This is a genomic window from Novosphingobium nitrogenifigens DSM 19370 (assembly GCF_000192575.1).
Lineage (GTDB): Bacteria > Pseudomonadota > Alphaproteobacteria > Sphingomonadales > Sphingomonadaceae > Novosphingobium > Novosphingobium nitrogenifigens.
The window spans coordinates 1188434-1246104 of record NZ_GL876926.1 but is presented as its reverse complement, the minus strand read 5'-3'; the positions used below and the strand labels follow the sequence as shown (position 1 = coordinate 1246104).

Sequence of the window (57671 nt, the reverse complement as noted above, 5' to 3'; positions counted from 1 at the left end):
GCGCAAGGGGCGCGCTTCGACCCGGTCGCCTTCAAGTGACCAGCGGCGATAGGCCAGGTCGGGCATGGCCGCGACCCCCGCTCCGGTCGCGACAAGGCTGCGCACCGCCTCGACCGAGCGGGTGCGGACCAGCACGTTGAGTTTGAGCCCCAGACGCCGCCAGTGCTTTTCGGCGGTTTCGGCGATTTCGTCGGTGGCCAGCAGGATCAGCGGCAGGCCGTCGAGGGCTGCATGATCGATGGCGCTTTGCCGGGCCAGCGGGTGGTCGGCGGCCATCCACAGCCGATAGGGCGATGCGGCGATCTGCATGGTCTGCATCGCCTGGGCCGGTTCGCCCGCAGGCAGGATCATCGCCGCCGCATCGACTTCGCCGCCGATCAGGAGGTGTTCGAGATCCTCGCGGCTGTCCTCCACGATCGAGACCTGGGGATTGGGGTAGGCCTGGCGAAAGCGTGCAAGCTGTTCGGCAAGGACATAGCCCGCGAGCAGGGGGGTGACCCCCAGATTGAGGCGGCCGCCCACTTCGGTCAGGTCGTCTTCAAGGCTTCGTCGCGCCTGTGCCACGGTGTCGAGGATCGAGCGGGCGTGGCGGAGGAATTGCTGCCCCTTGAGCGTCAGTTCCATGCCTCGTGCGCGCCGTTCGAACAGGCGGCAGGCCAGATGCTGTTCCAGATCGTGGATTGCGACCGTGATCGAGGAGGGTGTGACATTGAGCGCCTTGGCCGCGCCCGACAGCGAGCCGAGTTCGGCAATGGCCACGAAATAGCGGATTTGGCGAAAGGAGAATGACACCGTTCGAAGCTATCGAACGCAAGGTGCGAGTCAACACGGGCGGGGCGGTCTTGTAGCGTCCGATCCAAAAAGGGTGGCGCGGATTTCAGCGATTTGGCGGCGGTTTTCCGGTTTGGATCCGGCGAGAATTGCTTTCGTAAATCCGGAAACTTCAATTTGCATATTTGAAATTGTGAAACCCGAAATCGTCGGGCCTAATCCGATTCCGCAGCCATATTGCGCTGCAACGTATCGCTCCATCGTCAATCCGGTGCGGGTCGCGCTGCTTCTCGACCGCCATCCCCAGTCCGGCGTGCGACACTTGTGTTGCGCGCAGGGAGAGGGCGTGCGGTCGGGACCAGGGGGGTGCAGTCCGAACCGAGAAAAGCACCGGCCACACCTGATCCGGCCGCGTCGCACGAAGGGAGTGCGATCTTGCAAGGAGGAGGTGTAATGTCGCAATCGTCCCCCACTGGCCTATCGCGCCCAGTCCTGTCCCGGCCGCTCGCTTTCGCGGTCCTGTTGCTCGCCGGGGTGGCGCCCGTTGCGGTTCATGCCGCCGATGCGCCGCCGGTCATGAGCGGAAACGAGATTGTGGTGACGGCCGAACGGAGGGCCTCGACGGTCCAGTCGACGCCGATTTCGATGACGGCCTTGAGCGGGGCGCAGTTGCAGGCGCGCGGGGTCAACGATCTTCAGGCCGTCGTTCGCGACGTTCCGGGGATTTCGATGCGCACTTCGGGGCCGGGGCAGACCGAGCTCGAAATGCGCGGGCTTGCCTCGTCCGGGGGATCGTCGCCGACGGTCGGTTTCTATCTCGACGAAGTGCCGCTGTCGCCGCCCGCCGCCTCGCTCAACGGCAAGGTGGTGCTCGATCCCAACCTGTTCGACCTCAATCGCGTTGAAGTCCTGCGCGGGCCGCAAGGGACGCTCTATGGTTCGGGGTCGATGGGCGGCACGGTCAAGCTCATCACCAACGAGCCCAAGCTCGACCACATCGAGGGCGCCTATGACATGTCGGTTTCCGCGACCGAAGGCGGGCACCCGAGCGGCGGCGGCGATCTCATGATCAACCTGCCGCTGGTCAAGGACAAGCTCGCCCTGCGCGTGGTCGGAACCGAGAAATATACCGGCGGCTGGGTCGACCGCATCGTCGGGGCTGCGGATTTCCCGCTCGAAAGCGGCAGCGGGTGCGGCAACGGGATCAGCTCGTGGGCCGGATACGGCTGTGTGCGCGGCAATGTCGACAAGGCCTCGGTCACGGCCGTCCACCACGACGTCAACTGGACGCGCCTGTCGTCCTTGCGCGGAAGCCTGCTCTATCGCCCCGACGAACGCCTGAGCGTCACGGTCAACGGCATGTACCAGCGCACGATCGCGGGCGGCTACAGCGAATACGACCAGGGTTCGGCCAAGGAAGCCCATTATCAGCCGTTCGATTTCGCCGAACCCTTCGCCGACACGTTCTGGATGGTGGGCGGCACGATCAAGTATGACGCCGGGCCGGTCGAGATCACCTCTGCCACGTCCTATTGGCACCGCGTCGAAACACAGACGATGGACGCGGCCGAGCTGGTTCAGAACCTGCTCGCGCTCGATACCTATACCGGCCCGATCGGCTTTACCGAGCGCGACACGTCGCACCAGTTCAGCCAGGAACTGCGCTTTGCGACCAAGACCGATGGGCCGTTCCAGCTCGTGGGCGGTTTCTTCTATTCCTCGCTGGTCTCGACATGGGCAGCGGACAATGCGGCACAGGCCTATGCCGGGTATTCGGTCGGCGGCGCGGATGCCAATCCCGAAGGGATCGTCTATCGTTCGTACAACCCCTATCGCATGGAGCAGTACGCCGCGTTCGGCGAAGCCTCGTACAAGCTGACGCCCGCGTTGAAGGCGACGGTCGGCCTGCGGTACTATGAATTCCACACCCATGTGGACATGTGGCAGAACGGGATCGGGACCGCGACGGGCAATGCCGATCCGACGACGCTGACCGTTGCGACGAGCGCGCGCGGGGTCAATCCGCGCTTCAACCTGTCCTATATCCCCAATCCGCGCCTGACCATTTACGGCACCATTGCCAAGGGGTTCCGTCCCGGCGGCGTCAGCCTGCCCGCGCCGCAGGAAACCTGCGGCAATCAGCCGGTCAAGTATGGTCCGGATTCGGTGTGGAGCTATGAAGTCGGGGAAAAGGCGAAGCTTGCCGGGGGCAAGATCTCGTTCAACGCCGACTTCTACCTGATGAACTGGTCAGGAGTGCAGCAGCAGATCACCCCGCCTTGCGGCTATCCCTATACCACCAATGCCGGGAACGCCCGCGCCTATGGTCCGGAAGTCGAAATCACGGTCACGCCGGTCCACGACCTGACGTTCTCGCTGAGCGGGACAGTCACTTCGGCCAAGATCCGCTCGGTCGATCCGGGCACGGTCGGCGTCTCGGTGGGGCAGCCCATTCTCAACATTCCGGGTGCCACGGTGAACGGATCGGTGTCCTATACCGCGCATCTCAATGCCGAAACGACGCTGACCGCGCGGGTTGCCGACAATTTCGTCGGGCGGGTCTATGACATCGCCTATAATCAGCAGCGGCTCGATCCCTATAACCTTGTCGACATGCGGCTCGTCCTTGCGCGCTCGCCATGGAGCCTGACCGCGTTCATCAGCAACCTGACCAACGAGCGCGCTGCACTGACGGTCAACAACACCGCCTTTGCCTGGCTTACCCCGTCGCTGACCCGTGTTTCGGTCAATCAGCCGCGCACGTTCGGCCTGACTTTCGCGAACAAGTTTTAAAGATCGGCCATTCCGGGCAAATGATGATTGGTGATGCGTTCGCGGCAGAATGTCGCGAACGCATCGGCCGTGCGGGTCTGGCGCAAGTTGCGCGCGGTCAGCAGGCCAAGCTGCATCGGCGGGAACGGATCGGACAGCGGGACATAGGCGAGCGGACGGCCGTTGACCGCAACGCGGCTGGCTGGCCGTGCGGTCAGCAGGGTATAGCCGAGGCCGCTGCCGACCATCGAACGGATCGTTTCGGATTGTTCGGAGCGGGCGACGATGTTCATGGGTACGCCCGCCCGTTTGAACAGCGACAGGAAATAGTCGCGGCTTACCGGCAGGTCGAGCAGGATGAACGGCTGCCCGGCAAGGTCGGACAGTGACAGTCGACCGCTGCGGGCAAGGCCGTGCTCGGCAGGCAGCACGATATAGGTCGGCAATTGGGCCAGCGGCTCGAACGCGATGTCGTCGGCCTTTTGCTCATAACTGAGGGCAAGATCGATTTCCGCGCGGCGCAGGCGAGTAACGAGTTCGGCCTCGTCGTCTTCGATCATCGACAGCTCGACACGGGGGTGGAGCGCGACGAAATCGGCCAGCAGTTCGGGCAGGATCAGCGGCGAGAGCGTGCGGAACGCGCCGACGCGCAACGGGCCGGCAACATTGCCCGCCATGTCACGCGCCAGATCGCCCAGATCGTCCGCCGCGCGCAAGAGATCGCGCGCCGCGATCAACAGGCGTTCACCCGCCGGAGTGAGCGACAGCCCCTGCGCATGGTGGCGGATGAACAACTGCACCCCGAACTCGTGTTCGAGCTGGGTGATCGCGGCGGAAATCGAGGGCTGCGAGATGTGCACCCGTTCCGAGGCGAGCGTGATGCTGCCCGCCTCTCCGGCCGCCACGAAATAGGCCAGTTGCCTCAGTGTGAAACGGGTTGCCATCTTCGATCAGGGATCGCCCGGAACGCCATAGGACGGCGCCGCATCGGGATGCAGCGCGCGGGTCACATAGTCGTGCATCTGCGGCTGCCACAATGTCCAGAGCTCGCGCAGGCGTGCGATCGGCGCTTTTTCGGCCCAATCGACACGCAAGTCGGCAAGGGGCCAGGCTTGCTTGTCCACCACCAGCATTCCGGCCGAATGGACCGGGCCTTCCTCGCCCCCGGCGGCAAGGGCCGCTTCGAGTGCGAACAGGAGCCGCTCGCCGAGCGGAGCCTCGGGCGAGGCGGCAAAGGCTGCAAGCATCGACGGCAGGACCGCATCGCTTGCCAGCATGTTGCCCGCTGCGACGGCATCGGTGCCGAGAAGGTGTCCGTTGCGACCAAGGGCGCGCGTCCCGCTGAACGCCGCGACACGGCCTTGTGCGTCGATTGCGGTCACTTGCCGCCACGGCGCATGGGCGCCAGCCTCGGCCTCAAGCGCGGCAATCGCGGCCGGGGCATCGGTGCCCGCCGCCATCAGGTCGAGCCCGCGCGGGCCGAGGCGCGGGTCAGTCACGTTCTGGCTCGCCACTGCGCCGACGCCCGCCCGCGCATGGGCGCAACGCGCGGCGACGGCGGGACTGGACGAGGACAGGGCGACGCCGAATTGCCCGGTGCGGGCACAGCGCGCGACGATCGAGAAGGTCAAGGGATCACCGCCGTGGCTTCGATTTCGACCAGCCATTCCGGGCGGGCGAGGGCCGAGACGACAAGGCCGGTCGAAACCGGGAAGACGCCTTTCAGCCAGAGCCCCATTTCGCGATAGACATCCTCGCGATAGCGCACGTCGATCAGATAGACGACGACGCGGCAGATGTGGGACAAGTCGCCGCCTGCCTCTTCGAGCAGCATCTTGATGTTTTCCATCGCCTTGCGGGCCTGAAGCGTGGCGTCGCCGACATGCAGGCTTTCACGGGTGTCGAGATCCTGCGAAATCTGGCCGCGCACGAAAACCATGCGCCCGCTGGCAACGACGGCCTGGCACAAGTCGTTGTCGAGGTTCTGTTCGGGATAGGTTTCGCGGGTATTGAACGGGCGGATGCGGGTATGAACGGGCATCAGGGATCCTGTTGCTGGAAAAAACGGGCGGGACTGGATCAGGCGGGGTTGAGCGCGCCTGTGCGTTCGGCGATCCGGTCGGCAAGATAGGCCGCATCGTGCCATACGCCCCAGATGAAGGCCGAGGCACGGCGCGACAGGCCGGGAAGGCCGAGAAAATGCAGCCCCGGCACATCCGACACCCCGCGCTGGTGACGCGGATTGCCGTCCGCGTCGAACACGTCGATGTCGACCCATCCGAAATCGAACGCATAGCCGGTTGCCCAGACGACCGAAGTGATCCCTGCCGCCCTGAGGTCGAGCGCGATGACCGGATTGATGACACAAGCCGGAGCCGCGCCGATCACATGGGCTTCGGGCTCTTCGGGCAAGTCGAGCCCTTCGCGGGCGACATAGTCGTCGGCCTCGCGCAGGACGGACAGATAATCCGCATCGCCCGCCGCGATGGTTTCCGCCAGATTGTCGGCAAAGTGGACGATCCCGTCCTCATGGCTTTCGGCCCGTCCGACCAAGGTGATCCCGCTATCGGCGAGAGCGCGGAAATCGACCGTATGCCCGCCATGGGCACCGCTGACCGCGATTGTCACATGTTCACCGGCCGTGGCGGCGGGGGGGAGGTCCCACTTGCCCAGAACGCCCAGCCACCAGACGAAATCCTTGCCGCGATAGCGCCGGGGAGGGCGGTTGTGCGGCCCGACGGCAAGCCAGGTCGGCTTGCCCGCGCGGTTGAGTTCGTCGGCGATCTGCACGCCCGAGGATCCCGCGCCGATGACCAGAACGCCACCTTCGGGCAATTGGGCGGGATTGTGGTAATGGGCCGAATGGATCTGGACCAGACCGTCCTGAGCAGGGATCAGGGCAGGGATCACCGGTTTCTGGAACGGACCGGTCGCGACCACCACCTGTTGCGCCGCGATCGTGCCCGCGCTCGTTTCGGCAAGGAACGAACCGTCGGCGCGGCGGCTCAGCCGCTGAACCGCGACGCCGGTGCGGATCGGCGCCTCGATGCGGCGGGCATAGGCTTCAAGATAGTCGGCCACTTCCTCCTTGCCGGGGAAGCCGTCGGGGCCGGTGCGTTCAAAGGTCTGGCCCGGAAAACGGTCGTGCCATGCCGGGCCATTGGCAACCAGCGAATCCCAGCGTTCCGAGCGCCAGCGTTCGGCGATCCGCGCGCGTTCGAGGATCAGATGGGGCAGGCCATGGCGGCCCAGATGCTCGCTCATGGCGATCCCGGCCTGTCCGCCGCCGATCACAAGGGTTTCAACCGTTTCGCCGTCCATTTGCGCTGTGCCTCCTGCCGTTATGAGCCGAGACTAGGGGGACGACTGGTTTTGCAAAACCACAAATAATGTCAACACTGCTTCGGAAAAGCTGAAGTTGTCAGACGAGGGATACCCCGGCTTCGAGCCGGTCGATCAGGCGCGCCAGCATCGCGTCGCATCGGGCGAGTTGTTCCTCGGTCACGAACTCATCGGGCTTGTGTCCTTGCTCCATCGATCCGGGGCCGCAGATGACGGTCGGAACACCCAAAGTCTGCGAGAACAGGCCGCCTTCGGTCCCGAACGCGACCTTGATCGGGGCGGCATTGCTGCCCGACAGGGTGCGGGCAAAGGCAAGCGCGCCGGGGTGGCGGGTGTCGAGGCCGGGATAGGCGTTGACCGCTTCGATCTCCAGCGCGGCTTCGGGAAAGTCCCGGCGCCACGGCGCGATGATCCCTTCGGCCCGGGCGCGGATTTCGCGTTCGATGGCCAGCGGGTCGTCGCTGGCCATATTGCGGATCTCGAATTCCAGCTCGCAAGTCGCAGGCACGATATTGAGCGCCTCGCCGCCCCGGATCGTGCCGACATGGATCGTGGAATACCCCACGTCATAGGCCGGATCGGGCGTGGTCGCGGCCAGTTCGCCCTGCAACGCGCGCAAGGCGGCAATGAAATCGGCGGCAAGGTGAATGGCATTGAGCCCGGTCGGCGCCAGTGCCGAATGCGCCGCGCGCCCGCGTGCCACTACGCGAAAGGCCGACTTGCCCTTGTGCCCGGTGGCGAGCGCCAGACCGGTCGGTTCGCCGATCCACACCAGCAAGGGGCGCAAGGGGCGCGAAGCCAGCAGATCGAGCAGCGAACGCACGCCGAGGCATCCCACTTCCTCGTCGAAACTGATCGCCAGATGCAGCGGCGTACGCAACGCCCGCCCACTTTCCGTGATCCGCCCCGCCGCGATCACGGTCGCCAGCGCACTGGCGAGAAACCCTTTCATGTCCGCCGTTCCGCGCCCGTACAGCCGCCCGTCCTGGGCATGAAGAACAAACGGATCACGGCTCCACGGTTGTCCCGCCACCGGGACCACGTCGCTGTGCCCGGACAGGACAATCCCCGGCACGCCTTCGGGGCCAAGGCTGATCCACATATTGGCGCTATCGCCATCATCGGTCAGCTCGACCCGAGCCCCCACCGGCTCGACCAGCCCCCGCACATAGTCCACCAGCGCCCGATTGCCGCTACGGCTGACTGTGGGAAAGGCGACAAGGCGCTCAAGAATGGCGCGACTGGCAGACAGGCTCATCCTGCCTCCATCGGTCAGGTCCGCCCGCTTGTACACGTCGAAATTTCCGAACCTTTGCTTCGGCGGGCCCGATACGCGGGGGCAGGCTGTTCAGCCCCGTTCGGAGTACTCGCCCTGAAACTGACATCAGGCCGTGAACGGATCGGCGCGATCAGAGCCGCGACATGTAACGCTGTCCATGTTTACAGCGGTTGACCTGCGGCAGCTCCCGGCCAGATCTCGCCGTTCCGCTACGGCCTCTGGAACGTCGGCTTACGTCGAAACCGGTCTTCCAGAAGTCGGACCGCCGCCGGTCGGAAACGCGCGCGTTCAAGTCGTTCGTGCTCCGGGGCGACGATACCAAAACCCGTCATTAATTCACAACGTGACGGGCACTCCACGCCGATTGATTAGATAGCGGTTGAATTTGATCGACGAGGCGCGTTTTTTCGACACCTATCGCCGCTGAGGGTTTCACAGCGGCTATTTGGAGGATGAGATGGCGAAACTTCGCGTCGAAGGTCCGCAGGCCAGCGAAGCCGGCCGCTGGATGGTGCGCCTCAATGTCAAACACCGCTCAGGTGTCGAACGTTATGGTGTCGCCCGGCTCACCAACAACGCTAATGGAAAGGCGCTCGACGTCTTGCTGCTCGGTCATAACCGGGTCGATGCGATCTTTATGCCTTACGATATTCGCGAACGTCTCGGCATCGACAAGGGCGGCGAATTAGACTTTTCGTTGCGAAAGGTCGGACTCTGGGGCCTGCTCCGCTGGTATGTGCGTTCGCCCGATCCTGCCGTGTTCATCCCCGCTTGGATCGCGGTGATCGGTCTAGCGCTCGCCATTGTAGGACTCGGCCTCGCCGCGTTGCCGCTTGTCTGCACCTAGCATAAGCCCGACGGCAGCGCGCCCACCCAAGACGTTTTATTCCCGATATACCATTCACCGAACTTGCCGTGCGGGACAGCCTGACGGTAGTAGGTTTAAAAGACTGGGGCTGGGACATAGCCGCACTTGGTGATTGTCGGGGAGACCTTGTACGACATACAGGCGCATTTCGCGGCAAGAGGCGATGGTAACCTGATCGCAGCACAGCGCGGACAACTGAAGGTTAACGAAGTCGATGAACCTCGCAGAATTTGAAGGTCGGTACGGCGCAACAGAGCGTCGCCGCTATCTCATCGGCTTGCTCAAGAACGAGCTTGATCACATCGTTGCGCAGCAGTGGCTTTATAGCGTCTTCGTGTTCGGCAGCCTCGTGAACAGTGACAAGGACGAGCCCGGCGACATCGATGTTCTCCTGTGCATCAGCAAACCCTTCGGTGCGGACCCCTGGAGCAAGATCACGGCGAGCGACGACATTCATATCAAGAGCTGTCAGCTGTCCCCCAATTTCGACCCCGAGGCCCGGGCACTTCCGTCGCTACGGCCGTGTCACGGCGTCGAAGAAATGGTTCGGCTATTCAACGAGAGCACAAAAAATACCGATGAGAATATTGAGATCTCGGCGGACCAATGCATCGAGGTGACGCTCTAGCCGGCGACTGCCGCCTCCAATTGAGCGTCAGCTATCCTCGCAACGCGGTTCCAAACCCGACATTCGCCAACTGGCCCACCATTCTCCTTCCCTGCCGCGGCTCGCTGTCTTTCAGAACGTCCGGTTTCCGTCTGAAAGCGGGCCCTGTCGAAGCCCGCGCGGGAATGGCGGCAAAGTCCCATTTTAGTCATGCTGTTCGTAGCAGTTGGCTCAGTGGGGATGGCTGATCGCGGGACTTGGGGCGGGCGCTTTAACGACCGCCGTGGTTGGCAAATTCGCTGCCCGCCCGGCGCAGTTGTCCGGGCGGGGCCTTGGCTGGGTTAAGCTTTTACGCGCAGGTTTTTGGGGTCGTACCAGGGCTTGAGGCTGGCTTCGACGGGGTAGCGTTTCCAGGCGATTTCGACTTCGAGGGACTGGGCGTCGAGAAAGGCCTGATCGACGCCTTCGGGGTGTTCGATATAGCCCATGCCGAGCGAAGCACCGATGCGGTGGCCGTAGGCGCCCGAGGTGACCGAACCGATGATGCGGTCGCCCGACCAGATCGGTTCGTTGTGATAGACGAACGGGGCGAGCGGGTCTTTCAGGCGCAACTGGACAAGGCGGCGGCGCGGTTTTCCCGCTTCCTTCTGGCGGAGCAGGGCTTCGCGGCCGATAAAGCCGCCGGGCTTGTCGAAAGCGACGGCAAAGCCGAGGCCGCCTTCGAGTGGGGTGTCTTCCTCGCCGATGTCATGGCTCCAGTGGCGATATCCTTTTTCCATGCGCAGCGAATTGAGCGCGAAATAGCCTGCATGGCCGAGGTTGAAGGCTTCGCCCGCCGCGACCAGCGTGTCGAAGACGTGCGTGGCGAATTCGGCGGGAATGAAGAGTTCCCAGCCCAGTTCGCCGACGAACGTGACCCGGTTGGCCCGTACCCGCGCATAGCCGAGGTCGATTTCGCGGCTGGTCCCGAAGGGGAAGGCTTCGTTGGAAAAATCGGCCGGGCTGACCGCCGCGAGCAAGTCGCGCGATTTTGGTCCCATGACGGCAAGCGCGGGGAGGCCCGAGGTCACATCGACGGCAAAGACATGCGCGTCATCGGGAATGTGCCGCTTGAGCCAGGCCATGTCGCGCCGTTGCGAGGACGCAATGGTGACGACCATGAACGAGGTTTCGGACAGGCGGGTAATGGTGACGTCCGCCTCGATCCCGCCGCGCGGATTGAGCCATTGGGTATAGACGAGCTTGCCCACGGGCACGTCGATCTCGTTGGCGGACAGGCGGTTGAGGACTGCCAGCGCGTCGCGCCCTTCGACATGGTATTTGACGAAGCAGCTATAGTCGAAGAGCACCACGTCGCTTGCCGTGCGGCGGCATTCGGCGGCAGTCGCCTCGAACCAGCTGGGCCGTCCATAGGAATATTCGACGTCGGGGCGGCTGCCGGGTTCGCCGAAGAAACCGGGGCGTTCGAAACCGACAGCTTCGGTCATCCACGCTCCTTGTGCAAGAAGGCGGTCGTGGAACGGGCTGCGGCGCACATCGCGCGCGGTTTCGAACTGGCGGCCGGGCCAGTGCATGTCGAGCAGCGCACCGAGGCTTTCGGTCGTGCGGTCATAGAGGTATTTGCGATTGGTCTGGAACACCGCCGTCCGGCGCACGTCGACATCGGTCAATTCGACCGGTGCCTGACCGTCGCGGATCCAGTCGGCCATGACTTTGCCGACCCCGCCTGACGACAGGATGCCGATCGAATTGAACCCACAGGCTGAAAACAGGTTCTTTACCTCGGGCGTTTCACCCAGAAGATAGCGGTTGTCGGGGGTGAAGCTTTCCGGACCGTTGAAGAACAGCTGGATGCCAGCCTTCGCCAGCAGCGGCACGCGATCGACTGCGCGGGCGAGGATCGGTTCGAAATGATCGAAATCCTCGGGCAGCGTGTCGAAGCAGAAATCGGGGTTGATCCCGTTCATGCCCCACGGCTTCGCATTGGGTTCGAAACAGCCGAGCAGCAGCTTTCCGGCGTCTTCCTTGTAATAGGCATATTCGTCCGACACGAACAGCACGGGCAGATTGCGGGGCAGTTCGGCAATCGGTTCGGTAACGATATAGAAATGCTCGGCGGCGTGGAGCGGCAAGTGAACGCCGATGGTCGCGGCCAGATCGCGCGACCACATGCCGCCGGTGATGACGACTTTCTTCGCGCGGATTGGCCCCTTGTCGGTCATGATCCCGACTGCCTTGCCGCCTTCGACCAGGATCTGGGTAACGGCGGTCTGTTCCAGAATGCGGGTGCCGCCCATGCGCGCGCCCTTGGCATAGGCCATGGTCACGTCGATCGGATTGACTTGCCCGTCATGCGGGAACCAGAAACCGCCGACGAGGCCATCCGTGCTGATCGGGCCCCAGCGTTCCTGAATTTCGCCGGGCGTGACCGGTTCGACCGGAAGGCCGAAATTGCGCCCCATCGATGCCCCGCGCGCCAGTTCCTCGTACCGGGCCTCGGTCTTGGCGACGCGCAGCGATCCGTTCTGCTTGAACCCGGTGGCAAGCCCGGTTTCCTCTTCCAGTCGCCCGAACAGTTGCCCGGTATAGAATGCCAGTTCGGTCATGCGGCGATTGGCGCGCAGTTGGGTGACGAGCCCCGCCGCATGCCATGTCGTGCCGCAGGTCAACTGCTTGCGTTCGCACAGGACGACATCGGTGATGCCGATTTTCGTCAGGTGATAGGCGATCGAGCATCCCGCGACGCCGCCGCCGATGATGACGACTTCGGCAGTGGAGGGAAAATCGGTGGTCATGGCATGGCTCCGGTCGGCGCGGGCGAAAGGGAATGCGCGTCCGGATGAAACTGTCGCGGTGATGGGGTGTCCCGCAATACCTTGGGCGGGTTAACCCCGTTGTCCTGCGATCAATGCCGGGGGCGGAGATAGTCTTTCAGCGGGTCGCGCCCGACGGCAAGGTCGGTCGCGCCGACGGCTGCGATGAACAGCGAGAACACTTCGGCCTGCGACCCGATGCCGAGCTTGGTATAGATATGCTTGCGGTGAACCTTGACCGTCTCGACCGCGATGTCGAGTTTCTGCGCAATCAGTTTGACCGAATGGCCGAGGAGGATGTGTTGCAACACATCGAATTCGCGCGGGGTCAGCAGCGATCGGCCGAAATTGGTCCGCGCGTTTTCGAGCGCGCGGTGAAATTCGCCGGGCGTGCGTCCGTCGGTCGGCGCGGGCGGGGCTTCCTGTCCCATATCCTGCCACGCGGCAGCAAGCAGAGTGACGACCAGTGGCGCGATGGCGCGGGCGGCTGCCAGTTCGGCAGATGAGAACGGGCGCTGTCCGGCGACGCGGCTCAGGGACAGCAGGACATGGCCCGATTGCCGGTCGCCGCTGCAAAAACAGATCTCGTCGATGAGCCCCGCCGCTTCATAATAGGTGCGGTAATACTCGCTCTGGTCGAAGTTTTCCTCGATCACTTCGCTCAGCGCGAGCATCCCGCGCATGCGGCAGCGTTCGAGTGCGAGATAGAACGGGTCGATGACGTAATTGAAGCGCAGGTATTCGGTGATGCTGATCGTGCGGCGGCGAATGTCGGTGCGGTGCTGAACCAGCCTTGGCCCTTCGTCGCGCGGGACATGGACCATCAGGGTGCTTTCGATGCGCAGGTGGTTTTCGATCGCGCCAAAGAGAATGCGCGCGGCCACGACCGGGGATGCAGCCTCCTGCACCCGGGCGAGCATGTCGTACCAGTCCCGGCTGGTCAGGTATTCGGGAGTGAGGCTGGGGACGGGCGTGTTCATGCGGGCGATCTTTTTCCGCCCCGCCCGGCGGGCGTCAACCGCGTGCGCCATCAAGGGTTGCGGGATCAAAGATAGGGCGGGGTGCAGGCCGAAATGACTTCGGCCGGTTCGTCGCCCGCATTGCGGAACCGATGGGGCAGGCGGCTGTCGAAGAGATAGGCTTCGCCCGGACCGAGTACGCGGCGCTGCGTCCCCACGGTAATCTCGACTTTGCCCGCAACGACAAAGCCCCCTTCGTGCGCGGGATGTTCGAGCAGGGTTTCTCCGGTATCCGCGCCGGGCAGATAGCGTTCGTGCATGATCTGCAGCCCGTGGGCGAGGGCGTTGCCGATCTGGCGCATGATGATCATCGGTTCGCCCTGCGAATCGCTGCGTCCCAGTTCCGAAGTCAGATCGACGAGTTCGTCGGTGCGGAAAAAGACCTGATCGGCTTCCTTGCGTTCCGGCTCGAAAAATTCGGCCATCGACAGGCCGAGCCCGCCCAGGATGCGGCGCAGGGACGCGATCGAGGGGCTGATCCGGTTGGATTCGATCTGCGAGATCTGGGCATGGGGAACATCGGCGCGCGCCGCCAGCGCGCGTTGCGAAAGACCGGCGCGGCGCCGCAATTCCAGAAGGCGTTGGCCGACGTCGAAAACGTCCCCGGATGTATCGGTCATGCGTGCCTCCTGCCTTGCCGCGGCAGCCCTAGCATGCTGTCGCCTGAGCGCATATAAAACACTTGCTCATAATTTTGAACAGGCGTAATTCCGGCGTCCTGATCTGCCCGACGGCGTGGCGCCGGGGGCACCCAAGGAGAGGTTTCCCGCCATGGCCGGCATGACCAAGTTCGATTGGAGCGACCCCTTTTTCCTCGACAGCGAGTTGACCGAGGAAGAACGCATGATCCGCGATGCAGCAAAGAGCTATGCCGCGGACCGTCTGCAACCGCGCGTGATCGAAGCCTGGTCGCAGGAACAGACGGACCCGGAAATCTTCCGCGAAATGGGTGAACTCGGCCTGCTTGGCCCGACGGTTCCCGAAGTCTATGGCGGCGTTGGCGCTTCCTATGTTTCCTATGGCCTGATCGCGCGCGAAATCGAACGGGTGGACTCGGGCTATCGCTCGATGATGTCGGTGCAGTCCTCGCTCGTGATGTACCCGATCTATGCCTATGGTTCGGAAGAGCAGAAGCAGAAGTATCTGCCCGGTCTTGCCCGTGGCGAACTGATCGGCTGTTTCGGCCTGACCGAACCCGACGCGGGTTCCGACCCGGCGGGCATGCGTACGCGCGCTGAAAAGACCGCGACCGGCTATCGCCTCTCGGGTGCCAAGACGTGGATTTCCAACGCGCCGATCGCGGACGTCTTCATCGTCTGGGCAAAGTCCGATGCCCATGGCGGCGCCATTCGCGGCTTTATCCTCGAAAAGGGCATGGCCGGGCTCGTCGCGCCCAAGATCGGGGGCAAGCTGTCGTTGCGCTCGTCGATCACCGGCATGATCCAGATGGACGCGGTCGAAGTGGGCGAAGACGCGCTGCTGCCCGGCGTCGAAGGGTTGAAGGGGCCGTTCGGCTGTCTCAACCGTGCGCGCTACGGCATTTCGTGGGGCGCTCTGGGGGCGGCGGAATTCTGCCTTCACGCCGCGCGTCAGTATGGCCTTGATCGCAAGCAGTTCGGCCGTCCGCTTGCCGCGACGCAGCTTTATCAAAAGAAGCTCGCGGACATGATGACCGAGATCACGCTTGGCCTTCAGGCTTCGCTGCGGGTCGGGCGCCTGATGGACGAAGGTCGCTTCGCGCCGGAAATGGTCTCGATCGTGAAGCGCAACAATGTCGGCAAGGCGCTCGACATCGCGCGGATGGCGCGCGACATGCACGGCGGCAACGGCATTTCCGAGGAATATCAGGTCATGCGCCACCTCGCCAATCTCGAAACCGTCAATACCTATGAAGGCACGCATGACGTTCACGCGCTGATCCTCGGCCGCGCGATCACCGGCATCGCGGCGTTCTGAGCGTGAGCGGCCCCGGCACCGAGGCTTTGGGCAAGGATGGCGAGGGCGAGCGGGTCAAACCGCTCGCCGGGCTGAAAGTCGTCGAACTGGCGCGGATTCTGGCCGGTCCCTGGGCCGGGCAGATCCTTGCCGATCTCGGCGCCGACGTCATCAAGGTGGAAAGTCCGGCGGGTGACGACACCCGCAGCTGGGGCCCTCCGTTCATCGAATATGCCGACGGTACGCGCGATGCGGCCTATTTCCATGCCGCCAATCGCGGGAAGCGGTCGGTCACGGCCGATTTTACCACGACCGAGGGGCAGGCATTCGTTCGCGAGCTGGTTGCCGACGCGGATGTGGTGATCGAGAATTTCAAGCTTGGCGGGCTGGTCAAGTACGGGCTCGATTACAAGAGCCTCAACGCACTCAATCCGCGTCTGGTCTATTGCTCGATCACGGGCTTTGGACAGGATGGTCCTTATGCCCCGCGTGCGGGCTATGACTTCATCGTCCAGGGCATGTCGGGGATCATGGACCTGACCGGGGAGCCGGATGGCGCCCCGCAAAAGATCGGTGTCGCCTTTGCCGACATCATGACCGGCCTTTACGCGGTGATCGCCATTCAGGCCGCTCTTGCCGCGCGCGAACGGACGGGGCAGGGCGATCATATCGACATGGCCCTGTTCGACACCATGGTCGGCGTGCTTGGAAATCAGGCGCTCAATTATCTCGTCTCGGGGATCAGTCCCAAGCGCATGGGCAATGCCCATCCCAATATCGCGCCTTATGCCGTCTATCCGACGCGCGACGGGTGGTTCATCCTGGCGGTCGGCAACGACGGGCAATTCGGCAAGTTCTGCGAGATCGCGGGATGCCCGCAATTGCTCGGCGATCCCCGTTTTGTCGGCAATGCTGCGCGGCTGGCCCATCGCGATGTGCTGGAGGATGCAGTGCGGGCGGCCACGTCGCAATGGGCGCGCGATGATCTGCTGGCGGCACTGGCTGCGGCAGGAGTTCCGGCCGGGCCGATCAACACGGTGGCCGACGCCTTTTCCGATCCGCAGATCGTTTCGCGCGGAATGCAACTTGATCTTGCTGCGGACGACGGTACGCCCGTGCCCGGCGTTCGCACCCCGATCCGCTTTGCCAACATGGATCTGGCGCTCGATCGACCCTCTCCCCGCAAGGGGCAGGACGGGGCGTAGTTCTCTCTTCAAAAGGCGCCGCCCTTTTAAGAATTCACCCTAAAAATGTCTATACATATTCCTGCCGCCGTGGCAGTCCCGTGTAACCAGAAGGCGCAACGGGACGAGGCGTGTGGAAGCAAGGACCGGCATCGACGATCATGGGCAGGCGGGCGCCTGTGCCATCGTGCGGGCGGCGTTTTTGCGGCCCCAGCCGTGGGTCAACGGCGGCGGGCTGACCCGGGTCATTGTCGACCGGCCCGATACGCTGCGCCTTAGCCTTGCAACAATTTCCGAAGCCGGGCCCTTTTCGCGCATTCCCGGCGTCGCGCGTCAGTTCGCACTGGTCGCGGGCCGCGTCGATCTGACCGGTCCGCAGCCGCCGTTCCCGGCTGTGCTCGACGCGCTGGCGCCGCCGCTGGCCTTTGCCGGTGAAGTCCCCGTCGATGCGCGGCCGATCGGTGGTCCCGCACTGGCGCTCAACCTCATGGTTCCCCTGGGCGCGCCGCCTTGCCGCATGTGGCGGCAGGAAGGCGGCTTTGCCGATAGTGTCGTCGCGGTCTTCGCCTGCGATCCGGTCGAAGTCGACTTGGCCGGACAAGTCATTCGGCTCGACGCGCATGATACCTTGCTGGTGAATGCAGGATCGGTTGCACTGTCGGGGCGATGCCTCCTGATCGGGCAATGACGGCGTTCGGGATCCGTGCGGGGCTGGCCTGCGTTGCTGCGCTGGCGACGGCCGTTCTCGGCGGGTGTCGGGACGAAGAGGGGAAGGGGGCGGACCGGGTTCTCGTCGTCGGTACCGAAGGGCTTTACCCGCCGTGGAACTATACCCGACCCGATGGGCAACTCGCCGGGTTCGAGCCGGACTATGTGCGGATTTTGTGCGCCCGATTGCACCGCCGGTGTCGCATGGTGGCGATGGACTGGGACGGCATGGTCGGCGCCTTGCAGACCGGCAAGATCGATCTCATCGCGGATTCGGTGCAAGTGACGCCCGAGCGTTCGCAAGTGCTCGGCTTTACTCGGCCTTATGCCATGACCACCGGGGTTTTCGTAACCTTGCGCGATCATCGCCTGGCGGGAATGGCCGACAAGGGCGCGATGATGGATTTCGACCGTCCGGGCCCCGCGCTGACGGCGATGACCGGACGGCTCAAGGGCAGCCTTGCGGGCAAGGTGATCGGCGTCGAGATATCGGGCGCCTTCGACAATTTCCTCAACCAGACGCTGGGGAGCGGGGCGAGCATCCGCTATTACCACACCATGGGAGAGCGCGACCTCGATCTCCTCAACGGACGGATCGACGCCACGCTCGAGGATGAGGCTTATATGCGCCCCTTGCTGGCGACGCGGGATGGGGCGGCTTTGACGATGGCCGGGCCGCGCGTCATCGGCGGAGCCATGGGCGGGGGCGAAGCACTGGCGTTCCGTCCCGGCGACACGGCCCTGCGTTCGGCATTCGATGGCGCCATTGCCGCCACGATTGCCGACGGCACGGTCCGGCGGTTGGGTCTCAAGTGGTTTCGCATGGATGCGTCGCCCGCGCAGGCGGCGGCGGAGCGAAAGGGCGCCCGATGAGCGAGCAGGACTTGCCCGCATTCGCGCTGCTCGGCTTCGGCACCGATGGCTGGGGGCGTGTGCTCGTTCTCGGGGCGGTGCTCACACTCGCGCTCTCGCTGGCGTCGATGACGATCGGTAGCGTGCTCGGCGCGCTGCTCGCCTGGGCGCGGGGATCGCGCCGCGGATGGCTTGCGCGCCTGGCGACGGCTTATGGTGTGATCATGCGCGGCGTACCCGAATTGCTGGTCGTGCTGCTGCTCTATTTCGGTGCGCCGGGGCTTATGGCGGCGGTGGCCGGGCTGTTCGGATTGCCTGCACCGGGGTCGCCGCCCGCGTTCCTGACGGGGAGTCTGGCGATCGGGCTCGTGTCGGCCGCTTATCAGGCCGAAGTCTTTCGCGGCGGGTTGCTGGCAGTGCCAAAGGGGCAGGTCGAGGCGGCTCTGGCGGCGGGGATGGGGCCGTGGCTGCGTTTTCGCCGGATCGTCCTGCCGCAAGTGCTGCACCATGTCCTGCCGCCCTTGGGCAACGTCTGGCAGTTCAATCTCAAGGATTCCGCGCTGGTCGCCATCACCGGCCTTGCCGAACTCATGCGGGTCAGCCTTGTCGCGGCCGGGTCGACGCGGCGGCCGTTCCTGTTCTTTGCTGCCGCGATGGTTCTCTATCTCGCGCTGACCAGCCTGAGTTCGGCGGTCTTTCGCCGGATCGAGGCGCGGGGCAGCCAATGGGCGGGGCGGCGATGAACGCGGACGTGACCTTTCTCGCGGACACCGCACTTGCCATTGTGCGGGCGGTTCCGGTGACGCTCGGGCTTTTCGTCGCGAGTGCAATCGGCGCGAGCCTTCTGGGCGGGGGACTTGTCGCGGCGCTGACGGCCGGTCTTGCGCCGGTGCGCGGGATTGCCCGGGGGTGGATTTTCCTCTTTCGCGGAACGCCGCTGCTGTTGCAGATCTTCATGGTCTATTACGGGCTGGCGGCGCTCGGCCCGGTACGTCAGGGACCGTTCTGGCCCGCGTTTCGCGATCCGCTGTTTTGTGCCGGGCTTGCCATGACCTGTTGCTGTTCGGCCTATATCGCCGAAGTCCTGCGCGGGGCCCTAGCGGCGATCCCGGCGGGACAGATCGAGGCGGCCCTGGCCTGCGGTATGGGCCGCGTTACGCGCCTGCGCCTGATTGTCCTGCCGCAAATGCTGCGCCTGGCCTTGCCCGCCTATGGCAATGAACTGGTGATGATGGTCAAATCGACTTCGCTTGCCAGCACCATCACCGTGCTCGACGTGACCGGTGTGGCACAGCAGGTGATCGCCCATTCCTATCGCACGCTCGATGTGTTCTGCCTTGCCGCTGGGGTCTATCTGGGCCTTACCGGGGCTTTGACCGCTCTCTTGCGCTGGGCCGAACGGCGGCTCGATCCCACGGTTTCCGATGGCGCCGGGGAGGGCGCTTCCCGATGACAGACGCAATTCCCGTGCTGCGCGCAACCGGCATCGAAAAGAGCTTCGGCGGGCGCAAGGTGCTCAAGGGCATCGACCTCGACGCGGCCAAGGGCGAAGTCATTTCCATCCTGGGCGGCAGCGGGTCGGGCAAAAGCACGTTCCTGCGTTGTCTCAACCTGCTCGAAATGCCCGATGTGGGGGAAATCTCGATTGCCGGAACGCCCGCGCCGCTGGTCCGTGATCGCCATGGGGCGTTGCGGGTGTCCGACGCCCGCGCGCTCGGCTCCATGCGGGCGCGGACGGCCATGGTGTTTCAGGGGTTCAATCTCTGGTCCCATATGCGCGTCATCGACAATGTCATAGCCGCGCCCGTTCACGTTCATGGCATGGCCCGCGAGGAAGCGGTCGAGCGTGCGCACGCCTTGCTCGAACGCGTCGGTATGGGCGGATTCGCGCAGCATTGGCCGCGCCAGTTGTCGGGGGGGCAGCAACAACGGGTGGCGATCGCGCGCGCACTGGCGACCGATCCCGAACTGATGCTGTTCGACGAGCCGACTTCGGCACTCGATCCCGAACGTGTGCGCGAAGTGCTCGATCTCATGCGCTCGCTCGCCGCCGAAGGACGCACCATGCTGGTCGTTACGCACGAGATGGCCTTTGCCCGTGATGTCTCGACCCGCGTGGTCCATGTCCGCGAGGGACGGATTGAGTCGATGGGACCGCCCGCGCAGATGTTCGGCCCCGACGCGTCCCCCGCCTTCCGCGCTTTTCTTTCCGCTTAAACCGGGCCTTCCGCTTAAACGCCCGTAATGCCCGCGCGGACCAGCGCGGCTGCGTCGGCCATCAGATCGCTCATCGGCCGATCGTCGGCATAGGGCGCGATTGTCGCGCGGACGTGCGCGTGAAGGCGTGCCGTGGCGGGCGCGCGTTCGTGGGCCGGAATGGCGATGTCATGCGCCTCGGTCGCGGCGGCAAGCTCGATCCCCAGGATCTGTTCGACGTGGCCGACGACGCCCAGCGCCTTGAGTGCGGCGGCGGTCTGGTGCGAGAGATAGTCCTCCTGCAACGCCGAGGTGATCCCTCCGTCGAGGCTGGCCGGGGCGGCGAGACGCCGGTTTTCCGCAACGAGAGCCGCCGCAGCATATTGCGCGATCATGTAGCCGCTCGACACGCCTGCTTCGGCTGCGAGAAAGGCGGGAAGGCCACTCACCATCGGATTGACGAGCCGGTCGAGGCGTCGTTCCGACATCATGCCGAGGTGGGCGGTTGCCGTCGTCAGCGCGTCGAGCGCAAGGGCCAGTCCGGCCGCAACGGCATGGGCTTCGGAGGCAGCACGCGGCGCATCGGGGGTGCCGAGCACGACCGGATTGTCCGTCACCGAGGCGAGTTCGACGTCGACCATGGTGCGGACATGGGCCAGCGCGTCGCGCACGGCCCCGTGCACTTGCGGTACGGCGCGCAGGCTCAGCGCATCCTGCAACCGCACGCCCGCGCCAAGGCGCGAACTGCCCGCGAGCCATGCGCGCAGGGCCGCTCCGGTCGCCGCAATTCCGGGCGACTTGCGCAAGGCCAGAACGTCCTGCGCAAAGGCATCCTCGCGCCAGCCGAGGGCTTCGATGCTGAGCGCGGCAACGCCGTCGGCCGAGGTGATGGCGCGATCCGCGCGTGCGAGGGCAAGGGCGCCGAGTCCGGTTGCGCAAGGCGCTCCGTTAAGGAGGCTCAACCCTTCCTTGGCTTCGAGAACCAGAGGTTCGAGCCCAGCCCGGCGCAAGGCTTCGGCTCCGCTCACGCGCTCGCCGCCCATGTGGGCATGGCCCTCGCCGATCAGGACCAGCCCGATGTGCGCCATGTGCGAGAGATAGCCTGCCGAGCCACCGGCAGGGACTTCGGGTACGATGCGATGGGCAAGCAGCGCGAGCAGGGCTTTGACTGTCTCGATCCGCACGCCCGAGCGGCCGTGGGCATGGTTGTTTGCCTGTGCTGCGATAATGGCGCGGACTTCGGCTTCGGGAAGAGGAGCGCCGATCCCGCAGGCGTGGCTCATGATCAATTGGCGGGACAGGCGTCGTTGCAGGGCCGGTTCGACTGCCCGGTCGACCAGGGCGCCGACGCCGGTGTTGACGCCATAGGCGGGAATCCCCTGCGCAATGATTGCTTCGACCAGAGCGCGTCCGTCTGCGATCCGCTCTCGCGCGGCCTTGCCCAGAGTGAGCGGAGCGCCTTGGGCAACGGCTGCAAGGCTTGCCGCATCGAGGGGACGGTCGAGGCAGAGCTGGGTGATCATGGCGCAATCTCCTGCATGATGGGTCTGCTGCGCAAAAGGGCAGTGCCTAAAAAGGGTGGCGGTGAAGGGGGGGAAATACCTTGCGTAGGTTACCTATATGTATAGTCATATTTGGGTGTGTTCGTCCATCTCCTGATGGAAATGATGAATGCAGTCATGCTGTTGCGCGGTTGCATCGTTCGCACAAAAATTGGGGGTGGGGGCTTTCAGTGGGCGCCCATTGGCACTAGGCGCGCCCGCCAACGATAACCGGAGATGACTACGATGAGGGTCACCAACAAGGTCGCACGGAGCCTGACGCTCCTTTTGGGTGGCGGGTCGCTGCTCGCACTCGCCGCCAATCCTGCTGCGGCACAGGAAGCTGCGGCAAAGCCGGCTGCCGACACTGGTGCCGGGGAAATCGTCGTGACCGCACAAAAGCGGTCCGAAAGCATTCAGCACGTTCCCATCAGCCTTCAGGCGCTGGGCTCGGCGACGATCGAACAGCACCAGATCCAGAGCTTCGACGACTACGCCAAGCAGCTGCCGAGCGTGTCGTTCCAGTCGTTCGGTCCGGGGCAGAGCCAGCTCTTCTTCCGCGGCATCACTTCGGGCGGCGACGGCATTCCGTTCGGTGCGCTGCCGACCAGCGGCGTCTATGTCGATGAAATCCCGGTCACCACGATCGGTTCGATGCTCGACATGCATATCTACGACATGGCTCGCGTCGAAGCGCTGTCGGGTCCGCAGGGTACGCTCTACGGCGCCAGCTCGCTGTCGGGCACGTTGCGCATGATCACCAACAAGCCTGAACTGGGCAAGACGTACGGCAGCATCGACGGCACCGTGTCGAAATACGGCAAGGGCGACGTTGGCGGAACCATCGAAGGTTTCGTCAACATCCCGCTCGCCCGCAACGTCGCGATCCGCGCGGTGGGCTGGTACGAGCACGACGGTGGCTACATCGACAATACGTATGGTGAGCGCACCTATCAGCGTCCGCATACGGTGGATGGATCGGTCGTCAACAGCCCGATGACCGTCAACAACGGCGCTTACACCAAGAACAACTTCAACGACGTCGACACCGCCGGCGGACGGATTTCGGTGCTGATCGAAACCGATACCGGCTGGAAAATCACGCCGCAGTTGATGGGCCAGTACCAGACCTCGCACGGTTCGTTCCTGTACGATCCGCGCGCAGGCGATCTGCAGGTCCATGACTATGCGCCCGAACGCAACCGCGACGACTGGTTCCAGGCTGCTCTGACCATCGAAGGCAAGATCGCCGACTGGGATCTGGTCTATTCGGGTGGCTACATGGGGCGCAAGATCCGCACGTCGGCCGATTACAGCTATTATACCGTCGCTTACGATGTGAAGCCCGACTACAATTACTTCCTCGACAAGAACGGGAACAACATCGATCCGACGCAGCGGTATCAGGCCAACCAGAACCTGACCAAGCAGACACATGAACTGCGTATCAGCTCGCCGAGCAGCAGCAACCTGCGCTTCACCGGCGGCCTGTTCATGCAGCATCAGACCAACCATTCGTACCAGAGCTTCTATGTTCCCGGCGTTGGCGAGAACACCTGGAGCAACTGGGCCGACGGGCAGGCGGTCTATGGCGACTCGATCTTCATGACCAACGCGCACATCACGTTCCGTGACTATGCCGTGTTCGGTGAAGCGAGTTACAACATTACCCACAACCTGACTTTCACGGGCGGGATCCGCGGGTTCATTTCCGACAACTCGCTGCGCGGCTATTCCGGTTTCTCGTCCTACGCGCCTTCGTCCTGTTCGTTGCCGCTGGCCAATCCGGAAGCCTGCACCAACATCGACAAGCGCACGACCGCGAGCGGGGAAACCCACAAGCTCAACCTGACCTGGCAGATCGACCGCGATCACATGGTCTATTTCACCTATTCGACGGGCTATCGTCCGGGCGGCAACAATCGTCGCGCCGGGGTCAATGCTTATGGCGCCGATACGCTCGACAATTTCGAACTGGGGTGGAAGACGAGCTGGTTCGACCACAAGCTGCGCTTCAACGGGGCGATCTACTACGAAAAGTGGAACAACCTGCAGTATGCGCTGGTCGTCGAAGGCAGCGGCGGGATCACCAATATCTACAACGCGGGCGACGCGCGGGTCTATGGCGCCGAGTTCGACTTGCAGTTGCATCCCATCGCGGGTCTGACCCTGTCGGCGTCGGGTGCCTATAACGATGCCGCGCTCAGCACCGATTTCTGCTCGGTCAATTCGGCGGGGAACCCCGATTGCAGCACCGGCAGCGTTGCTGCGCCCAAGGGCACGCGCCTGCCGATCCAACCGCGCTTCAAGATGGCCGCGACTGCGCGCTACGAATTCGCCGTCGGCAAGGTCAACGCCTTCGTCCAGGGTTCGCTCAATACCCAGACGGATTCGACCAGCATGCTTAGCGTTTCGGACAACCAGTTGCTGGGGAACAGCCAGGGCTTCACCACCGCCGATTTCTCGGTTGGGGGCAAGAGCGGTGACTATTCGGTCCAGCTGTTCATCCAGAACGCTTTCGACACGCGCGGATCGCTTTCGCACAACGTGTTTACGGCGGCTTCGACTTCGGGTCAGTACTATCGCATCTACCCGATCAAGCCGCAGTACTTCGGGCTCAAGATCGGGCGGAAGTTCTGATCAACCGAACCCTTTGGGGCGCATCGAAAGGGGCGGGGCCGCGCGCGGCTTCGCCCCTTTCTTTATGCAGGCGTCCTTTACGCAGAGGTCGCGCCGAAGCGGGCCACGAGTTCGTAGCGGTCGGCGACGAAATGCTGGCGGACGTGGGTGATCGTGTCTTCGCCGCGCCAGGTGCGGCGGACCAGCACAAGGCAGGGGCTGTGGCGCGGAATGCCGAGGGCCCGGGCGACTGCGGCAGGGGCGGCAACCGCGCTGATGCGGTTTTCCGCTTCGGTCCACGGAACATGTGCGATCAGCCATGATCCGGGCGGCGTTTCGCCAAGATCAGCCTCGGCGATCTCGGGAACGATTGCCAGATTGACGAGCCGGTCTTCGTGGGCAAGCGGCTGCCCGTCCGCATAGTGTACCCCGGTAATGCGCAGCACTTTGCCTGTCGCACCCAAGGCCTCGGCATCATCATGGTCGCCGCCGAGCACGGTCCGCGCCCCCAGTTGCCAGCGGTAATCCTGACCGCGCGCGGCGATTTCCGCGCCGAGGTCGGGCACGTCGAGAACCATCGACTGGGTGCGGGGTTGCGCGACGAACGAGCCGGCCCGTTTGCGTCGGTCGAGCATGCCCGCTCCTGCAAGCGCGGAGAGGGCCTTGTTCACGGTCATCCGCGCGCAGCCATATTCGGCCATCAGCTCGGTTTCCTTGGGAATGCGGTCGCCCGGGCGCAGCTTTCCTTCCAGAATGGCGCCCTCGATTTCGGCGCGGATGCGTTCGTGCAAGGGGGCTGGCTTCATGCGATCAATCCGGGAAGAACGGCGCGATAGCGGTTGACGATGGTATCGCGCGCGTGATGGCGACCGCCCGATACCACCTTGGCGCCTCGACGCCAGACGCAATCGACGCCAGCGCGCCCGGCGGCAAAGATCCACCCGTCGAGCAAGGCATCGCCGTTGCGCCCGATCAGACAGGGATGATTGCTCTCGAGGCTGATGAGGTCGGCGGCTTGTCCGACCCGGAGCCCGGTCGCGCCGCCCAGCGACACCGCCCCCCCGTCGAAAGCGGCGCCAAAGAGCGCGGCCCCGGTGCTGCCGCCCGGACCTTGCGCCAGAAGATTGCGGCCGCGCCGGGTGAGGCGTTGTCCGTATTCATAGAGCCGCAGTTCTTCGCTGGCGTCGATCATGACGTTGGAATCGCTGCCCACGCCCCAGCGGCCGTTGGCTCTGGCAAAGTCCTCTGCCGGAAACAGGCCGTCGCCCAGATTGGCTTCGGTGATCGGGCACAGCCCTGCAACTGCACCAGTCGCGGCAAGGGCACGGGTTTCCTGTTCCATCATGTGCGTGGCGTGGACAAGGCACCAGCGCGCATCGACCGGTGCATTGGCAAGCAGCCATTCGACCGGGCGGGCGCCGCTCCAGGCGAGACAGTCGTCGACTTCGCGGACCTGTTCGGCGATGTGGATATGGATCGGGTTTTGCCCTGCCATCGCTTCGAGGCCGCGCAGGTCCTCGGGCGTTGCCGCGCGCAGCGAATGGGGGGCAAGGCCGAGCACAGCGTCGGGCAGCGCGCCGAGCGCGCGTGCTGCATGGTCGCGCAGCCGGGCAAAGCTGTCGAGGTCGTTGAGGAACCGCCTTTGCCCCTCGTTTGGTGCCTGTCCGCCAAAGCCGCCGTGGGCATAGAATACCGGCAGCAGTGTCATGGCGATGCCGCTCTCGTCTGCCGCTGCTGCAATTGCCGCACTCATTTCGGCGGGGTCGGCATAGGCCGTCCCGGCCGGATCGTGATGCAGGTAATGGAATTCGCCGACGCGGGTGAAGCCGGTTTCGAGCATCTCGACATAGGCAAGGGCGGCAATCGCCCGCAATTCGTCCGGGCCCATGCGTTCGAGGAAGCGATACATGACTTCGCGCCAGGTCCAGAAACTGTCGTCGCTGGTGCCGCGTCGTTCGGCGAGCCCCGCCATCCCGCGCTGAAAGGCGTGGCTGTGCAGATTGCCGAGACCGGGAAGGCCGATGGCGTGGTGTTCGTCGTCGGGTGAGGGGGGCGCGCCGGTATCTATCGCGGTGATTCGTCCCTCGCCAACGGTGATCCGCACGTCGTTGTGCCAACCGTCGGGACAGAGCGCGCTGGCAAAGTGAAGACGCTGAACCATCGCGGAATTCCTTTCTTTCGGGCTGCGCAGAAGGCGCTTGCGGCGTGCAAATAATGTCTATACATAATCGAAACGCGAGGCAACAACCATGATCGCTTCGCCTCTGCGGCTTGTGCAATTCCCTTTCAGCAAGGAGGCCTCCCCGATGTCCGACGCGCTGGTCTGCGACACTCTCTGGAGCGGTGCGCGGCTGCTGACCATGGCCGATCCAAAAGTGCCCGACGCGCTGATCGAGAACGGTCTTGTCGCGTCTCGTGACGGGCGGGTTGTCTATGCCGGTCCTGCGGACGGTGCGCCCGATTTTGCGGCAGCACGGACGATCGCCTGCGGCGGACGTCTGGTGACGCCGGGATTCGTCGATTGTCACACGCATATCGTTTACGGCGGCAGCCGCGCGCTCGAGTTCGAAGCCCGTCTTGCCGGAGCAAGCTATGAGGAAATCGCGCGGGCAGGGGGCGGGATCGTTTCGACGATGCGCGCAACCCGTGCCGCCAGCGAAGCCGATCTTGTGGCGCAAAGCGCGCCGCGTCTTGCCGAGCTTCTGGCCGACGGCGTCACCACGGTCGAGATCAAGTCGGGCTATGGTCTTGAACTCGGTGCGGAACGGCGGATGCTGCGCGCGGCCCGCCAATTGGGGCGCGACCTCGGGGTCTCGGTCTCGACGACTTTCCTGGGTGCCCATGCCTTGCCGCCCGAATTCGCCGGGCGCTCGGACGCCTATGTCGACGAAGTGGCGCAAGTGATGCTGCCCGCTCTTGCGAGCGAAGGGCTGGTCGATGCAGTCGACGCCTTTTGCGAAGGCATCGCCTTTTCGCCTGCGCAAGTTGAACGCCTGTTCGGCGCGGCCGAGGCGCTGGGCATCCCGGTCAAGCTTCACGCCGAGCAGCTTTCCAACCTGCATGGGGCCGCGATGGCCGCGCGTCACGGGGCCTTGTCCGTCGATCATCTCGAACATCTCGATGATGACGGGATTGCCGCGATGGCTGCATCCGGCACTGTTGCCGCGCTTCTTCCCGGCGCATTCTATTTCACGCGAGAGGAAAAACTGCCTCCGGTCGCGGGCCTGCGGGCCGCCGGAGTGCCGATCGCGATTGCCACCGATTGCAACCCCGGCACCAGCCCGATGACATCGCTTTTGCTGACGATGAACATGGCAGCGACGCTGTTCCGCCTGACGGTGGCGGAATGTCTCGCCGGGGTGACGCTCCATGCCGCGCGGGCGTTGGGGCGCAATGATATCGGGGCGCTGGTGCCCGGCAAGTGGGCCGACCTTGCCATCTGGGACGTCACTGCGCCCGCCGAACTTGTCTATCGCATCGGAGGGCGGCCCCTTCATGCGCGTCATTGGAGGGGTCGTTGACCACCACGATTGTTCTTTCGCCCGGAGCTGTCAGCCTTGCCGATTGGCGCGCCGTGTGGAGTGGCGCTCCGGCGCGGCTCGATCCGGCCTGTGCGCCCGCGATTGCAGCCGGGGCTGCGGCGATCGCGCGCATTCTGGCCAAGGGTGAGCCGGTCTACGGCATCAATACCGGCTTTGGCAAACTGGCGAGCGTGCGCATCGAGGATGCTGACCTTGCCCGGCTTCAGCGCAATATCGTGCTCAGTCATGCGGCCGGAACCGGAGCGCCTTCGCCGGTCCCGGTGGTGCGCCTGATGATGGCGCTCAAGCTCGCGAGCCTTGCCCAAGGGGCAAGCGGCGTGCGGCCCGAAACGGTTGCCCTGCTCGAAGCCATGCTCGAACGCGGTTTGACGCCGGTCATTCCGGCGCAGGGGTCGGTGGGCGCCAGCGGGGATCTTGCCCCCTTGTCGCACATGACCGCGACCATGATCGGGGTCGGTGAAATCGACTATGCCGGGGAACGGCTGCCTGCGACCGAGGCGCTCGAACGCGCAGGGCTTGCCCCGATCGAACTGGGCCCCAAGGAAGGCCTGGCTCTCCTCAACGGGACGCAGTTCTCGACGGCCAATGCGCTTGCCGGGCTGTTTGGCGCGGAACGCCTGTTCCAGGCAGCGCTGGTGACCGGTGCGCTTTCCACCGAAGCGGCCAAGGGTTCGGACACGCCGTTCGATCCGCGCATTCACACTCTGCGTCGTCATGCCGGACAGATCGAGACGGCCGCAGCCCTGCGCGCACTGATGGCGGGCAGTGCGATCCGCGCCAGCCATCGCGACGACGATCCGCGCGTCCAGGATCCCTATTGCCTGCGCTGTCAGCCGCAGGTCATGGGCGCAGCCCTGACCGTTCTGCGTCAGGCGGCAGCGACGCTGGCTGACGAAGCCAACGGCGTTTCGGACAATCCGCTCATTTTTCCCGAAGCCGACGAGGCGCTCTCGGGCGGCAATTTCCATGCCGAGCCGGTCGCTTTTGCGGCGGACATGATTGCCTTGGCGATCTGTGAAATCGGCTCCATTGCCGAACGCCGCATTGCCATGCTGGTCGATCCGGCGCTGTCGGGTCTCCCGGCGTTCCTGACGCCGCGTCCGGGGCTCAACTCGGGCTTCATGATCCCGCAAGTAACCGCTGCCGCGCTGATTTCGGAAAACAAGCAGATGGCCTATCCGGCCAGTGTCGATTCCATTCCGACCAGCGCCAATCAGGAAGACCACGTCTCGATGGCAGCGCACGGCGCCCGCCGCCTTGCCGCGATGGTCGCCAATGCCGAAGCGGTGATCGGGATCGAATTTCTGGCGGCGGTGCAGGGGTGCGAGTTCCACTTGCCGCTCAATTCCTCGACTGCGCTCGAAGCGGCTCGCGGGTTGCTGCGTGAGCAGGTTCCCGCACTCGATGAAGATCGCCATTTCCATCCCGACATGGAAGCGGCCAATGCGCTCATTCGTGCGGGCCGGTTGGCGGACGTGGTGGTGCCGGGCCTGCCGCAGGCCTTGCCGGGCGTCTGCTGATGGATTGGCTTACCATCCATCGCGGGGAGGCGCCGCTCGTCGTCGCCTTTCCGCACGGCGGGGCGGATCTGGCGGGGCTTGAGGACCGCTTCGTCTCGCCCTGGCTGGCGCGGCGGGATGCCGACTGGTGGATTGCGGATCTCTATGCCTTTGCACGGGACATCGGTGCCACGCTGGTTGCCACATCGATCAGCCGCAGCGTGATCGACTGCAACCGCGATCCTTCGGGCGTTTCGCTCTATCCGGGGCAGGCGACGACGGAACTGGTTCCGACGACCACGTTCGACGGAGAGGCGCTCTATCCCGCACAAGGGCCCGATGCTGCGGACATCGCATCGCGTCGGGCCGCGTGGTTCGATCCCTATCACGCGGCGCTGGCCGGAGAGATCGAGCGCCTGCGTGCGGTCCATCCGCGTGTCGTCCTTTATGATGCGCATTCGATCCGCAGCCACATCCCGCGTCTGTTCGACGGCGCCTTGCCGCAGTTCAACATCGGCACCAACGGCGGCGCGACCTGTGCGCCCGAACTGGAAAGCGCGATCGCGGATATTTGTGCCAACTCGGGCATGTCTCACGTCGTCAACGGCCGTTTCAAGGGCGGCTGGACCACGCGGCACTATGGCCGCCCGCATGAGGGTGTTCATGCCGTGCAGATGGAACTCGCCATGCGCGGGTACATGGCCGAACCCGACACGATCGATTTCACCAACTGGCCGACGCCGCTTGATCCGACGCCTGCCGTTGCCCCCACCTTGCGCGCGGTGCTCGCCGCCGCACTTGCCTTTGCTGCCACCGGAGAACCCGCATGAGCAACCGCATCGACAATACCCGCGTCATTCGTCCCGCGACCGGAACAGAGCTTTCGGCCAAGTCCTGGCTGACCGAGGCGCCGTTGCGGATGTTGATGAACAACCTGCATCCCGACGTTGCCGAACGGCCCGAGGAACTCGTCGTCTATGGCGGCATCGGTCGCGCCGCGCGCGACTGGGACAGCTTTGACAAGATCGTCGCGACGCTGCGCAAGCTGGAAGACGATCAGACCCTGCTGGTCCAGTCGGGCAAGCCGGTCGGCGTGTTCCGGACCCATGCCGATGCGCCGCGCGTGCTGATCGCCAATTCCAACCTCGTCCCCAAGTGGGCCAACTGGGAGCATTTCAACGAACTCGATCGCAAGGGTCTGGCGATGTACGGCCAGATGACGGCCGGTTCGTGGATCTATATCGGCACCCAGGGCATTGTTCAGGGCACTTACGAAACCTTCGTCGAAATGGGCCGTCGCCATTATGACGGAGACCTGTCGGGCAAGTGGCTGCTGACCGCCGGGCTCGGCGGCATGGGCGGCGCACAGCCGCTGGCAGCCGTCATGGCCGGGGTTTCGTGCCTTGCCATCGAATGCCAGGCGAGCCGCATCGACATGCGCCTGCGCACGGGATACCTCGACCGCCGCGCCGATACGCTGGATGAAGCCATGGCGATCATCGCCGAGGCATGCGCCGCGAACAAGCCAGTCTCGGTGGGCCTGCTCGGCAATGCCGCCGAACTGCTGCCCGAAATGATCGAAAAGGGCATCCGCCCCGATCTCCTGACCGACCAGACGAGCGCGCACGACCCCATCAACGGCTATCTCCCGGCCGGATGGACGGTCGCGGAATGGGTCGAAAAGCGCGAGCGCGAACCCGAAGTCGTCGCCAAGGCGGCCAAGGCAAGCATGGCGCGCCATGTCGAAGCCATGCTGGCGTTCCAGGCCATGGGCGTGCCGACCACCGATTATGGCAACAACATCCGCCAGATGGCCTTCGACGAAGGCGTGACCGGTGCGTTTGGTTTCCCCGGCTTCGTTCCGGCCTATATCCGTCCGCTGTTTTGCCGCGGCATCGGTCCGTTCCGCTGGGCGGCGCTCTCGGGTGATCCGGAAGACATCTACCGCACCGACGAGAAGGTGAAGGAGCTGATCCCCGACAATCCGCACCTCCATCGCTGGCTCGACATGGCGCGCGAAAAGATTCAGTTCCAGGGTCTGCCCGCGCGCATCTGCTGGGTTGGTCTGGGCGACCGTCACCGCCTTGGCCTCGCGTTCAACGAAATGGTGGCCAAGGGCGAGCTGAAGGCGCCGATCGTGATTGGTCGCGACCACCTCGATTCCGGTTCGGTGGCGAGCCCCAATCGCGAAACCGAAGCCATGCGTGACGGTTCGGACGCCGTGTCCGACTGGCCGCTGCTCAATGCCCTGCTCAACTGCGCGAGCGGCGCGACCTGGGTTTCGCTGCACCATGGTGGCGGCGTCGGCATGGGCTATTCGCAGCATTCGGGCATGGTGATCGTGGCCGACGGCACCGACGAAGCTGCCAAGCGGCTTGAGCGCGTGCTGTGGAACGACCCGGCGACCGGTGTCATGCGTCATGCCGACGCGGGCTATGACATCGCGCTCGACTGCGCGCGCGAAAAGGGTCTCGATCTGCCCGGCATTCTCGGCTGACCGGTGCAGGGTCGGCTCTCTCGGGCGGGCCCTGCCGTCTTCTGGTCCGACCGCCTTTGCCCCAAGGGGCAGGGCGGTCGGCGGAAGGTCTTGTTGTAAGATTTCTCTTCCTGTGGGACTCCGGTCGCAAGAGGCCGGTGAGCCTCAGGGAGAGAGTGCCATGACTGCCCATCGCCCGCGCCTTGCGCTGGGGCGTATTCTTGAAATGAACCTTGGCTTCCTCGGGCTCCAATTCAGCTTCGGGTTGCAGCAAGGCAATATGGCGCCGATCTACAGCTATCTCGGCGCCGACGAGAGCCAGTTGCCCCTGTTGCAACTGGCAGGGCCGATGACCGGCCTCTTGATCCAGCCCCTGATTGGAGCGATGAGCGACCGCACGTTCGGGCGCTGGGGGCGGCGCACGCCCTATTTCGTGACCGGGGCGGTGATGACGTCAGTGGGACTGGCGTTGATGCCCCTGTCCTCGTCGATCCTGATGGCGGTTTCGCTTCTGTGGCTGCTCGATGCGGGCAACAACATCACCATGGAGCCTTATCGCGCCTATGTCGTCGACAGGCTCGATCCGCCGCAGCAGGCGTTGGGGTTCCTGACCCAGTCGGCCTTTACCGGCCTTGCCCAGATGGTGGCGTTCCTGACGCCGTCGATCCTTGTCGGGCTGGGCATGGACCGTGACTGGGTCGATGCCCATCACATTCCCTATACCGTGCGCGTCGTTTTCGCGCTTGGAGCGGTTCTGTCGTTCTCGACGGTTCTGTGGTCGATCCTGCGCGTGCCCGAATTGCCCTTGTCCGAAAACGACAAGGCCGCGATCCGCGCTCGGCGCAACGGTGGGATGGCGGTCCTTGCCGAAATCGGCAACGCCCTGCTCGCGATGCCGCAGACTATGCGCAGGCTTGCGGTGATGAGCCTGTTCCAGTGGTTCGGGATGTGGGGCTACTGGACTTACGCGGTCTATTCGCTGGCCCGCACGATCGGGCATACGGCCGACCCGCACAGCACCGCTTTTCACAGCGCGGTGCTGACCTTTGGCGAAATGGCAACCTTCTACAATCTCGTCGCTTGTGTCGGGGCATTTGCCATGGTTCCCGTGACGCGCCGGATCGGGGCTGCATCGGTCCATGCGTTTGCCTTGCTTTGCGGCGGCGTCGGGATGATGACCTTGCCGTTCGTGACCGCGCCCGTCGGGGTTTTCGCGCCCGCTTTTGGGATCGGCCTTGCCTGGGGCAGCATCATGGGCAATCCACCGACCCTGTTGGGCCAGGTCGTCCCGGCGTCCCGTATCGGCGTTTACATGGGCCTCTACAACGTGATGATCGTGGTGCCGATGTTGCTCTTTTCCATTGTCATGGGGCGCCTCGACATCGGCTCCCTTTCGCTTGGGTTCGGCCTTTATCGCGAACTGCTGGGCGGCGATCCGCGGATGATGATGCGCCTGTGCGGAGCATGCCTGATCGCGGCTGCCATGGCGACCTTGTGGGTGCGGAGGAACGGGGCGCCGGTTCAGCGCTGAACGAGCGCGTGGCGTCCCAGTTCGATGGCGCCGGTAATCCCCGCATCGTCACCCAGATGCGGCGTCACGAGATACGTCTCGAGCCCCGGATCGAGACGGGGATGGCGGACATAGCCGCCGAGCCGCTCTTCCGTCGCCTTTCGCAAGGCTTCGACGAGGCCGGGCGTCTTCATCACTCCGCCGCCGAAGATCAGCCGATCGGGCATGTGCAGCAGGACCAGATCGGCCGCGAGATCGGCGATATAGCCCGCGACGAGCAGGAGGTCGGCAGGCGCCTGCGCCAGCTGGTCGAGCGTCTTGCCCCACCGCTTGAGAATGGCAGGACCGCTCGCCAGTCCTTCGACGCAGTCACCGTGATAGGGGCACACACCCGGAAACGGATCGGCGGCGGGATCACGATGGGGGCGGATATGGCCCGCTTCATAATGGGAAAATCCCATCATCGGGCGACCGTCGCGGACGATCCCGGTCCCGACCCCGGTGCCGATGGTGGTATAGGCCATGGTCTTTACGCCCTGGCCCGCGCCGGTGAGCCATTCGCCGATGGCAGCGCCATTGACGTCGGTGTCGACCACGATGGGTACGGCGAATTCGTCCAGTGCATCCTGATACCGCGCCCCGGACCAGCCGGGCTTGGGCGTCGTGGTGATCGTGCCATAGGCCGGGGAAGTCGGGTCGATGTCGATGGGGCCGAAACTGGCGACGCCGAAGCTGTCGATCGCTCCGTGTTCGGCCGAAGCGGTGCGGAAAAAGGCGACCACATCCGCCCATGTCTCGCTCGGGTGCCGCGTGGCGATCCGGGTGCGGGCGACGATGGTGCCGTCGTGGCGGGCGAGAGCGCAGATGAACTTGGTGCCGCCTGCCTCAATCGCGCCGATAAGCCCGTTCGCATCCGATTGCATTGTCGGTCCTTTCCTCGTCCCGCCGGTTTATCCGGTTTTCAAGCCGGACTGGTGGCACGCAGGGCGGTATCCTGCAATCGTTTCTGAACCGGTTACGGGCGTCGGTAGTCGCGCACGATCCGACCTTCGGCAAGGACGTGGCCGACTGTCGCGTAGTCATAGTCGGCGGTCGTCGCGGTGTCCGGCAGGTCGATCCGGGCGATGTCGAGCGCCTTGACCGTGATCACGTAATGATGGGCCGGATCGCCCTTGTCGGGGCAGGGGCCGTAATAGCGAGGTTGTGGTGCATCGCCGTCGGGGCGGGCCATGCGGGCTCCGGCGGGAAGGGGGCCGTCGGGATTGCCTGCGCCGCGCGGCAGGTGATCTGCCGTCCCGGGAATGTCGATCACGACCCAGTGCCACCAGCCCGATTGGGGCGGGCGATAGGGATCGTACATCGTCACCATAACGCTTTTCGTGCCCGCAGGGGCACCGCGCCAGACGATCTCGGGGGAGACCTCTCCCCCCGTGCATCCAAAGTCACGGCCGGTGAAAAGGTCGGGAATGAGTTTTCCGGCGGGAAGGTCGGGGCTGCTGACGGCAAGAGCGATCGGTGCGGTTGCCCCGGCCGTTCCGCTCGCCAGAAGAGACAGAACCGCAAGGGCAACCTGCAACCGCATGGGCTCAGGCGCCTTCGGCCAGAGCGACCGGCGCACGGCCGATCCGGGCACGGATCCAGTAGGCGACGACACAGGCCGCAAAGACGCCGGTCGAGAGCAGGACTTCAAGATACTGGTCGGGCGAGAGCAGCATCATGACAAGGACGGCCAGGATGCTGATTGCGGCGGCATAGCTGACCACAGGGAACAGCCACACTTTCACTCCCAGAACTTCGCCCGACTTTTCGAGACGCTTGCGCAGCTGGATCTGGGCGAAGGCGATCAGGAGGTAGACGCACAGGATCGTGGCACCCGACGACTGCACCAGGAATGCGAACAGGCCGTTGGGCGAAAGAACCGAGGTCAGCACCACGCCAAAGCCGAGTACCGAGGCAAAGATGATGCCGCCTGCCGGCACCTTTGTCGAGGAAACCCGCGTGAACAGACCCGGAGCATCGCCGCGCTGGCCCATTTCATAAAGCATGCGCGACGTGACGTAGATCGCCGAGTTGAGGCACGAGATGATCGCGGTGAAAATGACCGCGCCGATCAGGGCTTCGGCGCCGGGGATATGGATCATGCCGAGGGCTGCGACAAAGGGCGACTTGCCGGATTCGACGAGATCCCAGGGCAGGATCGCCTGAATGACGGTGATCGACCCGATGTAGAAGAACATGATGCGCAGGGCGACGGTACGACCCGCACGAACGACGTTGCGCGCCGGATCTTCGGTTTCAACGGCCGCGATGGTCGCCACTTCGCTGCCCATCATCGAGAAGATGACGGTCGGGATCGCAAGGAAAACCGCGCTCCAGCCCGAAGGGGTGAAGCCGCCGTGCTGTTCGAACTGATGGGCAAGGGCGGCAAGGCCAGGGCCGAAGCCGAAGACATAGCCAAGGCCGAGCGAAATGAAGCCGATGATGGTCACGACCTTGAGGCTGGCGAACCAGAACTCGAACTCGCCATAGGTCTTGACCGACATCAGGTTGACCGCCGTCATCGCCGCGATCAGCAGGGCGGCGAGCGCCCACATCGGCAAGGGGATGAACGGCATCAGCATGTTGGCGCCCGCGATCGCCTCGACCGCGATCGTGATGATCCAGAAATAGGAATAGAGCCAGGCATTGGTGAAACCGGCCCAGGGGCCGAGACCGAGCGAGGTATAACCGGTGAACGAACCGACGCCGGGGCGGGCCATCGCCATTTCGCCCAGCATGCGCATGATGACGAAGACGAGGAGCCCACACAGGAAGTACGTTGCCAGCACCGCAGGACCCGCGATGTGGATGGCGACGCTGGACCCGACGAAGATGCCCGCGCCGATGATGCCGCCGATCGAAATCATCGTCACGTGGCGCGATTTCAGTGAATGGTCGAGCGATTCGGTCTGCGCCATGAAATACTCTTGCTAGTCAAAAGGATCCGGTCAAACGGCAAGCCGACCCCTTGCCGGCTTGCCGCGCCAACCTGTTATTTTGCCGGTTTCTTGCCCGCTTTCACTTGCGCTTCATAGCCCTGCCGCTCGGTGTCGAGAAGGTAGGCGTGGATGTCTTCGACGTCCTTTTCGCTGACCAGATCGTTGAGCGGAGCCATGCCGAGCGATGCCAGCGCCCCCTTGAGCACGATGTCCTTGAACATGGCGTGCACTTCGGGGGGCAGGCGCGAAAGGTCGGGAGTGACGCCAGGGCCGAAGCCGTGGCAGCGCGAGCAATATTCGGTGAACTTTTCCTCGCCGTGCAGCAACTGGGCCTGCGTCGCCTTGAACGGCGGCGGGGCCGGGTAGTCGAACGGCGCTACCCGCTTTTCGGGTTGCGGAACCTCGCCGCCGCCCAGCTTGAAGACCAGGATGCGGTTGGTGTTCATGTTGCGATAGGCCGCGCTCGAAGGCGGAATGGGGAAGCTGATCCCCGAGCCGCCGTAGCCGACCTGAACTGCAACGTACTGCACGCCGTTGATCTTGTAGGTCATCGGCGCGGCCATGATGTGGCTGCCGGTCTGGATGGTCTTGAGCGGGGCACCGGTCTTGGCGTTGTAGACCCAGAGGGTGCCGTCGCCACGCCCCTGCACGACGACGTTGCCTGCCGTCGACAGGACGCCGCCGTCATAACCGCGATTGCCTTCCGAGGTGACCTGCTGCCAGACGATCTTGTGATTGACCGGGTCCCAGGCTTTCAGGATTTCGCGGACCAGCTTGGTGCCCGGGCGTTCCTTCTGCAATTCGGCCTTGTCGGGCATGGGGCCGAACAGGCGCTTCATCGCGGCGGGATCGTAAGTCTCGTCGGGGATGATCCCGTCGGCGTTGAAGAAGCCTTCGATATGCTTCAGCTTGCCGCCGTTGTCCGCCATGTTGAGGATGACGTTGGGCACATCGAGCGAGGGGATGTAGACCAGACCGCTCTGCGGGCTGAACGACATCGGGTTCCAGGTGTGCGCCCCGGCCCACGAGGGGTACACGTTCTTGGGCTTGAGCGTGTAGTCGGCCGTTTCGGTGAACTGCGGGCGGCCGGTCTTGAGATCGACGCCCTTGGCCCAGTTGACGTAGGAATAGGCGTCAGCGCCGAGAAGTTTGCCGGTCTTGAGGTCGAGCGTGTAATAGAAGCCGTTCTTCGAGGCCTGCATGACCACGCGATGCTTCTGCCCTTCGAACGGCAGGTTGGCGAAGATGAACTTCTGCACCGCGTCGTAGTCCCAGGAATCGCCCGGCGTTTCCTGATAGTACCAGTTCATGCGCCCGTTCTGGGCATTGACCGCGATGATCGAGGCGTTGAACAGGTCGTCGTGGCGCTCGGCCGCGTTCTTCACGCGCAGATAGGGCGACGCGTTGGCAGTACCGAAGACGATCTGGTCGGTTTCCGGGTCGTAGGAGAGACCGTCCCAGACCGCGCCGCCGTTCTGGTAGCGCCCGTCGCGATTGGGGCCCCAGGACTTGGCTGCCATTTCGAGCTCGGGATGTTCATAGGGCTGGTTCGGCGCGGGCGGCACGGTGAAGAAGCGCCACTTGAACTTGCCGGTCTTGAGGTCCCAGGCCGAGATATAGCCGCGCGAGGAGCCGTCGCCGAGGTCGGCACCGGAATTCCCGATCACCACCGCGTCCTTGGTCAGGATCACGCCACCGGTCGAGGCATAGACTTCCTTGCGGTTGATGATGGTGTCGGCCTGCCACTTCTCGGCGCCGGTCCTGGCATCGAGCGCATGAAGCTTGCCGTCTTCGGATGCGACGAAGACCATGCCGTCGCGATAGGCGATGCCGCGGTTGACCGTGTCGCAGCAGGCATTGCGGGCCGACATCGGGTCGATGCCCGGATCGAATTGCCACAGCAGCTTGCCGGTGGTCGCTTCGAGGGCATAGACGATGCCCCAGACGCCCGAGGTATACATGACGCCGTCTATCACCAGCGGCGTGGCTTCCTGCCCGCGGTCGGTGCCCATGTCGAACGCCCAGGCAAAACCGAGCTGTCCGGCGTTGGAATCGTTGATGTCGGTCAGCGCCGAGAAATAGGTCCCGGCCTGATCCCCGCCGGAGAAGGGCCACTGTTCGGCGGCGACGGGATAGGGCACCGACGATGTGTCGAGGCCGCCCGCGATCGACGCGGTGCTGACAAGGGCAAGGCCCGATGCCAGTGCTGCAGCGGAAACCAGAGCAATGGCGGAGGCGCGCAGACTCATCTTCTTCATCGGGTCATGTCTCCGTCGGAGGGTGGCCTTTGGGTGCGCTCGCATTGCGCGAAAGGCCTGAACTCAACAAAAGGGGCGGCGCAACGAAAAAGGACATTGCAGCGCAAAAAGGGTGGCGAGTGTCGCATTTCGTATCGGGCGGCGGCGAAGGCGGACGGCCCGGATCGACAAACGCGTGATCCCCGGAACCGCGCCGTCGCGGCCGTTCCGGGGATCGGGGTCATGCGGGCTCGTGATCAGTTGCCGAAGTGGAACCGGGCGGTGATGCCCCAGGTGCGCGGACGGGCATAAACGCTTTCGGTCGAGCCGAAGTAGAGCGAGCCGTCGTAGGCATAGGAGCGATAGGCGCGGTTGAACACGTTGTTCACGAAAACCGACAGATCGAGCTGGGTGCCTTTGGGCGTGAAGCCGAAGCGCAGGTTTTCGACCGTGTAGCCGCTTTCGCGTTCGACCGGAGCGCACAGCACGGTGAAGCACGACGAGGACTGGAACAGGCCGTCGGCCTGAACCGAGGCATTGCCGCCCGCCAGCGGGAATTCGTAGCGGATCAGCGCGCTGCCCGACCATTCGGGGGCCTGCGGCAGGTCGTGACGAACCAGCGTTACGCCATCGGGCAGAAGCACGTTCGAGACGTGGCTCTGTTCCCAGGATCCCGAAGCCTGCAGCGTCAGGCCGGGGATGGGATGCGTGGTGAATTCGGCTTCGATCCCGCCGGCCTTGGCCGGAAGGTTGCGGACGACCTGCGTGTAGCCGGACTGCACGAAGGCCTGGTAGTTGTGATAGTCGTAGTAATAGGCCGCGACGTTGAAGCTCGAGTGCATCGGCAGGCTGGTCTTGATGCCGATTTCATAGTCGTTGAGCGTTTCCGGGCGATAGGCGATCCCGTTGATGGTGTCGTAGACCGCCTGGCCGAGCACCGGGGTGCCGGTCGAGAAGGTGAAGCCGCCCGATTTCGAGCCACGGTTGTAGCTGGCGTAGATCAGCGTGCTGGTGCTGGGCTTGTAGTCGATTTCCGCACGCACGGTCGCGCCGCTGAAATTCGGGCGGGCATCGGCCGGGGTCGCGGTGATCGTGCCGCCGGTGGTGGTGCCGGTCGGGTCGTTGAACGAGATGCCGTCCGGGCCATAGTGCATGTTGAACCCGGAGTAGTACTCGCTGGCGTTGTAATAGCCGACCTTGTGGTCATGCCAGTAGCGGACGCCGCCGATCAGCTTCCAGTGGTCGTTGAACTTGAATTCGTCCTGCGCAAAGAACGCGTAGCTTTCGGTGCGCTGGGTGAAATTCACGGTCGGGTCATAGCTGTCGAACGGGGTCGCGTACTTCGCGCCATAGGTGCCGTCGATGATCATGCCGAACGCGCCGAAGACCAGGTAGTTCTTGCCGAACGCGGTCGACGCGCGCAGTTCCTGCGAATACTGGTTGGTCTTGTTGCGCTGGTAGAAGATCGTGCCCGGCGCATAGCAGGTGACCGAGCTCAGGCCGGGGCAGGGGCCGGGGGTATAGCTTGCCCCCTGAACATAGGAATACTCGGGCTGGCTGTCGCCCATTTCATTGTAGAACTTGTTGAGGTGCTGATAGTCACTGACCGAGACGAGGTCGAAAATGCCGACATGCGCGTCAAGGCGCAGCGTGGCGCCGAAGAACTGGCGGTCGACATAAGGGTCGCCGGTTGCGGCGATCGACCAGGGATTGCCGCCCTGCCATGCGATCACCGACTTGTTGTAATAGCCGGTCGCGATCGCGCCGGGGGTGTTGCCGTTGTAGGCGCTCCAGTAGCTGCAGACCTGATCGGCGGCGAGGTTTTCACCCTGCAGGTTGCTGTTGGGGCACGAGGGTGACAGCGCGTACATGCCCGCCTGCCGTTCGTGGTCGGCTTCTGTATAGCGAACGGTCAGCTTGGCCTTGAAATCGCTCGACGGCGTGTACTGGAAAATTCCGCGCAGGGCCCAGTGGTTGTTGGCGCCGCGATTGGCTTGTCCGGGAATGACGTTCTTGATGTAGCCGTCGTCGCGGTCATAGAGGCCCGAGATGCGGACGTCGAAATCCTTGGCGACCCGGCCCGAGATCGCGCCTTCGATCACGGCCTGATTATAGCTGCCGTAGGTTGCCGAGACATAGCCGTCGAGGTGATCGGTCGGCTGTTGCGAGATGAACTGCACAGCGCCGCCGGTGGCATTGCGGCCGAACAGCGTTCCCTGCGGACCGCGCAGGGCTTCGGTGCGGGCAAGGTCGAAGATCGGGAAGCTCGCCGACGACATCGACGAGGAATAGCTGTCGTCCTGGTAGACGGCGACCGGCGGTTCCTGTTCGTCGCCATAGTCGTTCTGGGCGATCCCGCGCATGTTGAAAACGACCTGCGACGAGGCATAGGCGTTGAAGCGCAAGTTGGGGATCGCGCGAACGATGTCGGTCGCGTTGTTGATGTTGAGGTTCTTGATCTGCTCGGCGTTGAGCACCGTGATCGCGATGCCGACGTCCTTGAGCTTCTGCTCGCGGCGCTGGGCCGTGACGACGATATCGGGGGCGGCGCTGGTGTCGGCAGCGGGCGTCTGTGCGGCGGCTGCGGTGGTCGCGGCCTGAGCCATCGCGGCATCGGGTGCGAGTGCGGCAAAGCCCACGCCAGCCATCAGCAGCGCAGCGAAGGCGCGCTTGCGTCCGGATATATTATTACCGGCAGTGGAACCAGAATCGACGATGCGCATGATGAGCTTCCCCTTAAAGCCTGACTTTATTGCGGCGTGCCGCGTTTTTTCCCTGTGGCGGATCGTGCAGCAAACGTCGGTCGCCAGCAAGTTGGGCAGGGGACTCCGGATTTTGCATCTGCGAAGATGAAGGGGGGTGTTGGGATTCCTGGAAATCTATAAAAAACAATTGGATGAATGTATCGCCCACCCTTGTTCGCTATTAAATTTCCCTAATACAGGTCATTAACTTGCTTGATGGGAAAAAGTGTTGCCAACAAGATACAGTAATCCCGTGCGGCGCCCGGGGGGTATTCCCGGGTGCCGGACAGGTCATGGGGCAGCACTGGTGACGTGCTGCGCGGGAACAGAAATCAGCCGCCGAACTTGATTTTTGCGCTGATCCCCCAGGTGCGCGGCTTCGCATAGACGCCTGCGGAATCGCCCCAATAGAGCGAACTGTCGAAAGCGTAGGTGCGATAGGCGCGGTTGAAGATGTTGTTGACGAAGAAGGCCAGATCGAGTCGGCCGCCCTTGGGGGTGAAGCCGATGCGGGCATTTTCGACGTGGTACGAGCCTTCCTGCTCGACCGGCGCGCACATGACGGTGAAGCAGAACTTGCCCGTGTAGAGCGCGTCGGCCTGAACCGAGGCATTGCCGCCTGCGAGAGGAAATTCGTAGCGGATCAATCCGTTGCCGGAGAAACCTGGGGCCTGGGGCAGGTTGTGATTGACGACGGTGACGCCGTCGGGAAGCACGACGCCCTTGACTTCGCTGTCCTGCAGCGCGCCCGAGGCCTGGATCGTGAGCCCTGGAATGGGGTGCACCGTAAAGTCGGCCTCGATCCCCTTGATCGTCGCAGGCAGGTTGCGGACGACCTGCGTGTAGCCGACCTGCACGAAGGCCTGGTAGTTCTGGTAATCGTAATAGAACGCCGCGAGGTTGAACTGGACGTGGCGTCCGATCTTGGTCTTGAGGCCGATTTCGTAGTCGTTGAGCGTTTCGGGGCGATAGGGAATGTTGTTGATCGTGTCGGTGATCGCGACGCCTGGATAGGGGGTGCCAGTCGAGAACGTGAAGCCCCCCGATTTCGAGCCGCGGTTATAGCTGAAATAGATCAGGGTATCGCGGCCGGGCTTGTAATCGATTTCCGCGCGCGCAGTCACGCCGCTGAAACTCGGTGTCGCGGCCGACGGCGAGACGGTGATGTCCGCGCTGTTGGCAACGCCTGTCGGGTCGTAGAACGAGATCCCGCCCGGGCCCCAGTTCAGCGTCAGCCCCGAGATGGTTTCATAGGCGTGATAATCGCCGCGTTTGTGGTCGTGCCAGTAACGCAGGCCGCCGATCACTTTCCACTGGTCGTTGAACTTGAATTCGTCCTGCGCAAAAAAGGCGAAGCTGGTGGTGCGCTGGCTGAAATGGACGGCCGGATCGTACTGGTCGAACGGGGTCGCGAACTTGGCGTAGTACTTCCCGTCGAGGATCATGCCGAAGCCGCCGAAGACGAGGTAGTTCTTGCCGAACTTGGTCGAGGCGCGCAGCTCCTGCGTATACTGGTTGACGCTCGACCCCTGGATAAAGACCGAGCCCGAGGCATAGCAGGTGACCGATTGGGCCGGAGACGGGCAGGCGGCCGTGGTATAAGGTGCAAGCGCGGTGCCTTCCGGAAAGAAGATTTCCGGGTCGCCGTCGCCGACTTCCTGATAGTACTTCTTGAGATACTGGTAGTCGCTGATCGAGACGATGTCGAAGGGGCCAGCCTTTGCCTCAAGCCGCAGGGTTGCGGCGAACATCTTGCGGTCGACATAGGAATCGCCGGTGCCGGCCGTCTTCCACGGATCGCCGCCCTGCGAGGGCGAGATCGCGGGATTGGTATAGCCGTTGGCAGTCGATCCCGGAACGCCGCCATTGTATGACGTCCCGTAATAGTTGTTCCAGTACTCGCAGACCTGATTGGCGGCGAGGAATTCGCCCTGCAGCTGCGCATTGGGGCAGGCAGGGCTGAGCGAATACATCGACGCCTGCCGCTCGTGGTCGGCTTCGCCGTAGCGCAGGGTGAGGCGGGCGCGGAAATCGCTGCTCGGGTCCCATTGCGTGATCGAGCGCAAGGCCCAGTGATTGTTGCCCCCGCGATCGGGTTGGCCGGGGGTGATGTTTTTCAGATAGCCGTCGTCGCGGTCATAGATGCCCGACAGGCGTTCGGTCAGGTTGCTGGTCAGCCCCCCGGAAATGGCGCCTTCGAGGATCGACTGGTTGTAACGGCCGTATTGCGCCGAAAAATAGCCTTCGAGCCGGTGGGTAGGCATGTTCGAGATGAACTGCACCGCGCCGCCGGTGGCGTTGCGTCCAAACAGCGTTCCTTGTGGTCCGCGCAAGGCTTCGGTTCGGGCAAGGTCGAAGATCGGGAAGCTCGCCGTGCTGATCGAACTGGCGTAGCTGTCGTCCTGATAGACCGCGACCGGGGGTTCCTGCTGGTCGCCGTAGTCGTTCTGGGACACGCCGCGAATGTTGAACACGACCTGCGACGAGGCATAGGCGTTGTAGTGAAGGTTGGGGACCGCGCGGACGAGGTCGCTCGCATTGTTGATGTTGAGCGCGGACAAGTCCTTGTTGCTCAGCACCGAGACGGCGATGCCGACGTCCTGAACGCGCTGTTCGCGACGTTGTGCGGTGACGACGATGTCGGGCGTTCCGCCGGTCTCCGTTGCGGCCGGTTGCGGAGCCTCTGCTGCCTGTGCCGTGGACGGGATCGCGCCCCCCAGCGCGGTTCCCGCAAGGGCGATGATGGCGATGGCGCGCAAGCGGTCGGCGCGCGCAGCCTTGCCGCGCGACGACGACGCGGCAAGGCTGCCGCGGTCGATATCTTGCATGATGTGCTCCCCTTCAGAGTCGGCATGCCTCCAACACGCCGACCGACTTCAGGAGGGTGCCTTAGCCCCCGAACCGCAACAAGGCGCCTTCGCAATCCTTTTAAGCGGGTAGGAGCAAGGGTGGTGAATTCTCAGGAGCGGTAAAGTAATGGAAAATCATTGCCTTGCTGCACTTCGGCAAGGTGCGGTCGAAGATCGGGGTGTGATCCAGATCAAGGAGGCCGAAATTTCCCCGGCCTATGGCATTGCGTGTTTTCCCATTCGCCCGATACCCTCTCGGGGGTATCTTGTGCTATATCGTGATGCCCTTTCCGCCGCCGTGGCAGGAGGGGGCAAAAGGCATGTGTGCTACGCGGTTTTGTTTAGACCGGCTTATATTCGGCATTAGTGTTCCGTATGGTCAGAAGCGGCATTGCCGCATGGCAGGCCTTGCTGGCATAGCATTGGCGATCCCGTATTGAAGAGCCTGAGGGGCAAGCATGAAGACGACGGCGCGCGTGGTTGTTATTGGTGGCGGTGTGGTTGGCGTGAGCACGCTTTATCACCTTGCCAAGCTGGGGTGGTCCGATGTCGTTCTGGTTGAACGCAAGGAGCTCACTTCCGGTTCGACCTGGCATGCCGCAGGTCTGCTGCCCTTGTTCAATCTGAGCTACTCGGTCGGCAAGCTGCACCAGTATTCGGTCGGCCTTTATCCGACGCTCGAAGAGGAAACCGGTCTCAACGTCGGTTTCTCGCGCGTGTCGAACATCCGTCTTGCCAACAGCAAGGACCGCATGGATGAATACCGGTATTACGCCGGTGTTGCCAAGACCATCGGCGTGGACGTCAAGTGGCTGACCCCCGAAGAAGTCAAGGAAATCTGGCCGCTCGCCGAAACCGACGGCATCCTTGGCGCGATCCAGCACCCCGACGACGGTTACATTCAGCCCGCCGACCTGACCCAGGCCCTGGCCAAGGGCGCGCGTCAGCTTGGCGCGACGATCTATCGCAATACCACCGTTACCGGCATCACGCAGAAGGCGAACGACGAATGGGTGGTGACCACCGATCAGGGTGAGATCACCTGCGAGCACGTCGTCTCGGCGACCGGCAGCTTCGCCCGCCAGACCGGCGCGATGGTTGGCCTCGACATTCCGGTCGTTCCGGTCGAGCACCAGTACATCGTCACCGAGCAGCACCCCGCGATCATGGAGCGCCGCAAGCAGGGGCTGCCCGAAATGGGCGTGCTGCGCGAATCCGACGCCAGCTGGTACATGCGCGAAGAAGCTGGCGGCCTTCTGCTCGGGCCCTACGAAATCGGCGCTCCGGCCTGTTATGTGAAGGGTCCGGCTTCGAACAGCGAATACGAACTGTTCCCCGACGCGCTCGAACGTCTCGAACCCTATATCCTTTCGGCCATCGCGCGCGTTCCCGCTTTCGGTGAAGTCGGTGTCAAGAAGGTCTACAACGGCGCCATCGCCTATACCCCCGACGGTTCCCCGATCGTCGGTCCGGCCTGGGATCGCAAGAACTTCTGGCTCAACGAGGGCCACTCGTTCGGCATCACCGCCGCCGGTGGTTCGGGCTGGCAGCTGGCGCACTGGATCGTCAACGGCGAACCCACCATCGACATGATGGGCGTCGATCCGCGTCGTTTCGGTGACTATGCCGGCGAAGGCTATCTCATCGAGAAGAACGAGGAAGCCTACGCCAAGGTGTTCTCGATCCACTATCCCGATGAAGAACGCGAAGCGGTCCGTCCGCTGCGTCGCACGCCCTGCTATGACCGCATGAAGGCACTCGGCGCGGTGTTCGGTTCGGTCTTCGGCTGGGAACGTCCCAACTGGTTCGCGCCGCAGGGCTATGAGCTGACCGAAGCCGATCTCGACAAGGCCGACGTCATTCTCAACGAGAACCATCCGGTCGTTCCGGGTGAAGCGATCCGCGAAAAGTGGTCGTTCCGTCGTTCGAACTATTTCGAGCACGTTGGCGCAGAATGCCGTCATGTCACCGAAAAGGTCGGCCTTCAGGACATGAGCGCTTTCGCCAAGTGCCTGATCACCGGCCCGGGTGCGGAAGACTGGCTCAACAGTCTGCTTTCGAACACGGTTCCCAAGAAGGTCGGCAAGGTTGCGCTGTCCTACCTGCTGACCGACGAAGGCGGGGTTCGCGCCGAATTCACCGTCTACAAGAAGGCGCCGCAGACCTATTACCTCGTCTCGGCCGGTGCGCTTGAGCGCCACGACCAGGACTACCTGCTCAAGGCGCTGCCGAACGACGGTTCGGTCCGTTTCGAACGCCTGACCACGGCCATGGGCGTGCTCGTCCTTGCCGGGCCCAAGGCGCGCGACGTTCTTGCCAAGGTGACCCGCACCGATCTCTCGAACGAAGCGTTCCCGTGGCTCACGGGGCAGTCGATCTCGATCGGTGGCGCCAAGGTCGACGCTTTGCGCGTCAACTTCATCGGTGAACTGGGCTGGGAATTCCACCACCCGATCGAGATGCAGAACTACATCTTCGACAAGCTGATGGAAGCGGGCGCCGAGTTTGACATCAAGCCCTTCGGCATTCGCGCGATGACGTCGATGGCGCTCGAAAAGAGCTACAAGCTGATCCCCCGTGAACTGTCGATCGAATATGCCGCGCTTGAAAGCGGGCTCGACCGTTTCATCAGCTTCAAGAAGCCGGCCTTCAAGGGACGCGAGGGGCTCCTCGCTCGCAAGGAAGCCGGTCTCAAGTGGAAACTCGTGACGTTGGAAGTCTTCGGTGTGACCGATGCCGACGCGCGTGGTTCCGAACCGATTTACCGGGATGGCGTGTTGGTTGGCCGCGCTACCTCCGGTGGCTATGGTTGGCGTGTAGGCAAGAGCCTGGCGCTGGCGATGGTCGCACCTGAACACGGCGCCTTGGGTACCGAACTCGAGATTTCCATTCTCGGCAAGGGACACAAGGCCGTGGTGATCCCAGACTCGCCCTTCGACCCCGAAAACCACGCATTGCGGAGCTGATTGCGATGCAAAACTTCGATTCGATTGCCGAACTGTTGAACCAGGATCGCCGCGGCTACACTCTCCCGCAGGGTCTTTATACCAGCGAGGAAGCGTTCCGCTTCGACACCGAGGTGATGTTGAAGAAGGTGTGGCTCTATGCCTGCACCGTGGCGCATGTGAAGAAGCCGGGGGATTACTTCGTCTTCGATCTGGCCAACAATTCGGTCATTATCACGCGTGGTCGCGACGGTGAAATCCGCGCGTTCTACAACACCTGTACCCACCGCGGCGCCAAGCTGTGCGAGGCGCAGAAGGGGTCGATGGCACGCGTGATGTGTCCGTACCACTTCTGGACCTTTGGCCTCGACGGCAAGCTGATCGTGGCGCGGGGCATGCCGGAAGGCTTCGACAAGGCCCAGCACGGCCTTCGCGAAGTGGCACTCGAAAACGTCGGCGGGCTGATCTTCATCTGCCTTGCCGACAATCCTCCGCCGATCGATCGCGCCAAGGCCGACATCAGCGAAGCGATCGCGTTGTACGACCTCAGCAAGCTCAAGGTCGCGGCGCAGGATGATCTCTATGACCAGGCCAACTGGAAGCTGGTCATGGAGAACAACCGCGAGTGCTATCACTGCGAGAGCAACCATCCGGAACTGCTGAACTCGCTCAACGGTGCGGGTTTCGGTCGCGGCAACCCTGAAGAAGGATTGTCCGAGGACACCGACGCGGTGGCCAAGGAAACCGCGCACTGGAAGGAACTGGGGATCTATCGCGATCTCATCGAGTTCCCCGACAACTGGTGGCATCGCGTGGCGCGCCTCGGGCTCGCCCACGGTGCGGTTTCGCAGACGCTCGACGGCAAGCCGGCTTCGAAGAAGTTGATCTGGCCGATCGATCATGCCGAGCCGACCAGCATCTCGGTCTGGACGCACCCCAACTCGTGGCATCACTTCATGTGCGATCACGTCGTGTCGTTCAGCGTCGTTCCGGTTGGTCCGGACAAGACGCTGGTTCGCACGACCTGGCTTGTCCACGAAGATGCGGTGGAAGGCGAAGACTACACCGTTGAAAACCTTACCGCGGTGTGGAAAGCGACGAACCAGCAGGATCGCAAGCTGGCCGAACTCAACCACGCCGGCATCGGGACCGACGGCTATCGCCCCGGGCTCTATGCAGTCGAGGAAAATCTGGTCGACGCATTCAAGACCTTTTACGTCGAACAGAGCAAGCTGGCACTCGAACCGAGCGCCTGACGCAGATCCCATCCGGCCGGGGCATCCCGGCCGGATTTGCGTCTGGAGCATCGCGCAAGGTGCCGGTTCTGCCGGTCCTTGCGAAAAAGCGATGCTGTAACAAGGAACTGGAGTGGGCAGCGCATTTCCTCAATGAGGCGGCCCGTCCCAGAAGACTGGATGGCAAGGACTGGATATTCCCCCGATGAAGCGCTTTTCCGGACTTAATCTCTTTGCCGAGGCCCTGCGCGGGCATACCGGCTGGCCAGAACACTGGCCTGACAAGGAACCCAAGAAGGCCTACGACGTGATTATCGTCGGCGCGGGCGGTCATGGTCTGGGGGCGGCTTACTACCTTGCCTCCAAATATGGCGTTCGCAATGTCGCGGTGATCGAGAAGGGCTGGCTGGGCGGCGGCAATGCCGGGCGCAACACGACCATCATCCGTTCGAACTATCTCTATGACGAAAGCGCGCATCTGTTCGATCACGCCGTCAAGCTGTGGGACGGTCTGAGCCAGGAACTCAATTACAACGTCATGTATTCCAAGCGCGGCGTGCTGATGCTCGCGCACAACGTCCATGACGTGCAGAGCTTCAAGCGGCATATCCATGCCAACCGCCTGAACGGCGTCGACAACGAATGGCTGACGCCCGAAGAGTGCAAGGCCTATTGTCCGCCGCTCGACATTTCGCCCAATGCCCGCCATCCCGTCATCGGCGGCGCGCTGCAGCGTCGCGGCGGCATTGCCCGTCATGACAGCGTGGCTTGGGGCTATGCGCGCGGTGCGGTTGCACATGGCGTCGACATCATCCAGAACTGTGCCGTGACCGGGATCCGTCGCGGACCCGATGGCGCAGTGCTCGGCGTCGAAACCGAAAAGGGCTTCATCGGCGCGAAGAAGGTCGGCGTTTCGGCGGCCGGCAATACCTCGGTCGTGATGAAGATGGCCGGGCTCGACTTCCCGCTCGAAAGCTACCCGCTGCAGGCGCTGGTGTCCGAGCCGGTCAAGCCGATCGTGCCTTGCGTCGTGATGTCGAACACCGTTCACGCCTATATCAGCCAGTCCGACAAGGGCGAGCTGGTGATCGGCGCGGGCACCGACCAGTACGTCAGCTATTCGCAGCGCGGCGCGCTCCATATCCTCGAGCACACGCTGGCGGCGATCTGCGAGATCATGCCGATCTTCACCCGCATGCGCATGCTGCGCAGCTGGGGCGGCATCGTCGACGTGACGCCCGACCGTTCGCCCATTCTCGGCAAGACGCCGGTTCCGGGCCTTTACGTCAACTGCGGCTGGGGCACCGGCGGGTTCAAGGCAACGCCGGGCGCTGCCGACCTGCTTGCCTATACCATCGCCCATGATGCGCCCCATGCCATCAATGCGCCGTTCCATCTCGACCGGTTCCGCACCGGCCGCCTGATCGACGAGGCCGCCGCTGCGGCGGTCGCGCACTGATCCTGTTTCGACGAGAGACGCGATGATCCTGATCCATTGCCCTTACTGCGAGGAAGATCGCCCCGAGGTGGAATTCACCTATGGCGGCGAGGCGCACATTGCGCGCCCGCTCGATCCTTCCGCGCTTGATGACCGTGAATGGGAAACCTTCCTGTTCGTTCGTACCAACGAGCGTGGTCTCCACGCCGAGCGTTGGCGCCACCTTCACGGTTGCGCCCGCTTTTTCAATGCCATCCGGGACACTGTGACGGACCGTTTCGAAGTGACGTACAAGACGGGTGAACCTCGTCCCGATCTGACGGCCACCACCAAGGCGGCAAAGGCCGGAGGCAAGGCATGACCGGTTATCGTATTCCTTTCGGCGGCCGCATTGATCGCAGCCGTCCGCTGACTTTCACGTTCGACGGTCAGTCCTATGAAGGCTATGCCGGTGACACGCTGGCATCGGCTCTGGTGGCCGCAGGCGTCACTGTGTTCGGTCGTTCGTTCAAGTACCACCGCCCGCGCGGTCTGGTCGCGACGGGCGTCGAGGAACCCAACGCCCTGATCTCGCTCGATCGTGGTGCGGACCGGGTGACGCCCAACCTGCGCGCGCCGCAGATCTCGCTCTATGAAGGGCTGGTCGCCAAGAGCCAGAACCGCTGGCCTTCGCTCAAGCACGACGTTGCCGTGCTGAACGACGTTTTCGGCGCGTTTTTCCCGGCCGGGTTCTACAACAAGACGTTCATGTGGCCGCGTTCGGCTTGGGAAAAGCTTTATGAACCGGTGATCCGCAACCTTGCGGGTCTTGGCGAAAGCCCGGTCGCGCGCGACCCTGATCACTATGACGCGACTTATGCACATTGCGAAGTGCTGGTCGTGGGCGGTGGGATTGCCGGGATGGAAGCCGCTCTCGAAGCGGCGGCCAAGGGCGGCCGGGTGTTCCTGATCGACGAGCAGGACGAACTGGGCGGCGGCGCTCTGGCCGATACCACGCTGTGGGCGACGGTCGATGATCTGCGGGCCCGTCTCGCGGCGGCCGACAACGTCACCGTGCTGACCCGCACGACCGCGTTCGGCTATTATCACCAGAACTTCATCGGGGCTTCCGAGCGCCTGACCGACCATGTCGCGCCGTTCGCCGCAAAGGGCGCCCGCGAAAAGCTGTGGCGCATCCGCGCCGGTGAAGTCGTGCTGGCACAGGGGGCGATCGAACGTCCGCTGGTGTTCAACGGCAACGACGTTCCCGGCGTGATGCTGTCGAACGCGGCGCGTACGCTGGCGCTGCGTTATGGCGTCGCGGTCGGTCGTCGCGTGGTCGTCATGGCTGCGCATGACAGCGGCTGGCGCGATGCGCTGGCGCTTCATGCGCTGGGCATCGACATTGCCGCGATCATCGACATGCGCACGGTCGTTCCGGGCGATCTTGCCGACGAAGTGCGTGCGGCGGGCATCCCGATCTATCCGGGGCATGCGGTGACGGCGGTTTCGGGGCGTCTGGCGGTCAAGGGCGTGACGTTCGCGGCCTATGGCACAGGCAAGCCGCACAAGCTCGCTTGCGACGCCGTGCTGATGGCCGGTGGCTGGACGCCGAGCGTTCATCTGTGGAGCCATGCCAAGGGTTCGCTTGAATGGAGCGATGCCTGGGGCGCCTATCTTCCCGCCAAGGCGATTGAGAATTGCCGCGTGGTCGGTGCCTGCGCCGGGGCGTGGGATCTGGGCAAGGGCGAGATTTCCTCGGCGCTTCCCAATGCCATGTCGGTGCGCAAGCAGAAGGCTTTCGTCGATTTCCAGAACGACGTGAAGGCGCGCGACATCCATCTGGCGGTGCAGGAAGGCTTCCGCTCGATCGAGCACATCAAGCGCTACACCACCAACGGCATGGCGACTGACCAGGGCAAGACGAGCAATCTCAATGCCTTGCAGATCGCTTCCAATGTTCTGGGCAAGCCGGTCACGGACATCGGACTGACGACGTTCCGTCCGCCTTACACTCCGCAGACTTTCGGGTCGCTGATGGGGCACCACAAGGACGCGCTGTTCCAGCCGCTGCGCAAGACGGTCATCGACGACTGGGCTGTGGCGCAGGGCGCGGTGTTCGAAAACGTCTCGCAATGGCGCCGCGCGCGCTATTTCCCCAAGGCGGGCGAGGGCATGGATGCAGCGGTCGGGCGCGAATGCCAGGCCGTCCGCAGCTCGGTCGGCATTTTCGACGCTTCGACGCTGGGCAAGATCGAGGTGGTCGGTCCCGATGCGGCCGAATTCCTCAACCGCATGTACACCAATCCGTGGAAGTCGCTTCAGCCCGGCCGCTGCCGTTACGGTCTGCTGCTGCGCGAAGACGGCTTCATCATGGACGACGGCGTGTCGGCCCGTATTGCCGAGGATCGTTTCCACCTGACCACCACGACCGGCGGTGCGCCGCGCGTGTTGTCGATGATGGAAGACTATCTTCAGACCGAATGGGCCGATCTGGATGTGTGGCTCACGTCGACGACCGAGCATTGGGCGGTGATCGCGCTGCAGGGGCCGCGCGCCCGTGACGTGATTGCGCCGCTGGTCGAAGGCATCGATCTCTCGCCCAAGGCGTTCCCGCACATGGCGGTGCGCGAAGGAACGATCGCCGGGGTTCCGACGCGTCTGTTCCGCGTCAGCTTCACCGGCGAACTGGGCTTTGAAATCAATGTCCCGGCAAGCGAAGGGCAGAAGGTCTGGGACGCGATCTTCGCCTCGGGCAAGCAGTACGGCATCACGCCGTACGGCACCGAAGCGATGCACGTCCTGCGCGCTGAAAAGGGCTACATCATCGTCGGTCAGGACACCGACGGCACGATGACGCCCTACGACATGGGTCTCGATTGGGCCGTGGGCAAGAAGAAGGCCGACTTCGTCGGCAAGCGCTCGCTCGCACGTCCCGACATCGTGGCCAAGGGACGCAAGCAGTTCGTCGGTCTTCTCACCGAAGATCCCTACGAAGTGCTTGAGGAAGGCGCGCAGATCGTCGTCCATCCCGACGAACCGGTCCCGATGACGATGATCGGCCATGTCACCTCGTCCTATCGCAGCACCACGCTCGGCCGTTCGATCGCACTCGCGGTCCTGGTCGACGGGCATGCCCGCATGGGTGAGACCGTCCATATCCCGATGCCCGAGGGCGTCATTCGCGCCAAGGTCACCGGTCCTGTGTTCTATGATTCCGAAGGGAGCCGCCTCAATGATTGAGATCGCCCCGCTGGCCGTTTCGGCGGCTGACATCAAGTTCGGCACGGCTCCTGTCGAGGGTACCATCCTCGGCAAGGCCGTGCGCCTTTCTCCCTCCCAGCCGCTGGTGCGCTATTCGCTGCGGGCCAAGGACATTGCCGTCCTTGCCGAAGCGCTTGGCCGCAAGCTGCCGGAAAAGATCGGCACCTCGCTCGACGGTATTGCCCGTCTCGGGCCCGATGAGTGGCACGCGCTGCTTCCCGCCGGGACCGGGCTGCCGCTCGTCGAAGGCAAGCCCCTGGCCGTGATCGACGTCTCCGCGCGTTCGGTCGGTATCGTGGTCGAAGGCCCGGGTGCTGCGGCTCTGATCGAGCGGGGATGCCCGCTCGACCTCGCACAGTTCGCTCTGGGCCGTGCAACGCGCACTGTGTTCGAAACGGTCGAAATGCACCTTTGGGCACTCGCGCCCGAACGGTATCATGTGGATGTATGGCGCAGCTTTGCGCCGTGGCTGTGGAATTCGCTGGCCGAAGCGATCGTCTGATCCAACGGATCAGGCTGCCGATCCTTCGGGTCGCACAGCAGAGCGGGCGCCCGGCATCGAGCCGGGCGCCCGTTTTCATTTGATCTGGTCGGCAAGCCAGGGGAACTGCTGGATCAGTTGCCCCATATTGTCGGTCAGCATGACTTCACGGGCCATCTGCGCGGTCTGTTCGGCAAGATTGCCCAGTTCCGCTGCACGCCCCACCACTTGCACGCGGCGTGAAAAACGCCCGCGCGGCAGCGGTTCGATGCGCAGGTGTTCGACCAGGGAGGGCATCGCGACAAGGCACAGCGCCGAGGTGATGCTCCAACCGATCCCCAGCGCGACCGTCGTCAGCTGCTGGTGAATGATGTCCACCTCGATCACGTTGGGCAGGCGCAGCTTCATGCGGGTGAGCTGGCTTTCGATGCGCTGCCCCATGCCGTGATCGAGAGCGTATCGCACGAATGGCAGGCGTCCGGCCGCTTCGACCGGGTCGGTGCTGCCGGTGTAGTCGCGGGGGAAGATGAGGACGAAGGGATCGTCCATCACGTCGTGATGCTCGATGCCCGGGTGCTTTTCGAGCGTGTTGCTGCCGGTTACGAGCATGTCGACCCGACGGGCGAGGAAATCCTGCTGCTGGACCAGCGAGATGCCCGAACGGATGCGCCAGCGGCCGACGCGCATGCCGAATCGGCCCAGCAGCGGTGCGGTCAGCAAGGTCGCGAAGGTTTCCGACATGGCGATGGTGATCTGATCAACCGGCAGATTCGCGCCTTCGCGGACTTCGTCGATGACTGTCCGCGCGCTTGTCAGCAGCTTGCGCGCACGCTCGTAAAGTGCGCGCCCGGCCGGTGTCAGCCCCAGCGGCCGCAACGAACGATCGAACAGGGGCGTTCCGATTCCCCCTTCGAGCCGAGTGATCGTTTGTGACACCGCCGACTGGGTGATGCGCAGCTGGGTCGCACTGGCGGTCATGCCGCCAAGCTCGACGGTGACCACAAACACCTCGAGCGCGTGAAGATCGAATTCCGATGGCAGTCTTTGCATGCCTTACCCCTCAAGCCTGAATCCAAATCAGGCCGACTTAAGGTTTGTATCATTCATGCTTATCATCTGCCAAGGGAATTCCCGTCGGGCAAAGGGCGGAATAGACAGGGTTTCACAACAAAGGTGGCAAACCCCGGGGGTATCGATCATCGCAATGGAAAAGCCGCAATTTGTGCTCCTCGTCTCGTGTCAGGACCGCAAGGGGATCGTCGCTGCGATCGCCGGTTCGATCGCTGCACAAGACTGCAACATCATCCACAACGCCCAGTTCGGCGACGTCTACACCGGTCGCTTCTTCATGCGCGTCTCCTTCGCCGGGCCCGAAGGCCTGACCACGGAGAAGTTCAGCGAGGCGTTCCTGCCGGTCGGCGCTGCCTATAACCTCGACTGGAAAGTCCACGACCTGCGCGTCAAGCAGAGGGCTCTGGTCATGGTCAGCAAGGGCGGCCACTGCCTCAACGACCTGCTCTATCGTACGGCGACCCGCTATCTGCCGATGGAAGTCACCAGCGTGGTGTCGAACCACAAGACCTGGCAGCGCCGCGTCGAGCATGAAGGCATTCCCTTTCACTACATGCCGATCACGCCGGAAAACAAGGAAGAGCAGGAAGCCCGCCTGCTCGAGATGATCGATGAGCAGCAGGTCGATCTCATCATCCTTGCCCGCTATATGCAGGTTCTCTCGGACGCGACCTGCCGCAAGCTGGAAGGCCGCGTGATCAACATTCACCATTCCTCGCTTCCCGCGTTCAAGGGGGCCAAGCCCTATCACCGCGCATGGGAACGCGGCGTGAAGATGGTCGGCGCGACCGGGCATTACGTGACTGCTGATCTCGACGAAGGCCCGATCATCGCGCAGGATGTGTCGATGGTTGACCATGCCGACACGATCGAGGACCTGATTGCACAGGGCCAGGAAACCGAAAGCCGCGTGCTGACCCGTGCGGTCAAGGCGCATTGCGAACACCGCGTGATGCTGAATGGCGCGCGCACGGTCGTGTTCAAATGAGCGGGGACGGGCAGGCGCGCGAGGAGCGCCTCTATGCCGATCTTCAATCGCTCGGAATCACGTGGACCGCGCTCGAACATGAGGCGGTCTTTACGGTGGAGGAAAGCGAGGCAATCCACGGCGCTCTGCCCGGCGCCCACACCAAGAACCTGTTCCTGAAAGACAGTGCGCGCGGGTATTTCCTTGTCACGGTCGATCATGCCGTGCGCGTCGATCTCAAGGCGCTCGCGCCGGTGATCGGGGCAAAGAAGCTGAGCTTCGGCAAGGCGGAGGACATGGAAAGCCTGCTCGGCGTCACGCCCGGTTCGGTCACGCCGCTCGCCGCTATCAACGATGGCGAAGGCAAAGTGCAGGTCGTTCTCGACGAACGGCTTGCAGGGGCCGAGGCGGTTCACGTCCATCCGCTGCGCAATACCGCGACGATCGGCTTTTCCGGGGCCGACCTCGTCCGCGCACTGGCGCATTGGGGGCATGACCCGCTGATCGCCGCCATTCCCGAACGCGCGTGATTGCGAAGGAAACCTGCCGATGATTGCTGGTGTCTTCGACTTGTTCAAGATCGGCATTGGCCCGTCGAGTTCGCATACGGTCGGGCCGATGGTGGCTGGACGGCGGTTTGGCGAACGCGTGCGCGACAAGGGACTCTTGCCCCGCGTCGCCCGGGTCGAAGTCGCGCTCTATGGCTCGCTTGCCTTGACGGGCAAGGGGCACGCCACGGACAGCGCGGTCATTCTCGGCCTTGCCGGGGAAGTTCCGGCGCTGGTCGATCCCGACTCGATGGCGGGGATCGTCGCGCGGGTGCACGAGACAGGCCGCATCGCCTTGCTCGGCACGCATGAAGTCGATTTCGCGCCCGAACAGGATCTTCATTTCTATCATCGCGAGCGCAAGCCGTTCCACAGCAACGCGATGACCATCATCGTGCGGGATGCCGAGGGAGAGACGCTCGATGAGTGTTTCTATTATTCCATCGGCGGCGGTTTCGTTCTCGATGAGGACGAAGCCATGGGCAACATGCGCGAAGGCGACATTGCCGCCGACGTGCCGCACGATTTCGCCTCGGCCGCCGACCTGCTGGCGATCGGGGAAGCCGAGGGGCTGACTTTTGCAGAGATCATGCTCGCCAACGAATGTGCGCGCACGCCGCTTTCCGAAGTGGAATCGGGGCTTGATCTGATTGCCGAGACCATGGCGGCCTGCATCGATCGCGGGTGCCGTAATGAGGGGATTCTTCCCGGCGGCCTCAAGGTGCGGCGTCGTGCCGCATCGCTCGCGCGTGAACTGGGCGTGCGGCAGCAGACCGTGCTCGGCGATCCTCTCGCCGTACTCGACTGGATCAATCTCTGGGCCATGGCGGTCAACGAGGAAAACGCAGCCGGAGGACGCGTGGTGACGGCGCCGACCAATGGCGCTGCCGGGATCATTCCGGCGGTCCTGCGCTATTACGACCGCTGTTATCGCGGGACGCGTGAAGGACGTCGTATCTTCCTGCTGACGGCGGCCGCGATCGGCGCGCTGTACAAGCGCAACGCCTCGATCTCGGGCGCGGAAGTCGGTTGCCAGGGGGAAGTCGGTGTCGCCTGTTCGATGGCGGCGGGCGGTCTGACTGCCGCTCTTGGCGGCAACAACGGCCAGATCGAGAACGCGGCCGAAATTGCGATGGAGCACAATCTCGGGCTGACCTGCGACCCGGTCGCGGGGCTGGTTCAGATCCCGTGCATCGAACGCAATGCCATGGGTGCGGTCAAGGCGATCGACGCCTCGCGTCTCGCCATGCTCGGCGATGGAACCCATATGGTCTCCCTCGACAAGGTTATCGAAACCATGAGGCAGACCGGCTACGACATGCGTGACAAGTACAAGGAAACGTCGCAAGGCGGCCTCGCCGTCAATGTTGTTGAATGTTAATAGGTTATCGGAGTTTTCTGA

General features: G+C 63.6%; 44 protein-coding genes (1 of these 44 cut by a window edge). 25 read left to right on the top strand and 19 right to left on the bottom strand.

Features of this window, described 5'->3' with window-relative positions; translation table 11 throughout:
- A protein-coding gene (locus tag Y88_RS05815; RefSeq protein ID WP_008067134.1) for a LysR family transcriptional regulator crosses the window boundary here: on the bottom strand, positions 1 to 792 show its 5' portion. It extends 126 nt beyond the left edge of the window; the window shows 792 of its 918 coding nt (coding positions 1-792); the start codon lies at positions 790 to 792; its stop codon lies beyond the left edge, outside the window.
- 432 nt (positions 793 to 1224) lie between these two features.
- On the opposite strand from Y88_RS05815, the gene Y88_RS05810 reads away from it, so the two are divergent.
- Entirely contained in the window at positions 1225 to 3564 is a 2340-nt protein-coding gene (locus Y88_RS05810; protein WP_008067133.1) for a TonB-dependent receptor, read from the top strand.
- Here the strand turns inward: Y88_RS05810 and Y88_RS05805 are convergent.
- From Y88_RS05805 to argE, 5 genes are all read right to left on the bottom strand, one after another.
- Positions 3561 to 4487: a LysR family transcriptional regulator gene (locus Y88_RS05805; RefSeq protein ID WP_008067132.1), complete on the bottom strand. Its 927-nt coding sequence runs from the start codon at positions 4485 to 4487 to the stop codon at positions 3561 to 3563. The two genes, Y88_RS05810 and Y88_RS05805, sit on opposite strands and share 4 nt — an antisense overlap.
- 6 nt (positions 4488 to 4493) lie before the next feature.
- Positions 4494 to 5174, bottom strand: coding sequence for a DUF1028 domain-containing protein (locus tag Y88_RS05800; RefSeq protein ID WP_008067131.1), 681 nt, complete (start codon positions 5172 to 5174; stop codon positions 4494 to 4496).
- On the bottom strand, positions 5171 to 5584 hold the full coding sequence (locus Y88_RS05795) for a RidA family protein (protein WP_008067130.1): 414 nt from the start codon (positions 5582 to 5584) through the stop codon (positions 5171 to 5173). The genes Y88_RS05800 and Y88_RS05795 overlap by 4 nt, the downstream gene beginning before the upstream one ends.
- Before the next feature lie 38 nt (positions 5585 to 5622).
- Positions 5623 to 6864, bottom strand: a complete 1242-nt coding sequence (locus tag Y88_RS05790; RefSeq protein ID WP_008067128.1) for a flavin-containing monooxygenase — start codon at positions 6862 to 6864, stop codon at positions 5623 to 5625.
- Between the two features lie 100 nt (positions 6865 to 6964).
- Complete coding sequence (gene argE / locus Y88_RS05785; RefSeq protein WP_036500313.1) at positions 6965 to 8143, bottom strand: acetylornithine deacetylase; 1179 nt, start codon at positions 8141 to 8143, stop codon at positions 6965 to 6967.
- A 478-nt stretch (positions 8144 to 8621) separates the two neighbouring features.
- Here argE and Y88_RS05780 point away from each other — a divergent pair, with 478 nt between their 5' ends.
- Both Y88_RS05780 and Y88_RS05775 read left to right on the top strand, forming a co-directional pair.
- Positions 8622 to 9011 carry a hypothetical protein gene (locus Y88_RS05780; protein ID WP_008067125.1) on the top strand — a complete coding sequence of 130 codons (390 nt, stop codon included), beginning with the start codon at positions 8622 to 8624 and terminating at the stop codon, positions 9009 to 9011.
- Between the two features lie 235 nt (positions 9012 to 9246).
- Positions 9247 to 9660: a DUF6932 family protein gene (locus Y88_RS05775; protein WP_008067124.1), complete on the top strand. Its 414-nt coding sequence runs from the start codon at positions 9247 to 9249 to the stop codon at positions 9658 to 9660.
- A gap of 320 nt (positions 9661 to 9980) precedes the next feature.
- On the opposite strand, the gene Y88_RS05770 is transcribed toward Y88_RS05775, so the two are convergent.
- From Y88_RS05770 to Y88_RS05760, 3 genes are all read right to left on the bottom strand, one after another.
- A complete protein-coding gene (locus tag Y88_RS05770; RefSeq protein ID WP_008067123.1) occupies positions 9981 to 12434 on the bottom strand; it encodes a GcvT family protein in 2454 nt (817 codons plus the stop codon).
- A gap of 110 nt (positions 12435 to 12544) precedes the next feature.
- Entirely contained in the window at positions 12545 to 13432 is an 888-nt protein-coding gene (locus tag Y88_RS05765) for a response regulator transcription factor (protein ID WP_157132587.1), read from the bottom strand.
- Positions 13433 to 13497: 65 nt separating this feature from the next.
- Complete coding sequence (locus Y88_RS05760; RefSeq protein WP_008067120.1) at positions 13498 to 14091, bottom strand: cupin domain-containing protein; 594 nt, start codon at positions 14089 to 14091, stop codon at positions 13498 to 13500.
- Positions 14092 to 14242: 151 nt separating this feature from the next.
- Here Y88_RS05760 and Y88_RS05755 point away from each other — a divergent pair, with 151 nt between their 5' ends.
- The 7 genes from Y88_RS05755 to Y88_RS05725 all read left to right on the top strand — a co-directional run bounded on the left by Y88_RS05755 (position 14243) and on the right by Y88_RS05725 (position 20367).
- Entirely contained in the window at positions 14243 to 15427 is a 1185-nt protein-coding gene (locus tag Y88_RS05755; protein WP_008067118.1) for an acyl-CoA dehydrogenase, read from the top strand.
- 2 nt (positions 15428 to 15429) lie between these two features.
- Positions 15430 to 16611: a CaiB/BaiF CoA transferase family protein gene (locus Y88_RS05750; RefSeq protein WP_008067116.1), complete on the top strand. Its 1182-nt coding sequence runs from the start codon at positions 15430 to 15432 to the stop codon at positions 16609 to 16611.
- Positions 16612 to 16723: 112 nt separating this feature from the next.
- Positions 16724 to 17278, top strand: a complete 555-nt coding sequence (locus Y88_RS05745; protein ID WP_008067115.1) for a HutD/Ves family protein — start codon at positions 16724 to 16726, stop codon at positions 17276 to 17278.
- Positions 17275 to 18171 carry a transporter substrate-binding domain-containing protein gene (locus tag Y88_RS05740; RefSeq protein WP_008067113.1) on the top strand — a complete coding sequence of 299 codons (897 nt, stop codon included), beginning with the start codon at positions 17275 to 17277 and terminating at the stop codon, positions 18169 to 18171. The genes Y88_RS05745 and Y88_RS05740 overlap by 4 nt, the downstream gene beginning before the upstream one ends.
- Positions 18168 to 18893: an ABC transporter permease gene (locus Y88_RS05735; protein ID WP_008067111.1), complete on the top strand. Its 726-nt coding sequence runs from the start codon at positions 18168 to 18170 to the stop codon at positions 18891 to 18893. The genes Y88_RS05740 and Y88_RS05735 overlap by 4 nt, the downstream gene beginning before the upstream one ends.
- Positions 18894 to 18901: 8 nt before the next feature.
- A complete protein-coding gene (locus tag Y88_RS05730) occupies positions 18902 to 19603 on the top strand; it encodes an ABC transporter permease (protein ID WP_232280929.1) in 702 nt (233 codons plus the stop codon).
- The gene (locus tag Y88_RS05725) at positions 19600 to 20367 is read left to right on the top strand and encodes an ATP-binding cassette domain-containing protein (protein WP_018075732.1); all 768 of its coding nucleotides are present in this window, start codon (positions 19600 to 19602) and stop codon (positions 20365 to 20367) included. Before Y88_RS05730 ends, Y88_RS05725 begins: the two co-directional genes overlap by 4 nt.
- Positions 20368 to 20381: 14 nt before the next feature.
- Here the strand turns inward: Y88_RS05725 and Y88_RS05720 are convergent, their stop codons facing one another.
- A complete protein-coding gene (locus Y88_RS05720) occupies positions 20382 to 21869 on the bottom strand; it encodes an HAL/PAL/TAL family ammonia-lyase (protein WP_008067107.1) in 1488 nt (495 codons plus the stop codon).
- A gap of 255 nt (positions 21870 to 22124) precedes the next feature.
- Here Y88_RS05720 and Y88_RS05715 point away from each other — a divergent pair, with 255 nt between their 5' ends.
- Positions 22125 to 24527 (top strand): TonB-dependent receptor, encoded by a 2403-nt coding sequence (locus Y88_RS05715; RefSeq protein ID WP_018075731.1) that lies wholly within the window; start codon positions 22125 to 22127, stop codon positions 24525 to 24527.
- A gap of 77 nt (positions 24528 to 24604) precedes the next feature.
- On the opposite strand, the gene hutC is transcribed toward Y88_RS05715, so the two are convergent.
- Together hutC and Y88_RS05705 are read right to left on the bottom strand one after the other, a co-directional pair.
- A complete protein-coding gene (hutC, locus tag Y88_RS05710) occupies positions 24605 to 25312 on the bottom strand; it encodes a histidine utilization repressor (protein WP_008067102.1) in 708 nt (235 codons plus the stop codon).
- Positions 25309 to 26667, bottom strand: a complete 1359-nt coding sequence (locus tag Y88_RS05705) for a formimidoylglutamate deiminase (protein WP_008067099.1) — start codon at positions 26665 to 26667, stop codon at positions 25309 to 25311. Before Y88_RS05705 ends, hutC begins: the two co-directional genes overlap by 4 nt.
- A 145-nt stretch (positions 26668 to 26812) precedes the next feature.
- Here Y88_RS05705 and hutI point away from each other — a divergent pair, with 145 nt between their 5' ends.
- From hutI to Y88_RS05680, 5 genes are all read left to right on the top strand, one after another.
- Positions 26813 to 28027 carry an imidazolonepropionase gene (gene hutI, locus Y88_RS05700; protein ID WP_008067097.1) on the top strand — a complete coding sequence of 405 codons (1215 nt, stop codon included), beginning with the start codon at positions 26813 to 26815 and terminating at the stop codon, positions 28025 to 28027.
- A complete protein-coding gene (gene hutH, locus Y88_RS05695) occupies positions 28024 to 29568 on the top strand; it encodes a histidine ammonia-lyase (RefSeq protein ID WP_018075729.1) in 1545 nt (514 codons plus the stop codon). Before hutI ends, hutH begins: the two co-directional genes overlap by 4 nt.
- Positions 29568 to 30377, top strand: coding sequence for an N-formylglutamate deformylase (gene hutG, locus Y88_RS05690; protein ID WP_008067095.1), 810 nt, complete (start codon positions 29568 to 29570; stop codon positions 30375 to 30377). The genes hutH and hutG overlap by 1 nt, the downstream gene beginning before the upstream one ends.
- The gene (gene hutU / locus Y88_RS05685; protein ID WP_008067094.1) at positions 30374 to 32044 is read left to right on the top strand and encodes a urocanate hydratase; all 1671 of its coding nucleotides are present in this window, start codon (positions 30374 to 30376) and stop codon (positions 32042 to 32044) included. Before hutG ends, hutU begins: the two co-directional genes overlap by 4 nt.
- A gap of 160 nt (positions 32045 to 32204) precedes the next feature.
- Complete coding sequence (locus tag Y88_RS05680; RefSeq protein WP_008067093.1) at positions 32205 to 33554, top strand: MFS transporter; 1350 nt, start codon at positions 32205 to 32207, stop codon at positions 33552 to 33554.
- Here the strand turns inward: Y88_RS05680 and Y88_RS05675 are convergent.
- The 6 genes from Y88_RS05675 to Y88_RS05650 form a co-directional block, all read right to left on the bottom strand.
- Entirely contained in the window at positions 33545 to 34456 is a 912-nt protein-coding gene (locus Y88_RS05675; protein WP_008067092.1) for an ROK family protein, read from the bottom strand. The two genes, Y88_RS05680 and Y88_RS05675, sit on opposite strands and share 10 nt — an antisense overlap.
- Before the next feature lie 92 nt (positions 34457 to 34548).
- Entirely contained in the window at positions 34549 to 35115 is a 567-nt protein-coding gene (locus Y88_RS05670) for a YbhB/YbcL family Raf kinase inhibitor-like protein (protein WP_008067091.1), read from the bottom strand.
- Positions 35116 to 35119: 4 nt separating this feature from the next.
- A complete protein-coding gene (locus Y88_RS05665) occupies positions 35120 to 36490 on the bottom strand; it encodes an amino acid permease (RefSeq protein ID WP_008067090.1) in 1371 nt (456 codons plus the stop codon).
- A 74-nt stretch (positions 36491 to 36564) separates the two neighbouring features.
- Entirely contained in the window at positions 36565 to 38769 is a 2205-nt protein-coding gene (locus Y88_RS05660; RefSeq protein WP_008067088.1) for a PQQ-dependent dehydrogenase, methanol/ethanol family, read from the bottom strand.
- 236 nt (positions 38770 to 39005) lie between these two features.
- The gene (locus Y88_RS05655; RefSeq protein ID WP_008067084.1) at positions 39006 to 41471 is read right to left on the bottom strand and encodes a TonB-dependent receptor; all 2466 of its coding nucleotides are present in this window, start codon (positions 41469 to 41471) and stop codon (positions 39006 to 39008) included.
- A gap of 353 nt (positions 41472 to 41824) precedes the next feature.
- Complete coding sequence (locus tag Y88_RS05650) at positions 41825 to 44320, bottom strand: TonB-dependent receptor (protein ID WP_008067082.1); 2496 nt, start codon at positions 44318 to 44320, stop codon at positions 41825 to 41827.
- Between the two features lie 479 nt (positions 44321 to 44799).
- On the opposite strand from Y88_RS05650, the gene Y88_RS05645 reads away from it, so the two are divergent.
- The 6 genes from Y88_RS05645 (at position 44800) to Y88_RS05620 (ending at position 53704) form a co-directional block, all read left to right on the top strand.
- Entirely contained in the window at positions 44800 to 47307 is a 2508-nt protein-coding gene (locus tag Y88_RS05645) for a GcvT family protein (RefSeq protein WP_018075726.1), read from the top strand.
- A gap of 5 nt (positions 47308 to 47312) precedes the next feature.
- A complete protein-coding gene (locus tag Y88_RS05640; protein ID WP_008067079.1) occupies positions 47313 to 48542 on the top strand; it encodes an aromatic ring-hydroxylating oxygenase subunit alpha in 1230 nt (409 codons plus the stop codon).
- A 184-nt stretch (positions 48543 to 48726) separates the two neighbouring features.
- The gene (locus Y88_RS05635) at positions 48727 to 49980 is read left to right on the top strand and encodes a sarcosine oxidase subunit beta family protein (RefSeq protein ID WP_008067078.1); all 1254 of its coding nucleotides are present in this window, start codon (positions 48727 to 48729) and stop codon (positions 49978 to 49980) included.
- A gap of 22 nt (positions 49981 to 50002) precedes the next feature.
- Entirely contained in the window at positions 50003 to 50320 is a 318-nt protein-coding gene (locus Y88_RS05630) for a sarcosine oxidase subunit delta (protein WP_008067077.1), read from the top strand.
- Entirely contained in the window at positions 50317 to 53181 is a 2865-nt protein-coding gene (locus tag Y88_RS05625) for an FAD-dependent oxidoreductase (RefSeq protein ID WP_008067075.1), read from the top strand. The genes Y88_RS05630 and Y88_RS05625 overlap by 4 nt, the downstream gene beginning before the upstream one ends.
- Complete coding sequence (locus Y88_RS05620) at positions 53174 to 53704, top strand: sarcosine oxidase subunit gamma (RefSeq protein ID WP_008067074.1); 531 nt, start codon at positions 53174 to 53176, stop codon at positions 53702 to 53704. The genes Y88_RS05625 and Y88_RS05620 overlap by 8 nt, the downstream gene beginning before the upstream one ends.
- Before the next feature lie 75 nt (positions 53705 to 53779).
- On the opposite strand, the gene Y88_RS05615 is transcribed toward Y88_RS05620, so the two are convergent.
- Complete coding sequence (locus tag Y88_RS05615) at positions 53780 to 54733, bottom strand: LysR family transcriptional regulator (protein WP_008067072.1); 954 nt, start codon at positions 54731 to 54733, stop codon at positions 53780 to 53782.
- Positions 54734 to 54887: 154 nt separating this feature from the next.
- Between Y88_RS05615 and purU the strand changes: the two genes are divergently transcribed.
- Genes purU through Y88_RS05600 form a run of 3 tightly spaced genes read left to right on the top strand, consistent with a single transcriptional unit; the run spans position 54888 to position 57650 of the window.
- Positions 54888 to 55742: a formyltetrahydrofolate deformylase gene (gene purU, locus Y88_RS05610; RefSeq protein ID WP_008067070.1), complete on the top strand. Its 855-nt coding sequence runs from the start codon at positions 54888 to 54890 to the stop codon at positions 55740 to 55742.
- Positions 55739 to 56251, top strand: coding sequence for a prolyl-tRNA synthetase associated domain-containing protein (locus tag Y88_RS05605; RefSeq protein WP_008067067.1), 513 nt, complete (start codon positions 55739 to 55741; stop codon positions 56249 to 56251). Before purU ends, Y88_RS05605 begins: the two co-directional genes overlap by 4 nt.
- Positions 56252 to 56270: 19 nt before the next feature.
- Positions 56271 to 57650 carry an L-serine ammonia-lyase gene (locus Y88_RS05600; protein ID WP_008067065.1) on the top strand — a complete coding sequence of 460 codons (1380 nt, stop codon included), beginning with the start codon at positions 56271 to 56273 and terminating at the stop codon, positions 57648 to 57650.
- Positions 57651 to 57671: the final 21 nt, after the last annotated feature.

Excerpts from the sequence above, each read along its gene's own strand:
- Y88_RS05625 (WP_008067075.1), top strand. The coding sequence starts at position 50,317 with ATGACCGGTTATCGTATTCCTTTCGGCGGCCGCATTGATCGCAGCCGT.
- Y88_RS05675 (WP_008067092.1), bottom strand. The coding sequence starts at position 34,456 with ATGCAATCGGATGCGAACGGGCTTATCGGCGCGATTGAGGCAGGCGGC.
- Y88_RS05600 (WP_008067065.1), top strand. The coding sequence starts at position 56,271 with ATGATTGCTGGTGTCTTCGACTTGTTCAAGATCGGCATTGGCCCGTCG.
- Y88_RS05775 (WP_008067124.1), top strand. The coding sequence starts at position 9,247 with ATGAACCTCGCAGAATTTGAAGGTCGGTACGGCGCAACAGAGCGTCGC.
- Y88_RS05645 (WP_018075726.1), top strand. The coding sequence starts at position 44,800 with ATGAAGACGACGGCGCGCGTGGTTGTTATTGGTGGCGGTGTGGTTGGC.
- Y88_RS05680 (WP_008067093.1), top strand. The coding sequence starts at position 32,205 with ATGACTGCCCATCGCCCGCGCCTTGCGCTGGGGCGTATTCTTGAAATG.
- Y88_RS05770 (WP_008067123.1), bottom strand. The coding sequence starts at position 12,434 with ATGACCACCGATTTTCCCTCCACTGCCGAAGTCGTCATCATCGGCGGC.
- Y88_RS05765 (WP_157132587.1), bottom strand. The coding sequence starts at position 13,432 with ATGAACACGCCCGTCCCCAGCCTCACTCCCGAATACCTGACCAGCCGG.
- hutU (WP_008067094.1), top strand. The coding sequence starts at position 30,374 with ATGAGCAACCGCATCGACAATACCCGCGTCATTCGTCCCGCGACCGGA.
- Y88_RS05735 (WP_008067111.1), top strand. The coding sequence starts at position 18,168 with ATGAGCGAGCAGGACTTGCCCGCATTCGCGCTGCTCGGCTTCGGCACC.
- Y88_RS05660 (WP_008067088.1), bottom strand. The coding sequence starts at position 38,769 with ATGAAGAAGATGAGTCTGCGCGCCTCCGCCATTGCTCTGGTTTCCGCT.
- Y88_RS05615 (WP_008067072.1), bottom strand. The coding sequence starts at position 54,733 with ATGCAAAGACTGCCATCGGAATTCGATCTTCACGCGCTCGAGGTGTTT.
- argE (WP_036500313.1), bottom strand. The coding sequence starts at position 8,143 with ATGAGCCTGTCTGCCAGTCGCGCCATTCTTGAGCGCCTTGTCGCCTTT.
- Y88_RS05605 (WP_008067067.1), top strand. The coding sequence starts at position 55,739 with ATGAGCGGGGACGGGCAGGCGCGCGAGGAGCGCCTCTATGCCGATCTT.
- purU (WP_008067070.1), top strand. The coding sequence starts at position 54,888 with ATGGAAAAGCCGCAATTTGTGCTCCTCGTCTCGTGTCAGGACCGCAAG.
- Y88_RS05630 (WP_008067077.1), top strand. The coding sequence starts at position 50,003 with ATGATCCTGATCCATTGCCCTTACTGCGAGGAAGATCGCCCCGAGGTG.
- Y88_RS05725 (WP_018075732.1), top strand. The coding sequence starts at position 19,600 with ATGACAGACGCAATTCCCGTGCTGCGCGCAACCGGCATCGAAAAGAGC.
- hutI (WP_008067097.1), top strand. The coding sequence starts at position 26,813 with ATGTCCGACGCGCTGGTCTGCGACACTCTCTGGAGCGGTGCGCGGCTG.
- Y88_RS05795 (WP_008067130.1), bottom strand. The coding sequence starts at position 5,584 with ATGCCCGTTCATACCCGCATCCGCCCGTTCAATACCCGCGAAACCTAT.
- Y88_RS05635 (WP_008067078.1), top strand. The coding sequence starts at position 48,727 with ATGAAGCGCTTTTCCGGACTTAATCTCTTTGCCGAGGCCCTGCGCGGG.
- Y88_RS05760 (WP_008067120.1), bottom strand. The coding sequence starts at position 14,091 with ATGACCGATACATCCGGGGACGTTTTCGACGTCGGCCAACGCCTTCTG.
- Y88_RS05790 (WP_008067128.1), bottom strand. The coding sequence starts at position 6,864 with ATGGACGGCGAAACGGTTGAAACCCTTGTGATCGGCGGCGGACAGGCC.
- Y88_RS05620 (WP_008067074.1), top strand. The coding sequence starts at position 53,174 with ATGATTGAGATCGCCCCGCTGGCCGTTTCGGCGGCTGACATCAAGTTC.
- Y88_RS05665 (WP_008067090.1), bottom strand. The coding sequence starts at position 36,490 with ATGGCGCAGACCGAATCGCTCGACCATTCACTGAAATCGCGCCACGTG.
- Y88_RS05780 (WP_008067125.1), top strand. The coding sequence starts at position 8,622 with ATGGCGAAACTTCGCGTCGAAGGTCCGCAGGCCAGCGAAGCCGGCCGC.
- hutG (WP_008067095.1), top strand. The coding sequence starts at position 29,568 with ATGGATTGGCTTACCATCCATCGCGGGGAGGCGCCGCTCGTCGTCGCC.
- Y88_RS05740 (WP_008067113.1), top strand. The coding sequence starts at position 17,275 with ATGACGGCGTTCGGGATCCGTGCGGGGCTGGCCTGCGTTGCTGCGCTG.
- Y88_RS05650 (WP_008067082.1), bottom strand. The coding sequence starts at position 44,320 with ATGCAAGATATCGACCGCGGCAGCCTTGCCGCGTCGTCGTCGCGCGGC.
- hutC (WP_008067102.1), bottom strand. The coding sequence starts at position 25,312 with ATGAAGCCAGCCCCCTTGCACGAACGCATCCGCGCCGAAATCGAGGGC.
- Y88_RS05640 (WP_008067079.1), top strand. The coding sequence starts at position 47,313 with ATGCAAAACTTCGATTCGATTGCCGAACTGTTGAACCAGGATCGCCGC.
- Y88_RS05715 (WP_018075731.1), top strand. The coding sequence starts at position 22,125 with ATGACTACGATGAGGGTCACCAACAAGGTCGCACGGAGCCTGACGCTC.
- Y88_RS05805 (WP_008067132.1), bottom strand. The coding sequence starts at position 4,487 with ATGGCAACCCGTTTCACACTGAGGCAACTGGCCTATTTCGTGGCGGCC.
- Y88_RS05655 (WP_008067084.1), bottom strand. The coding sequence starts at position 41,471 with ATGCGCATCGTCGATTCTGGTTCCACTGCCGGTAATAATATATCCGGA.
- Y88_RS05720 (WP_008067107.1), bottom strand. The coding sequence starts at position 21,869 with ATGATCACCCAGCTCTGCCTCGACCGTCCCCTCGATGCGGCAAGCCTT.
- Y88_RS05670 (WP_008067091.1), bottom strand. The coding sequence starts at position 35,115 with ATGCGGTTGCAGGTTGCCCTTGCGGTTCTGTCTCTTCTGGCGAGCGGA.
- Y88_RS05705 (WP_008067099.1), bottom strand. The coding sequence starts at position 26,667 with ATGGTTCAGCGTCTTCACTTTGCCAGCGCGCTCTGTCCCGACGGTTGG.
- Y88_RS05810 (WP_008067133.1), top strand. The coding sequence starts at position 1,225 with ATGTCGCAATCGTCCCCCACTGGCCTATCGCGCCCAGTCCTGTCCCGG.
- Y88_RS05755 (WP_008067118.1), top strand. The coding sequence starts at position 14,243 with ATGGCCGGCATGACCAAGTTCGATTGGAGCGACCCCTTTTTCCTCGAC.